The sequence below is a fragment of the Pedococcus sp. P2_D9 genome (assembly GCF_056404275.1).
In genome coordinates this window covers 401139-458244 of the sequence record NZ_JBFUEI010000001.1, presented here as the reverse complement: position 1 = coordinate 458244, position 57106 = coordinate 401139, and the positions used below count along the sequence as shown (strand labels likewise).

The following is a 57106-nucleotide window of genomic DNA, read 5'->3' as shown; positions in this document are numbered from 1 at the left end:
CCCGACCAGTCCGAGCGTGCACGTGAGCGGTCGCGAGATCGAGGGCGACATCCGCACGACCCGCGTGAGCGAGGCCGTCTCCACAGTGGCCACCAACACGCTGGTGCGCCCGATCCTGCAGCAGCTCCAGCGCGACCTCATCGACCAGGTCGCTACCCGCACCGGCGGAGTCGTGGCCGAGGGGCGCGACATCACCACCGTGGTGGCACCCGACGCCGACGTGCGCATCCTGCTGACGGCCAGCGTCGAGGCGCGCCTGCGGCGGCGGTCCAAGGAGCTGCACGGCCACGCAGCCGACCACGCCGTCGAGGCGACCCGTGACCAGATCGTGCGCCGTGATGCCGACGACTCCACGGTGTCCGACTTCATGGAGGCCGCCGAGGGCGTGACCCTGGTCGACACCTCTGACCTGGACTTCCAGCAGAGCGTCCAGGCCCTGCTCGACGTGGTGCGCAGCGAGGCGCCGGACAAGGTCCCCGCGTGACCGATGCCGGGCGCCTGACTGGTTCCGGGGCACGGGCTGCGGGGCTGGCCTGGTAGGTCCGACCTCAAATGTGCGCGACAATGGTGGGCGGCCACGCGGCACCCTGCTCGCGGTCCGGCCCCCACGGACAACGCAAGGAACCCCCGAAGTGAGCGAGAACCTGACCGACGACTCCACCGTCGAGCGCGCCCTGCGCGTCGGACTGGACGAGTTCGACCTCAGTGAGGAGGACCGCTCACTCATCGACGGCGAGTACGACGAGGACGGGTATGCCGTCGTCGACGGTCCGCTGCCGGTCGTCGCCGTCGTGGGTCGCCCGAACGTCGGCAAGTCCACCCTGGTGAACCGCATCCTCGGCCGGCGCGAGGCCGTCGTCGAGGACGTCCCCGGCGTGACCCGCGACCGCGTGGCCTATGACGGGGAGTGGACCGGTCGCCGGTTCACGCTCGTCGACACCGGTGGCTGGGAGATCGACGCCACCGGCATCCACCTTCGCGTCGCCGAGCAGGCCGAGGTGGCCGTCGACCTGGCCGACGTGGTGATGTTCGTCGTGGACGCCACCGTCGGTGCGACCGACGACGACGAGGCAGTGGTCAAGCTGCTGCGCCGTTCGGGCAAACCGGTCATCCTCGTGGCCAACAAGGTCGACGACCAGCGCACCGAAGCCGACGCCGCCGCCCTCTGGAACCTCGGGCTCGGACAACCGTGGCCGGTCTCCGCACTGCACGGTCGCGGCAGTGGCGACGTGCTCGACGCCGTCCTCGACGTGCTGCCCTCGATCTCGGCCAACGGCGACGCGTACCAGCGCGGCGGCCCCCGTCGGGTCGCCCTGGTCGGTCGGCCCAACGTCGGCAAGTCCTCCCTGCTCAACAAGCTCGCCGGCGAGGACCGCGTCGTCGTCGACAACGTCGCCGGCACCACGCGCGACCCGGTCGACGAGTTCATCGAGCTCGGTGGCAAGACCTGGCGCTTCGTCGACACGGCCGGCATCCGCCGCCGCGTCCACCAGGCCAGGGGCGCCGACTTCTACGCCTCGTTGCGCACCCAGACCGCGCTCGAGAAGGCCGAGGTGGCCGTCGTCCTCATCGACGCCGAGCAGTCCATCGCGGAGCAGGACGTCCGCGTCGTGCAGCACGTGATCGACGCCGGTCGCGCCCTCGTGGTGGCCTACAACAAGTGGGACCTGCTCGACGAGGAGCGTCGCCACTACCTCGAGCGCGAGATCGAGCGCGAGCTGGTCCAGGTGCCGTGGGCGCCGCGGGTCAACATCTCCGCCAAGACCGGGCGTTCGGTCGAGAAGCTCGTGCCGGCGTTGGAGCGTGCCCTCGAGTCGTGGGACTTCCGCGTCCCCACGGGTCGGCTCAACGCGTTCTTCGGCGAGATCGTGGCGGCCCACCCGCACCCCGTGCGAGGTGGCAAGCAGCCGCGAATCCTGTTCGCGACGCAGGCTTCCACCCGTCCGCCGCGGTTCGTGATCTTCGCCTCCGGCTTCATCGAGGCCGGCTACCGCCGCTTCCTCGAGCGCCGGTTGCGTGAGGAGTTCGGTTTCGAGGGCACCCCCATCGAGGTCTCCGTCCGGGTCCGCGAGAAGCGCAAGCGCCGATAGCTGGCGGCACGGCATACCGATTTCAAGCGGAGGTATGCCGTGCGCTAAGGTTTCGTTCGCTCCCGCGGTCCTGCTTCGGCTGGATTCTGCGTGGGCAAGCCACGGGCTGTGGCGCAGCTTGGTAGCGCACTTGACTGGGGGTCAAGGGGTCGCAGGTTCAAATCCTGTCAGCCCGACTAACGGGGTCCGACTTGTCCACACACTTCGGGCCCCGTTTTCATGCCCCGGCCCAGGCTCCTCGATGCGCTATGACTGCTGGCCGATTCGGGTGGCTCTGAACGGAGCCGCCACGAGCTCGATGACGGGGGCGTATACGCCCGTCTCGGTGGCCTCCTGCACGGCGGCGGCCTGTGCCTCTGCTGACTCCCACTCGGCGATCTCGACCAGTCCGTCGGGGTTGTCCAGCACCTCGTACCTGCGTGCTGCCGAGGAAGCCGGGTGCCTTCGACCCATGAGTCGCTGACATGTTCGCGAGCAGACTCTTGAGCTCGGCCCTGGCCCCCGGTTTGGCCTGGAACTCGACGACGACCTTGATGGGCATGAGTGCCTCCTCCAGTTCCAGTCTCCGGCGGGACGTCCGGGAGGACTGAACGGGACGGCCGGACGGGATGCCGTCGCTCCCGGGAGGTCAAGTCTCCTCCGGTCACCGTGGCAGAGGCAATGCGCTCGATGGGGCTACCGTCGGCCCATGAAGGCCGCGGTCTACACCGAGTACGGAGGTCCGGACGTCGTCCGCGTGGTCGACGTCGAGGCGCCCAGACCTGGACCACATGATCTGCTGGTCCAGGTCCACGCGACGACGGTCAACCGAACCGACTGCGCCTTCCGCGCGGGAACGCCCATGCTGGCCCGGGCCGTCTACGGAATCCGCGGTCCCAAGGCGAAGATCCTCGGGTGCGAGTTCGCGGGGACCGTGGTCCAGACGGGTGGCTCCGTCTCCGCGTTCACGACGGGAGACAGGGTGTTCGGCTACACGGAAGGCCCGTTCGGCGCCCATGCCGAGCTCCTCGTCGTCGGGGAACGCGCCTCGGTCGCCCGGATGCCACCCGGCCTCCTGTTTGAGCAGGCCGCGGCAGGGACCGAGGGTGCGCACTACGCCCTGGGCATGATCAGGGCTGCGCGGGTGCGAGCCGGCGACAGCGTGCTGGTCAACGGCGCGACAGGAGGGATCGGATCAGCCGCGGTCCAGCTGCTTCGCGCCATGGGTGCGGTCGTGACCGCCGTCTGCTTCGGCGAACACGTCGACCTCGTGCGCCGGCTGGGTGCCGACCGGGTCATCAACTGCTCTGCTGACGATTTCACCCGCGACGCGTCCCGCTTCGACCTCGTCCTTGACGCGGTGGGCAAGAGCACCTTCACCGCAGCCCGGCGAGTCCTCGGGCCACGCGGCACCTACGTCTCCTCCGAGCTCGGTCCGTGGCTCCAGAACCCCCGCCGCGCCCTTGTCGCGCCGGTGAGCCGTGGCCAACGGGTGCTCTTCCCCATCCCCACCCACAACCAGGCGATGATCGAGGAGCTGGCCGGACTCCTGGGGACCGGCGCCCTCAGACCGCTCGTCGATCGCCGCTATGCGCTGGACGAGATCGTGGAGGCCCACCGGTATGCCGGCAGCGGCCAGAAGGTCGGCAACGTCATCGTCAGCGTCGTGCCCGGCACGACGTCGGAGTGATGCCGGCGCCGTCTCTGCCGGAGGGCAGTGGTTGAGGTGCTCGCGACGGCCGCTCAGGCGGTCGGAACGGTGGCGGCGACGCACCAGGCTGACGCATCGACGGTGAACGCTCCGTCGGGCACCCGGCGTCGGCACTCGTCCCGCAGCGCCTCGCGACGCGAGTCGTCCAGGCCCAGGACGTACTGCCCTGCCGGTCCCACGCCCAGGGTGTAGGGCTCCCACCACTGGTCGAAGGACTCGAACGGGACCTGCACCGTGAGGATCGACGCCTCGAGCGCGTCCAGCCCGGCGGCGCCGAACAGCCTCGCGAGGTCGCCCTCCCTCACGCCCGCGAAGTCACCCTCTCCCTCCGCCTGGGGGTCGACGGCGCGGACCGCTTCCCAGAACAGCGACAGGGGACCGGCACTGGCGGCGTGGTTCCACACGGCGGCCGCGACCACGCCTCCCGGCCGCGTCACTCGGGCCATCTCGCGGAGCCCGGCGACCGGGTCGCGCATGAAGTGCACCACGAGCTGGGCCAGCGCCGCGTCGAAGGTGGCGTCCCCGAACGCCAGCGACTCCGCGTGACCGACCGTGACGTCGACACCAGGAAAGCGTTCCCTGGCGGCGGCCACGAAAGGTTCGGAGGGATCGACGGCACTGACGCCGGACTCGCCGACGACGGTGACCAGCCGTGCGGTGAGCGCGCCCGGCCCACACCCCACATCCAGCGCGCGCTGTCCGTGGCCCAGTCGTCCGACCTCGACGAACTGGTCGGCCAGCGGCTCGGAGAACCGCCCCATGAAGCTTCCGTAGGCCTGCGCCGGTACCTGGAAGCTCATCTGCCCCTCCCGCGAGGCTCTTCCATGGGAACGTTGGAAAGGACCCACTCAGCGAGCGGGCGAATCGCCGTCCAGGCCGACCGCACGTGGTCGAGAGCGGCGGGTTTCGACAACCAGTCAGGCGAACCGACGCGGTTCAGGGCCATGATCTCCTTGCGCCGCAACAGCTCCAGCCGCGGATGGTCGGCGTCGAATCCCTTGGGTCTGGTCTTGAGAGTGTCGCCTTCCAGGTCGAAACCGGCCCGGGCGAGCCCGGTCACGATGCCCTCGAACTCCTCGCCGGTGTCCTGCGCGGCTATCGCGCGTCGAAACGACTGCGTCTGCGCAGGGGAGTGGGTGCGGAAGCCACCGCCGACCGCGAGGCCGTCCCCACTGAGCTGCACGTAGTAGCCCACTCCGGCACCCCGACCCACGATCGCGCCCTGGTGGGTCTTGTAGGGCGACTTGTCCGCGCTGAACCGGACGTCGCGGTTGGGCCGGAAGAGCTTCGCCGGCCCGAACTCGTCCTCCAGAGCATCCACCAGGGCCAGCATCGGCTCCCGCACGTCGCGTTCCCACCGCGCCTTGTTGGCCGCCCAGAACTCCTTCGTGTTGTTGTCCTCGAGCTCCTGGTAGAAGGTCACACCCCAGGCCGGAAAGCCCTCGAAACCCGCACGGTCAGCCATGGCGCCCACTGTGGCACACGCCGGCCGGTTCGGGGCCGGTGAGCACGGCGGTCCGAGGATGGGAGGCTTGGGACATGCCCGTTCGTGTCAGCGTCGTCATTGCCACCTACAACAGTGGGCCGGACCTGGACCGCACCGTGGAGTCCGTCCGGCGCCAGAGCGTGGGCCTGGAGGCCCTCGAGCTCATCCTCGTCGACGACGGGTCGACCGACGCCCAGACCGCTGAGCGGGTCCGGGCGTTTGGCGGCGAGCACTGGATCACGGCCCTGGAGATCCCGAACTCGGGGTGGCCCAGCCGTCCCCGCAACACGGGGCTCGCCGTGGCCCGCGGCGACTACGTCCTCTTCATGGACCACGACGACCTGCTCTACCCCCAGGCGGTCGAACGCATGCTTGCTGCGGCCGACGCCAACTCCGCGGACATGGTGCTGGGAAAGGAGGTTCGGACGGGTGCCCGCACGATGGGACTGGAGTCGTTCCGCGCCAACGTGTCGCACGCGCACGTGATCGACGACCACGTGATCGACATCCTGACGCCCCACAAGATGTTCAGGACCCGGTTCCTGCTCGACCACGACGTGAAGTTCGCCGAGCACCTCAGGCGCCTGGAGGACCACCACCTGCTCGCGGCGGCCTTCGTCCACGACCCGGTGGTGTCCGTGGTCGCCGACTACCCGTGCTACCGCTGGATCATCCACGACACGAACAACTCGATGCGACACCCTGACCCGGCCGAGTACTTCGCCGCAGTCCGCGAGGTCCTCGACCTCGTCGACAAGTGGCCGTACGGGGAGCGCGTCCGCCAGGACGCCTACCGTTTGTGGGAGCTCTCGGTCGTCCTCAACAGGTTCGGCGCCAACGGGCTGCGCACGTGGCCGGCGGAGTACCAACGCGAGTTCTTCCGGGCGATCACGGCGGTCATGTCCGAGCGGTTCGACCAGTCACTCGACGCGGGACTCGCGGCTGCCGATCGGGTCCGTGCCGCGCTCGTTCGGGCGGGCGACCTGGATGCGGTCCTGCGCTACGTCGATGCCGACAGCGCCGTCACCACGAGGGCGGAGGTCCTCGAGGCCACGCAGACCGGGGCAGTCTTGACCTTGCGGTTGCGGGTCCGGCTGGAGGGAGCCGCGGGCCCCCAGACCTTCGGCGAGAAGCAGGGACGGGTCCTGATGGAGCCCTCGGCGCCAGTGTCGGACGACGTTGCCCTGGGCGCCCTGGATGTCACCTCGGACGTGGGCGACGCGGGTGTCGAGCTGCTCCTGACCCATCGCTCGACGAACGCCGAGTGGTTCCAGCCGACGCAGGTCCGCGGTGGACTGACCGACTCCGGTGACGGACTGGTCTGGGCGGCGGAGGGGTCGGCCACGATTGCACCCGCCACCGCACTCCTGGGGAGCACGATCACTCCCGGCACCTGGGACGTCAAGGCACGCACCACCGCCTTCGGGTACGACTCCCGGGTGGCGGTGCGCATCGACCCCGAACACGTGCCGCAGCCCTTCACCGAGGCGGGGGTCGTCATCAGCCCCTACGTCACCAAAGGTGGCCGCCTGGCGCTCAAGGTCACCAAGGCGCCGTCCCCGGCCCGCAGGAGCCTGGCTCGCAAGCTTGCCGCACGGGTGCGCAGGACGCTGTCATGAAGCTGCCCGGCGGCATACCCTCGCGGTCATGAAGTTCACCACGCAGGTGCAGCAGGGAGGCGGGACGGCCACGGGGATCGAGGTGCCGCCGGAGGTCGTCGAGGGGCTCGGTGGCGGCAAGCGTCCCAAGGTGAACGTCACGATCAACGGCAAGACCTACCGCAGCAGCGTCGCCGTGATGGGCGGGAGGTTCATGGTCGGCGTCAGCGCGGAGAACCGCGCCCTCACGGGGGTCAGCGGCGGAGATGTCGTCGAGGTGACCCTCGAGCTCGACACGGCGCCTCGCGAGGTCGAGGTGCCGGAGGACTTCGCGGCCGCGCTTGAGGTGGTCCCCGATGCCAAGGCGACCTTCGCCCGGCAGTCCTACAGCCACCAGCGGGCCCACGTGGACGCGATCAACGGTGCCAAGACACCCGAGACGCGCCGTCGCCGCATCGACAAGGCCGTGGAGATGCTGCAGGCGAAGGCGAACTCCTAGAGCCACCGGCAACGGCTCGGAGCCACGTGGCGATGCCTCACAGCGAAGCGGCGATCCGGCGCACGGCCTCGCGAACGATGTCGGGTGAGGTGCCGAAGTTCAGACGTGCACGGCCGGCTCCTCCCTGGCCGAAGCCGGTCCCCGGGTGCAGTGCCACCCGGGCCCGCTCGCGCAGCACCGCAGCCGGGTCGTCGCCGAGTCCGAGCCGACTGAAGTCGAGCCAGGCCAGGAACGTCCCCTCGGGGATGCGGTAACCGACGTCCGGCAGGTGCTCCGCGAGCAGGTCGGCCAACAGGCGGCGGTTCTGGTCGAGCCCGTTCAGCAGAGCGTCCAGCCAAGCCCCGCCCTCCAGGTAGGCGGCGCGGTGCGCGATGACCCCCACGTGGCTGGCTCCGTGCGACACCTCCTCGGGCATGCGCGCCAGGTCGGCGGCCGCTTCGGGTCCCGGCACGGCCATCGCGGCCTTGAGACCGGCGAGGTTGAAGGCCTTCGAGGCCGACATGACCGAGATCGACCGCGACCCCGCCGGCAGGGAGGCCACCGAGGTGAAGCTCGCGCCGGCGGGGACCACCGGGGCGTGGATCTCGTCGGCGACGACCCGCACGTCGAGCGACTCCGCGAGGTCGACTGCGGCCGTGAGCTCCTCGGGCGTGTGCACCGCGCCCGTCGGGTTCTGCGGGTTGCACAGCAGGTATGCCGCGCGGCCACCGCCGCGCGTCGCCTCCGTGAGTCCCAGCTCCAGGGACGCGAGGTCGATCCGGCCGTTGGCATCCAGGGGCGCCTGCACCACCCGACGGTCCAGGTGCCTCACGAAGTCGAAGAAGGGCGGGTAGACGGGGGAGTTGACCACGACCGCGTCACCGGGACCCGTGACCAGCTTGAGGACCTCGACCACGCCGAGCATCACGTCGGGCACGATCTGCATCGTGGTCGGGTCCGGCTTCCAGGCCCACCGCTCCGAGGCGAAGGAGGACAACGCCTCCGCGTAGTCCGCTGCCCACGGGTAGCCGGTGTCGCCGCGATGCATGGCCTCGACCACGGCGCGCTGGATCGGCTCGGCCGGCACGACGTCCATCTCGGCGACCCAGAGGGGGAGGATGTCCGGGTCGTAGAGCCGCCACTTGACGCTGCGCCGCTCACGGAGACGATCGAGGCCGGGACCGAGCAGCGGGTTGTCGACAAGCGGGTTGCCCATGCCTGCGAACTCTACGACGGGCTGGCAGTTAGGCTGCCTGCGTGCCAGCACAACACGATCGGGGGGAGCGAGATCGGGGGAGGCTCGTGAGTGAGCCCGTCGTCTCCGACCGGGTGCTCACCCTGCCCAACGTGCTGTCCGTCCTGCGACTCGTCGGGGTGCCGATCTTCCTGTGGGCGATCCTGGCCCAGCACGACGTCATCGCCCTCGTCACGCTCATGCTCTCGGGCGTCAGCGACTACCTCGACGGCAAGATCGCGCGTCGCTTCGGGCTCGAGTCCCGTCTCGGCCAGCTGCTCGACCCGTTCGCGGACCGGCTCTACATTGCCACGACGCTGCTCGGCCTGGCCCTGCGCGACATCATCCCCTGGTGGCTGGTCCTCGCCCTCGTCGGCCGCGAGGTGTTGCTCGCCGCGGTGCTGTGGCGGATCCGTCGCTATGGCCAGACCGGGCTGCCGGTCCACTTCGTCGGCAAGGCGGCCACGTTCAACCTGCTCTACGCCTTCCCGCTGCTCCTCCTGGGCGAGGGCACCAGCACCTTCGCCGAGTGGGCGCTGCCGATCGGCTGGGCGTTCGCATGGTGGGGCACCGTCCTCTACTGGATCGCAGGGGTCATGTACATCGTGCAGGCCCGGCAGGTGGTCGCCGCACACACGGTGCCGGCGAGATGAACCCCGGACCCACGTCGCACCGCGGCGAGCCGCCACCGGTCACCACACCCGGCAGGCGTCCCGACGAGTCGATGACGCTCCTCATCTCGATGATGGAGCGACCGCTCGACCCCGGGTATGCCGCCGCGGCCGCCGAGCGCGAGGCCGCCGGACTGCCGCCGAGCACCGGCACCCGGACCCTGACCGTCGTCGTCGCCGCGGTGGTGGCCGGACTCCTGCTGACCCTCGGAGCGGTGGCGCTGCGCACCCCGTCGTCGTCCGCCATCAAGGCCAAGGCCAACCTGGTCAACCAGATCGAGGCCCGTCGGGCCGCGGTCGAGAAGCAGGGGACATCGTTGCGCGCCGTCCAGGCCGAGGTCGACAAGCTCCAGGCCCAGGCTCTCGGGCAGGACGAGTCGTCGCTGCAGACCCGGCTCGCGGCCCTCACCCTGGCTTCGGGTGCCCAGTCCGTCACGGGCACGGGGATCACGGTCCAGCTCGACAACGCGCCGGGCAGTGGCGGCACCAGCGCCGACGGCAACCCGCGCACCGACGGGAAGAAGGACGATGGCGTCGTCTTCTCCAAGGACCTTCAGATCGTCGTCAACGGTCTGTGGGAGGCCGGTGCCGAGGCGATCTCGGTCAACGGCCAGCGGCTGACGTCCACGTCCGCCATCCGCTTCGCGGGTGAGGCGATCCTGGTCAACTACCGTCCGCTGGCCAGGCCGTACACGATCAGCGTGATCGGCGACCCCGACGACCTCCAGGTGGAGTTCGCGGAGAACGACGGCGGTGCGTACGCGCGCGCCCTCAAGGACAACTACGGCATCCGTGTTTCCATGGACGCGGCGGACAAGCTCACCCTGCCCGCCGCCACGTCCCTCACGGTGCGTGAGGCGACGGTCCCCAAGCCCAAGAGCGGCTCCCCGGCCCCGACCGGGTCCAGCTCGCCCGGCTCGTCCAGCTCCTCCAGCTCGTCCACCCCGTCCACGTCGGAGAGTTCACCGTGATACCCCTGCTCGGCCTGATCGGCGGCGTGCTGGTGGGACTCCTCTGGGGTCCCGACGTTCCCGTCGCGCTGCAGCCCTATCTGCCCATCGCGGTGATCGCGGCGCTCGACGCGGTCTTCGGGGCGGTCCGTGCGGTCCTCGACGGCATCTTCAACGACAAGGTGTTCGTCGTGTCGTTCCTGGCCAACGTCGTGGTCGCCGCGTTCATCGTGTTCCTGGGTGACCAGCTGGGTGTGGGTTCGCAGCTCAGCACGGGGGTGGTCGTCGTCCTCGGGGTGCGGATCTTCTCCAACGTCGCCTCGATCCGCAGGCACCTGTTCAAGGCATGAGTGCTGACCGTCCGGAGCCACCGGACTCGTCGTGGAGGACCCTGATCCGGATGGCCCGGCCCCGGGCGACCCGGGCGAACGCCTTCGCGGCGCTCCTGGCGATCGTGCTGGGCTTCGCCATCGCCACCCAGGTGCAGCAGACCAACCAGAGCGGCCTGGAACAGCTGCGCGAGGACGAGCTGGTGCGCATCCTCGACGACGTCAGCCAGGAGCAGGACCGGCTGACGTCGGACTCGCGCGAGCTCGAGGTGAGTCGTGACCGGCTGATCTCGGGCGTCGACTCCAGCGCGGAGGCACTGAAGTCGGCCCAGGAGCGGCTCGACACCCTGGGCATCCTCACCGGCACGTCGCCGGCCACCGGTCCCGGCGTCGTCATCACCATCAACGACCCTGACCACAAGATCACCGCAGCCAGGCTGCTCGACGCCCTCCAGGAGCTGCGCGACGCCGGAGCCGAGGCGGTCCAGATCGGGGACGTGCGTGTCGTGGCCGACACCTGGTTCGCCGACGTGGACGGTGCGATCGAGATCGGGGGGGAGCGCGTCGCGCCGCCCTACGTCATCAAGGCCATCGGCGACAGCGCGACGATGGCCTCGGCGATGGAGATCCCGGGCGGCGTCAGCGAGTCGGTCCGCGGGGACGGTGCGCTGCCCACCGTGCGCCAGTCCGACGACGTCGCCATCACCGCATTGCACAGTCTGAGCGAGCCTCGTTACGCTCGGCCCGTCCCGGCGCCGTCACCCTGAGCAGCATCAGCGTGGCCCGCCGGCACCGCAGTCGCCGGCGCGTCCGTCCCACCACCATCCACCGAGGAGCATCATGAGCGAGCTGGAGTACCCCCAGGACCTGCGTTACACGGCCGAGCACGAGTGGGTGCGGTCGGGCGACGACGGGACGGTGCGGATCGGGATCACCTCGTTCGCGCAGGACTCCTTGGGTGACGTCGTCTATGTCAGCCTCCCCACGGTGGGTGACACGGTGGCCGCGGGAGACGCGTGCGGCGAGGTCGAGTCGACCAAGTCGGTCAGCGATCTGTACGCGCCGCTCGCCGGCGAGGTGACGGCAGTCAACGCCTCCCTCGACGCCACCCCAGAGCTGGTCAACAGCGACCCCTATGGTGAGGGCTGGATGTACGAGCTGCGCCCGTCGGACGACGCAGCCGTCGCAGCCCTGCTCGACCCAGCGGCATACCAGGCCCTCCTCTGACCCGGGGGGGCGCCCGATCACACATTTCGCTGCAGACGACACCGGCGTCCCTTAGGGTTTGTGCTTTGCTAGAGGGGGCGGACAGAACCACCACGAGGAGTGCGGACCTGATGAACGGCACCGAGAACGACGACCAGACGTCGCGCCCGCACGAGCCGACGACGATGCGGTTGCCCGGCATCCACGACCTCGAGCAGGTCGACACCAGCGCCGAGATCGAGATCGCCCTCAGCAAGGCCGACCAGGCCACGGTGGACGCGCTGCGCCCCGGCACCGCGCTGCTGGTGGTTCTTCGTGGCCCCAACACCGGCGCCCGGTTCCTCCTCGACGACGACGAGGTGAACTCGGGGCGCCACCCCGACAGCGACATCTTCCTCGACGACGTGACGGTGTCGCGCAAGCACGCGAACTTCCGGCGTGAGGGCAACACCTTCGTGGTCCGCGACGTCGGCTCGCTCAACGGCACCTACGTCAACCGCGAGCGGATCGACGAAGCCACCCTGCAGACGGGCGACGAGGTCCAGATCGGCAAGTTCCGTCTCGTCTTCTATGCCGGCAAGGCCTGACCGAGCCTTCCAGAGAAGGAACACAGGCTCCTGGTGAGTGCTCGCACGACGCGACAGACCATGACCATCGGTGCGGTCCTGGCTGCCCTCAAGCAGGACTTTCCCGATGTCACGATCTCCAAGATCCGCTTCCTCGAGGCAGAGGGGCTGGTCACGCCGGCTCGCACCGGGTCGGGCTACCGCACCTACACGGTGGAGGACCTCGACCGGCTGCGCTACATCCTCACCGCCCAGCGCGACCACTTCTGGCCGCTTAAGGTGATCGCCGCGGCGCTGGATGCCCTGGACCGTGGTCTGACACCCGAGCGCACAGACACCGGTATGCCGCGGCCCACCGTCCCGGCGCCGAGCGCGGACCCTGAGGTGCCGAGCGCGGAAGCGCTCACGTCGGTCGGGTCGTTGCGACTCACCCGGGCCGAGCTGGCGACGTCCTCGGGGCTGGATGCCGACACGGTCGACGCGCTCGAGAACTACGGCCTCCTGCACGCTGACGCGCAGGGGCACTTCGGTGATGCGGCACTCGCGGTCGCTCACGCGGCTGCCGAGCTGGCGGCCTACGGGCTCGAACCTCGCCATCTGAGGCCGTTCCGCACCGCGGCCGACCGCGAGATCGGTCTGGTCCAGCAGGTCGTGACGCCCCACCGTTCGGCGTCGACGAAGGGGACGCACGGTGGCCCCGCGACCGATCCGACCGGCGACGTCCTGCGCCTGTGCATCGCCTTGCACACGGCACTCGTGAGGGACGGGCTCCAGCGCGGCTGAACCGGGTTAAGGTGGAACGGTGAAGGTGCTCGAGGTCCTCGGCGTCCGGGTGGAGATGCCCACCAACCACCCCATCGTGCTGCTGCGCGAGCGTGATGGCGACCGCTACCTGCCCATCTGGATCGGTGCGGCGGAGGCCACGGCGATCGCGTACGCGCAACAGGGCATCGAGCCGCCCCGCCCGCTGACCCACGACCTGATGAAGAACGTCATCGAGGGGCTGGGCCACCGGCTCACCGAGGTGCGCATCGTCGAGCTCCGTGACGGGGTCTTCCACGCAGCCCTGATCCTCGACGGAACCACCGAGATCTCCTCGCGCTCGTCCGACGCCATCGCCCTGGCGCTGCGCACCGGCACCCAGATCGTCGCGGGGGAGTCGCTGCTCGAGGAGGCAGGCGTCGCGATGTCCGGCGAGGAGGACAAGGACGACGAGGTCGAGAAGTTCCGGGAGTTCCTGGACCACGTCTCGGCCGAAGACTTCGAGACCAAACCGGATGAAACCGGGACAACCGGCTAGGTACAAACGTCGTTCTTGTGCTCGCAACCATGACCCTCAACTGAACATCGAGAGTAGCCGTGCGGCCGCGACACGCCGAAGCACGAAGGTCGAGTGGTTGTTGACCTTTGGTTCCGCGCGGCCGTACCTTCGGCACAGACCCGTAATGCGATCGGTGTAACTACACCGCCTCGACATTGCCCGCAGCGGTATCCAGTAGAAGTTTTCAGGAGGTGAGCGCTGTGAACCCGAGCAACGAGGCTCAGCACGGCCACACGAGCGTGCCGGCTTCGGCACAGGGGCTGTTGTTCACGGACGACCTTCCTGAGCTGAGCGACGACATCGGCTACCGCGGTCCGACCGCGTGCAAGGCAGCCGGCATCACCTACCGCCAGCTCGACTACTGGGCCCGCACCGGCTTGGTCGAGCCGTCCGTCCGTGGCGCCACCGGCTCCGGCACGCAGCGGCTCTACGGCTTCCGCGACATCCTCGTCCTCAAGGTCGTCAAGCGCCTGCTCGACACCGGGGTGTCGCTCCAGCAGATCCGCGTGGCGATCAACCACCTGCGCGAACGCGGTGTGGAGGACCTGGCCCAGATCACCTTGATGAGTGACGGCGCCTCGGTCTACGAGTGCACGTCCGCCGACGAGGTCATCGACCTCGTCCAGGGCGGTCAGGGAGTCTTCGGCATCGCCGTCGGCCGCGTCTGGCGCGAGGTCGAGGGAGAGCTCGCCGCCCTGCCCAGCGAGCGCACCGACGACGAGGTGCCCGCCGACCACCCCGGCGACGAGCTGCGCGAGCGCCGCGCGGCCCGCTTGGCCTGACTCGCCCGAACGTCCTTCAGTGCCGCCGTTCCCTCGGGAGCGGCGGCAGTGTTGTAGATTGGCTGCGCTGAACATCCCGCGCGGGAGAGTCCCCGCGTGCACCCTCACGGGTCGCACGGCGGGGCGCCGAAGGGGCAAACTCCCCGGAACCTCTCAGGCGCCAGGACCGCGTGGGACAGGCACCTCTGGAGCGGCGTCCGCGCCGTGACAGAAGGGGAGGCGATCCGAGCACCCCGAGCTTCAGGAGCCTCATGTCCGCCCAGTTCACCACCGACCTGCCCGAGTTCGCCGGGCGCCACATCGGCCCGTCCGATGCCGATGTCGACGCCATGCTCGCGGCTGTCCGGCACAGTTCCCTCGATGCCCTGGTCGACCACGCCCTGCCTGGCGCGATCCGCACCGATGGCCCGCTCCGCGTGGAGCCAGCGGCGTCCGAGGCGGCCGTCGTCGATGAGCTCCGCGCCCTGGCTCGGCGCAACCAGGTGATGACCTCGATGATCGGGCTCGGCTACTACGGGACGATCACCCCGGCCGTCATCCAGCGCAACGTCCTGGAGAACCCCGCCTGGTACACCGCCTACACGCCGTACCAGCCCGAGATCTCCCAGGGCAGGCTCGAGGCGTTGCTGAACTTCCAGACGGTCGTCAGCGACCTCACCGGCCTGACCACGTCCGGGGCATCGCTGCTCGACGAGGGGACCGCGGCGGCCGAGGCCATGACGCTGATGCGTCGCTCCAGCAAGGTCGCCGCCGATGCCGTTCTCGTCGTCGACCGGCACGTCTTCCCCCAGACGCTCGCGGTGATGCAGACCCGGGCGAAGCCGCTCGGCCTCCACGTCGTCGTGGCCGACCTCGACGCGGTGGACAGCGCCGACGCGCTGCGCGCGGCAGCCGGCGACCGCGCCGTCTTCGGCGTCCTCGTGCAGTACCCCGGGGCCGACGGCGAGCTGCGCGACTGGCGCGCGCTGGCCTCCGCCGCCCACGACGCCGGTGCGCTCGTGACCGCCGCTGCGGACCTGCTCGCGCTCACCCTGGCCACGGCGCCGGGGGAGTGGGGCGCCGACGTCGCCGTCGGCACCAGCCAGCGTTTCGGAGTGCCCATGGGCTTCGGCGGTCCCCACGCGGGCTACATGAGCGTGCGAGCGGGCCTGGAGCGGTCCCTGCCCGGCCGCCTCGTCGGCGTGAGCGTCGACACCGAGGGGGCACCGGCATACCGGCTGGCCCTCCAGACGCGCGAGCAGCACATTCGCCGCGAGAAGGCGACCTCCAACATCTGCACCGCCCAGGTACTCCTGGCCGTGATGGCCTCGATGTATGCCGTGTACCACGGGCCCGCAGGTCTCGCCGCGATCGCACGGCGAGTCCACGGCCACGCCGAGACCCTGGCCGCCGGGCTGGCGACTGCGGGCATCGACGTGGTGACCGCGAACTTCTTCGACACGATCACCGTGTCGGTGCCCGGCCGAGCCGACGAGGTGCTCAGCGAAGCGGCCCAGCGTGGGGTCAACGTCTGGCGCGTCGACGACGACCACGTGTCGGTCAGCATGGACGAGACCACCGACCTGCGCGACCTCGAGGCCGTCTGGAGCGCGTTCGGCGTTCCCGGACCGAACGAGGTCACCATCGCCGAGCTCTCGTGGCCCGATCACCTGGTCCGGACGAGTGACTACCTCACACACCCGGTCTTCAGCAGCCACCACAGCGAGACCTCCATGCTGCGCTACCTGCGCCGACTGTCCGATCGTGACTTCGCGCTGGACCGCGGCATGATCCCGCTGGGCTCGTGCACGATGAAGCTCAACGCGACCACCGAGATGGTCGCCGTGACGTGGCCCGAGTTCGCGCACCTCCACCCGTTCGCACCGGCTCACCAGACCGAGGGGATCCGCGACCTGATCGCCGAGCTGTCCGACTGGCTCTGCGAGATCACCGGCTACGACGCGGTGTCGCTGCAGCCCAACGCGGGTTCGCAGGGCGAGTTCGCGGGGCTCCTGGCCATCCACGCCTACCACGAGGCGAACGGTCAGTCGCAGCGCGACATCTGCCTGATCCCCGCCAGCGCCCATGGCACCAACGCCGCCAGTGCGGTGATGGCAGGCATGAAGGTCGTGGTCGTCAAGACTGCCGCCGGCGGTGACATCGACATGGACGACCTGCGGACCAAGGTCGACCAGCACCGCGATGACCTCGCGGCCATCATGGTGACCTACCCGTCGACGCACGGCGTCTTCGAGGACACCATCACGGACTTGTGCGCTCTCGTGCACGACGCGGGTGGTCAGGTCTACGTCGACGGGGCGAACCTCAACGCGCTGGTGGGGCTGGCCCGACCCGGCAAGTTCGGCGCCGACGTCTCGCACCTGAACCTGCACAAGACGTTCTGCATCCCCCACGGTGGTGGCGGCCCGGGCGTCGGTCCGGTGGCGGTCCGCGCCCACCTGGCGCCGCACCTGCCCAACCACCCGCTGGCGGCCGAGGCCGGACCGGAGACGGGGGTCGGCCCGATCTCTGCCGCGCCCTACGGCTCGGCGAGCATCCTGCCCATCTCGTGGGCCTACGTGCGCCTCATGGGCGGTGCGGGTCTGACCCGCGCCACGCAGGTGGCCGTGCTCAACGCCAACTACATTGCCGCCCGGCTTCGCGAGCACTACCCGGTGCTCTACTCCGGCCACGACGGCGTCGTCGCCCACGAGTGCATCCTCGACCTGCGCGACCTCACCAAGCGCAGCGGGGTCAGCGTGGACGATGTGGCCAAGCGGCTCATCGACTACGGCTTCCACGCACCGACGATGTCCTTCCCCGTGGCAGGGACCCTGATGGTCGAGCCGACCGAGAGCGAGGACCGCTACGAGATCGACCGCTTCTGTGACGCGATGATCGCGATCCGTCACGAGATCGCCGAGGTCGAGTCCGGTGAGGTGGCCGTCGTCGACAGCATGCTGCGCAACGCTCCGCACACCGCCAAGGCCCTGGCTGGCAAGTGGGAGTACCCGTATGAGCGCTCCGCCGCAGCGTTCCCGGTAGGCGTGGAGGCAGCCGACAAGTACTGGCCTCCGGTGGCTCGGATCGACGGTGCCTACGGGGACCGCAACCTGGTCTGCAGCTGCCCTCCGCCCGAGGCGTTCGAGAGCTGAGAGGCATTCGAGAGCCGAGCGACCTGAGCCTGGCTCGCTAGGCCGCGGGCGCGGCCTCGTCGGTGGTGGTCACCTGCACCGACGAGCCGCGCTCGGTCTTGCGCACCACGATCTGGCTGGGAATGCGGGTGCGCAGCTCGGCGACATGGCTCACGACCCCCACGGCACGGCCGCCCTCGCGAAGGTCGTCGAGCACCGACATGACCTGCTCGAGGCTCTCGTCGTCGAGGGTGCCGAAACCCTCGTCGACGAAGAGGGTCTGCAGGTCGAACCCGCCGGACTCCTCGCGGACGGCGTCGGCCAGTCCCAGCGCCAGCGCCAACGACGCCATGAACGACTCACCGCCCGACAGCGACGAGGTGTCGCGCGCCTGCCCGGTCCACAGGTCGAGCACCTCGAGCCCGAGGCCGCTGCGTGCGCCACGGGCCGCCAGGTGGTCCGTGTGCCGCAGCTGGTAGCGGCCCTCTCCCATGCCGGACAACCGCTCGTTGGCGAGGGTGGCGACCTTTTCCAGCCGGGCGGCCAGCACGAACGCCGACAACCGCATCCGGAGAGCGTTGTTGGGGCTGGTGCCTGCCACGGTGTCGGCGAGCTCCCGAAGCACGTGGTGCCGTGACTCGGCCTCCGTGATCTGGGCACAGCGACGTGTGAGGCTGCCGCGGACGCGGTCCAGACCGGCCAGCGTGCGCCGCACCAACGTGTCAGCCGCCACCGCAGCGGTGTAGGCCGTGTGTGCCGCGTCGCGTGCTGCTGCCAGCGAGGCCACATCGGGAACCGGCGCCTCCAGCGCGCTCAGGACGCCCGGCTCGTCGAGCGTGGTGCGCGCCACCAGGGCGGCCTCGACGTGCGCCGCCACCGCCACTCGCAAACGCGCCACCTCGGCGGCCGGGAGCAGTCCGACTCGTGCCTGGGCGGCATCGGAGAATCCCGCGGCGCGGAACGAATCGCCCGTCACTTCAACGACATCCTCGTGGTCGCGAGTCGCTCGGGACAGTTCGCGAAGGCTGGCTGCGTGGGCCGTTGCGGCTTCGACCGCAGCCTCGTGGTGCGTGGTGGTCGCCTCCAACCGGTCCGGGTCAGCCAGGGTCGCGATGAGGTCCTGGTCTGCCGGACCCGGCTCGGCGCACGGGCACGAGTCGCTGTGGGCCGCCACGGCGCTCACCAGCGCCAAGTGCTCCGTCGCCAGCTCGGTGTCGAGCGCGTCGATGCGAGAGGCGGCCGCGGCCGCTTCTGCCCGCAGGCCGGCCAGCTGAGCCGTCAAGGTCTCGACGGCCGCATTGACCGACTCCACGGTCGCCCTCGCGTGGTCAAGCGTCGCGGCCGAGCTGGTCAGCTCGGCGAGGACCTGCCTGGCGTCGACGAGGGCAGCGGCCAGGGCATCCTGGTCACGATCCTCGTCGCCGAGCTGCTCGCGCAGCTGGGCGGCGGTGGCCGCGAGGCCGGCGGCCATGCGCTCCGCGGCGCCGAGCCGCGCTGCTGATGACTGCCAGGCGTCCTCTGCCGCCGCGACGTCCTCGGCGCTGACGAGGTCGCCCGAGGGCGCTGGAGACGGGTGGTCGGGCGATCCACAGACCGGGCACGGCTGGGCCTGCTCGAGCCGGCTGGCCAGCTCGCCCGCCATCGCGTCGAGCCTGGCCTGGCGGCGGTCCTGGTAGACGTCGCGCAGGTCCTGGGTGAGGGTTCGCTGGATGCCGATCGCAGATTCGGCTTCGACCTGCTGGTGGATCGTCGCATCTAGCGCCGTACGGGCTTTGAGGAGGGTGGACCCGTGGGCCACCCGCGCCGTGGCTGCCTCGACCTTGGCCGCGCTCTGCTGGGCCGTCTCCAGCGCCTCGGTCGCCTGAGCTGCCCGCTCCTGGTGGGCTGACAGCGCCGTGGTGGACCGCTCGACTCCCTGCTCGGCTGACCACAGCGTCTTCGCGAGCCGCTCGCGGGTTGCCTCGCGCGCCTTCAGCGAGGTGTGTACCCGCGCTGCGGTGGCGAGGGCGTCGCGAGCGGCGTCGAGACGGTCGACGAGGAGGTCGACGGCTGTCTGCGCGCGTCCTGTCAGTGCCCAGCGCGCAACACCCGGCTCCGTGGAGGTCGCGAGGTCCCGTGCCGACTGCAGGGCCGTCGTGACCCGCCCCAGTGCCTTGAGATCACCCTCGACGGAAGCCGCTCGCTCGCCGAGCTCGAGGCGGGCGATTCTCGCGTCGTGGGCGTCGTGCTCGGCCTCGAGTGCCGCCAAGGCGGACCGCGCGGCCAACCCGCGCCGCCGCCGCGCCGCCGTCTCGCTGGCGGTGGCGTGTGCAGTCGTCGCGGCCGCGTCGGAGAGCCGGGTGGCGTCGACGGCCGCCAGCCGCGCCGTCGACCCGGCATCGAGGGACTTCCTGGCTGCCTCGAGCGCCGACGGGAGCTCGGTGAGCGGCAGGTCGGACCAGTTGCGCGAGCCGCCATCGACCGCCGGAGCATCGGCGAGCACGTCGGCCAGCACGGCGAGATCCGAGTTCAGCGCGGAGCGGTGCTCGGCGACGAGCGTGGCGGACTCCTTGCGCTGCGCGGCGAACCACTCCTCGATGCCGGCGAAGGCCGACACGTCGAACAGCCGCTGGAGCAGCTCGCGGCGCTCCTCAGGCGTGGCACGCAGGAACGCGGCAAAGTCGCCCTGCGGCAGCAGGACGACCTTGCTGAACTGCTCGAGCCCCATGCCGAGCACGTCCTTGACGACGTCGGCGATTTCGTCGTGCCGGGTGCTGAGGGCCACCCACTGACCGCCGCGGCGCTCCCAGAGAACGGCCTTGGCCTGGACCTTGGTCTCGCCACGGCCACGCGACTTGGGCCGGTGGAACTCGGGTGAGCGCTCGATCTTGAGGCGCCGCCCGGTGGCGGTGAACTCCAGGGTGACCGAGGGAACCGTGCCGCGTTCGGCGTGGTCGCTGTGCAGCTGCTTCTTGGAGCGCGCCCCGGGGACGTCGGCATAGAGCGCGAACGCGACCGCGTCCAGCAGGCTGGTCTTCCCAGCGCCGGTGGCGCCCCGGATGAGGAACAAGCCCCCCGCGGAGACGGCGTCGAGATCCACCTCCACCGTGCCGGCGAACGGCCCGAAGGCCGTGACCTCGAGGCGATGCAGCCTCACGCCGCCCCCTCTCGCGCTGATGGCAAGCGCAGCGGCAGCTGCCCCTCGTCCTTGTGACCGGCACGACCGACGCGGACCGCCTCGACAGCCGACGCGAGCACGGCCTGCTCGTCCTGGGTGGGGCCGTGGCCGCCGCGGACGTGGGTCAGGAAGGAGCAGCAGACGTCGAGGTCGGACTCGGCCATGGTCCGCTGGGCATAGCTGCGCACCGACACGGGAGCGCCCTGCGGATCGAACTGCAGGACGAGCGTGTGGGGAAACCGTCGCCGGAGCTGCTCCATCGCACCCAACGGACGAACCGGGTCGGTCAGGGTGACCTGGCACCAGGCGCGCTCGGCGGCCGTGTGCGCTGGATCGGTGAGCAGGCTGTCGATGTCACCGCGCAGGACGGCCAGCGAACGTTCGACGGGCGCGTCCACCGCCTCGACCTGGACTCCCGACTCGCCGACGTCGACCAACCAGTAACCCTTGGTCTGGGTGGCCTCGCTGAAGGACAGCGCCACGGGGGACCCGCTGTAGCGCACCCTGTCGCCGACCTGCTGTCGCCCGTGCAGGTGGCCGAGGGCGACGTAGTCGGTGCCGGCAAAGGTCCTCGGGTGCACCGCGGACACACCACCCACGGAGATGTCACGTTCGGAGTCACTGGTCGCCCCGCCGGTCACGAACGCGTGCGCCATGACTACCGAGCGCCCGCCCCGCAGGGCCCGGTCGGCCTCCACCCTGGCCATCGCGGCCCGCAGCACGCCTGCGTGCGATCGCTCACCGGCGCCCAACGGCTCTGCCGCCACGGCGGGCTCGAGGTAGGGCACGGGGTAGACAGCGACGTCGCCGACGACGACGGGCACGCCGATCGACTGCGCCGCGGTGCGGATGTGCAGCCCGGAGCGCGCCAGCAGGTCGCTGGCGAACCCCAACCGGATGGCCGAGTCGTGGTTGCCGCTGGACAGGACCACCGCGGACCCGGCGTCGATCAACCGGGTGACCGCCTGCGAGAGCAGGTCCACGGTGTCGGGCGAGGGCAGGGCGCGGTCGTAGACGTCGCCGGACACCAGCACTGCGTCGATCCCCTCGGCGCGGACCGTCTCCACCAGGTGGTCGACGAAGCTGGCCTGGGCGCCGAGCAGCCCCACCTGGTGGAACGAACGCCCCAGGTGCCAGTCGGAGGTGTGGAGGAACCGCACACCTGCAGGCTAGGAGTGCGCACCGACAGCCGTTGGCAGGCGCGCCCTGCACGTGGTTAGGTCATCACAGAGTTAGCTCATCACCGAGTTAGGTCTGACAGCGTCAGGTCATCAGGGCGTTGGGTCCTCCCCGCTCGGGGAGGACATCCCAGCTGCCACACCCAGGAGGTGCCGTGGGCGAAGAGGTCAACGCGCAGAGCTACACGCGCGAGCAGCGCCAGCGTTATCGCGAGAAGGTGCGCCAGAACCTCGACGTCTTCGAACGGATGCTGGCGACCAGCCAGTTCGAGTTCGACCGGCCGATGACCGGGATGGAGATAGAGCTCAACCTCGTCGACGACGCATACCAGCCGAAGTTCGCCAACGCTGAGGTGCTCGAGGCGATCGCCGATCCCGGATACCAGACCGAGCTCGCGCAGTACAACATCGAGCTCAACGTCCCGCCACGTCCGCTGCCGGGCGACTCGGCCATCGAGCTCGAGGACGAGATGCGGGCCTCGCTCAACGCGGCCAGCGCCGCGGCGGAGAAGCGTGGTGCCCACATCGTCGCCGTCGGGATCCTGCCAACGATCATGCCCGAGCACTTCGAGGGTGACTGGATCAGCGCCAACAACCGCTACACCGCGCTCAACGACTCGATCTTCTACGCCCGCGGCGAGGACATCTACCTCGACATCGAGGGCCCGACGGGGGAGCGGATAGCCACCTACTGCGACTCGATCGCCCCCGAGTCGGCCTGCACGAGCGTGCAGCTGCACCTGCAGGTCGCGCCGCAGGACTTCGCCGGACACTGGAACGCCGCCCAGGCCCTCGTCGCGCCCCAGATCGCGCTGGCCGCCAACTCGCCCTACTTCTTCGGCAAGCGGCTGCACGCCGAGACTCGCATCGAGCTGTTCAGCCAGGCCACCGACACGCGCAGCATCGAGCTGAAGAACCAGGCAGTCCGTCCCCGGGTCTTCTTCGGCGAGCGGTGGATCACCTCGATCTTCGACCTCTTCGAGGAGAACGTCCGCTACTTCCCGGCCCTCCTGGCGGAGGTCAGCGACGAGGACCCGGTGGCCAAGCTCGCGGCCGGCGAGGCGCCCAACCTGGCCGAGCTGCGGCTGCACAACGGCACCGTCTACCGCTGGAACCGGCCGATCTACGACGTCGTCAACGGCACCCCGCACCTCCGTGTCGAGAACCGCGTCCTGCCGGCCGGCCCCACGCTGGTCGACGTCCTGGCCAACGCCGCCTTCTACTACGGCGTCATCCGCAAGCTCGCCTCCGACGACCGGCCGATCTGGAGCAAGATGAGCTTCGCCGCCGCGGAGCAGAACTTCCACAACGCGGCTCGCGACGGCATCGAGTCACGGCTCTACTGGCCGGGTTTCGGAGAGGTGCGCGCCGAGGAGCTGGTGCTGCGCCACCTGTTGCCGATGGCGCACGAGGGGCTCGCGGACTGGGGCGTCTCCGAGGCGGTGCGCGACCGCTACCTCTCGGTCATCGAGGGCCGCTGCAAGACGAGCACCAACGGCGCCACCTGGCAGACCGATGCCGTCGAGCGCTTCGAGCGAGCGGGAATGGACCGCCAGACGGCCCTGGCCGAGATGCTGCGCCTCTACGCCAAGCACATGCACAGCAACGAGCCGGTGCACACCTGGCCGTTGCCCTGACCATCGGCCCGACCATCGGCCTGCCCACGGCAGGGGTCCGGAGCCCATCGGTGAGGTATGCCGCGGGGCCAGCCTCGCGGCATACCCGCGCCTCGGGGGCCAGGGCCTCGGCTGTCGTGCCGGGACGCTAGGGTGGTGTCTGAGACCTTGACGCCCTTGACGCACCGGGAGGCACCGGATGGCACCACGCACCCGCACCACGACAGAGGTGGACGCGCTCACTGAGGCGGTGCGCACCAGGATCGAGCTGCGGGCCGCCGAGCTCGCGGCCCAGGGACGCCGCCTCGACCTCGGGGACGTCGAGGACCTGGCCGACCGGATGCTCGCGGCCCTGCCCACCGTGCATCCGCTCGACCAGCCCCTGGGCCCGTTCTACGACACCGCCGGGCTGGTGGCTTGGCTGGGCATCTCGCGCCAGGCCCTGTTCGACAGGATCCGGCGGGGGACGGTGCTCGCCTGCCGCACCGTCGACGGTCACCTCCTCTATCCCTCGCTGCAGTTCGGGCGCAACGGAGCCGTCCGCCCCGGGATCCAGGACGCGGTGGGTGCCTTCAGCCGCAGGGGAGCGGACGGCTGGTCGATCGGCGCGTGGCTCACGACACCGTCAGCAGTCTTCGACGGGCACAGCGCGGTCGACTACCTCGTCGTGCACCGGTCCTCACCGACGGCCGTGTCCAGAGTGGCTTCGGCCGCGGTCGCCGACGCGTCCCAGTGGGCCGCGTGACATCACGCGAGCGCCCCGCGCAAGGACCGCCCCCGGCGGCCTTGGCCGGCTTCCCGGCCCACCGCGTGGACACCGACACCGACCTGTTCCGTGCCCACGGCGTGGACCTGGGGCCGTGGTGGTTCGGCAACGACGGCAGCGGGCGGTTCGACCTGTCCCCACCGCGCGGCACGTGCTACGTCGCCCTCGACCCTCTCAGCGCCCTCCGCGAACGCCTGGGCCCTGTCCTGGGTGGCTCACAGGCGGTGCCCGAGGGCCTGCTGGAGGCGTCCGTCGTGTCGCGGTTGCGGCTCACGGCGGCCCGCGAGGTTGCCGATGTGCAGGATGGTCGAGCAGCGCCGTTCGGCGTCACCCGCGAGCTGGAGTCGATGGTTCCGTATGCCGTGCCACAGGCTTGGGCGCGCGCCTTGGACGAGGCGGGTAGTGGGGGAGTGAAGTACGGGCCGCGCTTCACCCCCGGCGACTCCAGTGCCGTTGCCCTCTTCGACGCCGCCGGGGCGGCGGACTGGCCGGTCGACCCCGACCCCCTTCCGGCGCAACAGGTTCCCGGGGCGCCGACGTCGTTGCCGACTCCGCGACGTGCTGACCTCACCGTCGTGCGGCCACCGCGGACTCGCACCACGCGCGACTGACCCGGCGCCGGTCGTCAACCGTCGTCAAGGCCGTCGCTGCCGTCTGTGCGGTGGGTGCCGTCCGTGTCGTCAGTGGCCGGCGACGGCCGGGCCGTGGTTCCAGACCCGGATGGCGGGCTGCTCGCGGTCGAACTGCAGCACGCTGACCGAACCGGCGTCGAGCAGGAGCTGAGCGCCGAGCCGCGGCTCCTGGCGCAGGAAGACGCTGGCCAGCACCCGCAGGCAGTGGCCGTGCCCGACCAGGGCCACGTCGCCCTCCGCCATCGCGGCCATGGCGCGCTTGACGACGCGTGAGGCGCGGGCGGCGACCTCCTCCACGGTCTCGCCAGGGGTGTCCCCAGTCGGCACGCCGTCGCGGAACACGGTCCAGTCGTAGCCGAGCTGCTCGCGGATCTGGGCCGTCGTCAGCCCTTCGTAGCCGCCGTAGTCCCATTCGAGCAGGTCGTCGTCCACCTCGGGCGTCAGACCGGCGAGCTCGGCGGTGCGCCGCGCTCGTTGCAACGAGGAGCTGAGCGCCAGCACGAAGTCGTAGTCGGCGACGAGGAGGCCCGACTGCCTGGCCAGCTCCTCGCCGTGCGACGTGAGCGGGATGTCGGTCCGGCCGGTGTGCCGCCCGGACTTCGACCACTCGGTCTCACCGTGCCGCAGGAGGACGAGGCGGCCGGCCGGTGGCGCTGGCGCAGAGGTCACGGAGCAAGCATGACAGAGTGGGCGCATGCGCCTGAGGTACCGGTTGCTCAACGTCTTCGCCCTTGCCTCCGACCCGTTCTCGGGCAACCCCCTGTGCGTCTTCGAGGACGGCTCGGGTCTGTCGGAGGACCAGCTGCAGGGCCTGGCCCGACAGTTCAACCTGTCCGAGACGACCTTCCTGGTCCCACCGCGGGATGGGGCTGACGCAGGGGTGCGCATCTTCACGACGACGTTCGAGATGCCGTTCGCCGGACACCCGACCCTTGGAACCGCCCACGTTGCCCGAGACCTCCACGGACTCGGCGACCAGCTCGGTCTGTCCATGCCGGCAGGGGTCATCCCGGTGGAGGCCGACGGTGACCGCTGGACACTGACCGCGAACACCGGCCGGGTCGAGGCCGAGCTCGCCATCGAGGACCTTGCGCAGGCCATCGGACTCGGGGCGGCTGACCTCGTCGGACCGGTGCAGCAGGTGAGTGTCGGGACGTCCCAGGTCATCGCCCAGGCCACCTCGGTCGACGCCGTGCGCCGGGCACGAGTCCGGCCCGAGCTGCTAGCCCGGTATGCCGGGATGGGCGCCAAGGGTGGCGAGACCCTCGTCTACGTGTGGTCGGCGGCGGGGGAGGGGCAGATCGAGGCGCGAGCCCTGATCAGCGACGGCGACGCCGTCTCGGAGGATCCCGCCACGGGCTCGGCCTGCTCCAACCTCGGCGCGTGGTTCGTGGGTCAGGGTCGATCGGGTCGGTGGTCGGTGAGCCAGGGCGCCCAGGTCGGGCGGCCGTCGCTCCTCGAGCTGACCGTGGATGACAACGGCACGGTCCGGGTGGGCGGGCTGGTGCGTCCGGTGGGCTCCGGAGAGGTCGAGCTCTGATGCCCGGCTACGTCGTGTTCCTGCGGGCGGTGAACGTCGGCAAGCGACAGCTGAAAATGGCGGACGCCCGGAAAGTACTGTCCGACAACGGTTTCGGCGACGTCGAGACCTACATCCAGACCGGCAACGTCTTCGTCACGACCCCGATGCGAAGCGTCCCGAAGGTCGAGGCCGAGGTCGGTCGGCTCCTCGGTGAGTCCGCGGGCTTCGACATCGTCGCGATCGCCAGGAAGGCCGCGGAGCTGCCGGTGCTCGTGCAGGCGGTCGACGGCATACCCGATCAGCTGCCGCACGAGGCCAGCCGGTATGTCAGCTTCTGCGTTACGGCGCCCACCGCTGCCGCGACCACGGAGCTGCAGGCGTGGGAGGTCGAGGGAGAGCGCGCCACCGTCATCGGCAAGGATGTCCTCCTGGAGTTGTCCGTGCCGTTCAACGAGTTGAAGCTGACCGGCGCCCGCATCGAGAAGATCCTCGGGATCCCGGGCACGGCCCGGAACCTGACCGTCGTCCGCGCCCTGGCGCAGAAATGGGGAACCTGAATGGCCGAAGAGACTGGTGGCACCGGACTGGGACATCGCTCGGTGAGCATGGAACGGGTCTCCAAGGGTGTCTTCGAGGTGACCAACGTGCGCGGCGGCACGATGCGCATCGGGGGAGGGGACAACGCCGACTTCACGCCCGTCGAGCTGCTGCTCACCGCCATTGCCGGGTGCAGCGCCGTGGACGTCGACTTCATCACCGTCAAGCGGGCCGAGCCCGAGGGCTTCACCGTCACGGCCGAGGGCGACAAGCTCCGGGACGACAACGGCAACCACCTGGGCGACATCAAGGTCCGCTTCTCGGTGACCTTTCCCGAGGGGGAGGCGGGTGACAGCGCGCGCGACATGCTGCCCAAGGCGATTGCCATGTCGCACGACCGGTTGTGCACGGTGAGTCGCACCGTCGTGATCGGCACGCCGATCGACAGCGGAGTCGCAGAGGGCTAAGGACGTCCTGGGACGTCGTAGCGCAGGAAGACCACGCCGTCCCGGAAGGTGTGCTGCTCGGCCAGGACCAGCTCCGCGCGGTGCTGTCGAGGCAGGGCCGGGGTGCCACCGCCGACCGAGACCGGATGTAGGTACAGCGCGACTTCGTCGACGAGACCGGCCCTGAGGGCTTCGGCCGCCAGGGTGGGCCGCCCGATGCTGAGGTCCGCGGCAGCCGTCGCCTTGCGGTGCCGGACCGCCTCTGCATCGAACTCGGCGACCAGCTCGGTGCGCGGGGTGTCGACCCCGGCGAGGGACCGTGAGTGGACGACCTTGTCTGCGGCCTGCCAGATCCGCCGGTAGTCGGCGGAGGCCGGCGAGGCGTCGTCGGCGTCGTGGTCCGCGGTTGCCCAGTACCTCATCACGTCCCACATCCGACGGCCGTAGAGGTAGGTCCCGACCGGCCGCTCACGCTCGTTGATGAAGGAGTGCACCTCCTCGCTCGGGGCGGCCCAGTCGAAGCTGCCCGAGACGTCGACGACGTATCCGTCGAGCGAGGAGATGGCCGTGTAACGCAGGCGGGCCATGGCCGACGCTCAGGCGAGGCCGTCGCGCGCCGCCGTGAAGGCCGACACGCACGCACGCACGTCGTCCTCCGAGTGCCCGGCGGACAGCTGCACGCGGATGCGCGCCTTGCCCTGCGGGACCACGGGGTAGGAGAAGGCGATCACGTAGACGCCCTGCTCGAGCATGGCGTCGGCAACCTGCGCGGCCAGCCGGGCGCCGTCCTCACCCGGGAACATCACGGGCGTGATCGGGTGCTCGCCGGGCAGGAGGGTGAACCCTGCCTCGGTCATCAGGGCGCGGAACAGCTCGGTGTTGGAGCGCAGCCGGGCGCGCGCCTCCTGGGAGCCCGCCGCGATCTCCAGCGCCTTGAGCGAGCCCGCGGCAACGCTCGGGGCCACCGCGTTGGAGAAGAGGTAGGGCCGCGAACGCTGGCGCAGCAGGTCGACGATCTCCTGGTGCGCACTGACGTAGCCGCCGGAGGCGCCTCCGAGGGCCTTGCCCAGCGTCCCGGTGACGATGTCGACGCGGTCCATCACGCCGAACCGCTCCGGGGTGCCCCGACCGCCGTCGCCGACGAACCCGACCGCGTGGCTGTCGTCGACCAGGACCATGGCACCGAACTCGTCGGCGAGGTCGCAGATCTGGTCGAGCGGGGCGAGGAACCCGTCCATGGAGAAGACGCCGTCGGTGACGATGACGGTGCGCCGCGCGCCCCCTTCGGCGGCGGCCTCGAGCTGCGTGCGCAGGTCGGTCATGTCGGCGTTCTTGTAGCGGAACCGCTTGGCCTTGGACAGGCGAATGCCGTCGATGATCGAGGCGTGGTTCAGCTCGTCGGAGACGATCGCGTCCTGCGCCCCGAAGAGCACCTCGAACACTCCGCCGTTGGCGTCGAAGCAGGACGAGTAGAGGATGGTGTCCTCCATCTGGAGGAAGTCCGAGATCGCCCGCTCCAGGTGCTTGTGCAGCTCCTGCGTGCCGCAGATGAACCGCACGCTGGCCATGCCGAATCCCCAGTCCTGCAACGCTTTTGCGGCTGCAGCCTCAACATCGGGGTGGTCGGCCAGGCCCAGGTAGTTGTTCGCGCAGAAGTTGAGCGCTGCCGACCGCAGCCCGTCTGCTCGGGCTGTCGTGATGTGGGCGGACTGCGGCGAGCTCAGCTCGCGCTCGTGCTTGTACAGCCCGGCGTCAGCGATCTCCCGCAACGTCGTGGCCAGCTCGTCCTTCACGGTGCCGTACATCCGGTCAGCTCCAATCCATGATGACCTTGCCGCACTGACCCGAACGGGCCGCGGCGAAGGCGTCCTGCCACTGTTCGGCAGGGAGGCGGTGGGTGATCACCGAGGCGATCCGGTCGCGCAGCACCGGTGAGTTGCCGAGCATCGAGCTCATGGCGTACCAGGTGTCGTACATCTCGCGCCCGTAGATCCCCTTGATGGTGATCATGTGGGTGATGACCCGGCCCCAGTCGATGGGGAAGGGATCCTTGGGCAGGCCGAGCATCGCCACGCGGCCGCCGTGGTTCATGTGCGCCAGCATGTCCTCGACGGCACTCGGCACTCCGGACATCTCGAGACCGATGTCGAAGCCCTCCTTCATGCCCAGCGACCTCATGGCCTCGCCCAGGTCGGAGGTGCGGACGTTGACGACGAGGTCGGCTCCGGCGTTCTTGGCCAGGTCCAGCCGGTAGTCGCTCAGGTCGGTGACGACGACGTGTCGGGCTCCCACGTGGCGCGCCAGCGCGGCAGCCATCACGCCGATCGGTCCTGCGCCCGTGATGACGACGTCCTCCCCGGCCATGGGGAACGACAGCGCCGTGTGGGTGGCGTTGCCCAGGGGGTCGAACACCGCACCCAGGTCGGGGTCGAGGTCATCGGGCTGGACCCACACGTTCGGGGCCGGGATCACCACGAAGTCGGCGAAGGCCCCGTCGCGGTTCACGCCGATTCCCTTGGTGTGGATGCACATGTGGCGCCGCCCAGCCCGACAGTTGCGACAGGTCCCGCAGACGATGTGTCCCTCGCCGGAAGCACGCTGCCCGACCCTCACCGAGTCGACGTCCTCACCGACCTCGACGACCTCGCCGTAGAACTCGTGTCCGATGGTCATCGGCGCTGTGACGGTGGATGCCGCCCAGTCGTCCCACTGCTCGAGGTGCAGGTCGGTGCCGCACAGACCCGCCCGCTGGACGCGGATCTTCACGTCCGTGGGTCCGGGCTGTGGTTCCGGCACGTCCTTGAGCTCGAGTCCGGGGCCGGCATGGGTCTTCACGAGTGCTCGCACGCCGAACAACATAGTCGGCTGGCGGAAAGGGGAGGTATGCCGCGTGGCTGCGCCGCGTGCGCGCAGGCGCTACCACGCGGCATACAGTCACCCCATGGCCCGCTATCTCGACGTCCACCCCGTTGACCCGCAGCCACGGGCGATCGGGCAGGCGGTGGCGCTGATCCGGGACGGAGGGCTGGTGGCCTACCCGACGGACTCGGGCTACGCACTCGGGTGCGCCCTGGGCAACCAGGAGGGCAAGGAGCGGATCGTGCGGATCCGGCACCTCGACGACAAGCACCACTTCACCTTGGTGTGCGCCGACTTCGCCCAGCTCGGGCAGCTGGTGCACATCGACAACCGGGTGTTCCGCGCCATCAAGGCCGCGACCCCCGGGCCTTACACGTTCATCCTCCCGGCCACGAAGGAAGTGCCACGGAGGCTGCTGCACCCCAAGAAGAAGACGGTCGGCGTGAGGATCCCGGACAACCGCGTCGTTCAGGCGCTCCTGGCCGAGCTGGGGGAGCCGATGCTGTCGAGCACGCTGATCCTGCCCGAGGAGACGGCGCCGATGACCGAGGGCTGGCTGGTCAAGGAGGAGCTCGACCTCCAGGTCGACGCGGTGATCGACGCGGGGGAGTGTGGCACCGACCCGACGACGGTGATCGACTACTCCGACGGGACCCCCGAGGTGACCCGCGTGGGCGCGGGAGACCCGACGCCGTTCGAGTAGACAGATGTTCGAACGGGGGAGTGCGAGAGGGGTGCTCGCCCCCTACATCTCCTCGTGGGTGTCCGGGTCGCCGCCGAACAGGCGTCCGTCCTCGCGGCCGAGGGCGGTGATCGCAGCCATCTCGGCCTGCGTGAGCTCGAAGCCGAAGACGTCGAGGTTCTGTCGCTGTCGTTCAGGCGTGGCGGACTTGGGCAGGGGTAGCGACCCCAGCTGGACGTGCCAGCGCAGGATCACCTGACCCGGGGCGACCCCGTGCGCAGCTGCCGCATCGGCCACCGGCGGCGCGTCGAAGGGCGCCTGCCGCTTGCCCATCGGGCTCCACGCCTGGGTGCGGATCCCCAGCTCCTCGTGGAGGGTGCGCATCTGTTGCTGGGGGAAGTACGGGTGCAGCTCGATCTGGTTCACCGCCGGCGTCACGCCGGTCTCGTCGATGATCCGGCGCAGGTGCTGCGCCGTGAAGTTGCTGACGCCGACGGTGCGGACCAGGCCCTCGCGTCGGGCGTCGACCAGCGCCTCCCAGGCCTGCGGATACAGGTCCTGGCTGGGGTTCGGCCAGTGGATGAGGGCCACGTCGAGCCGGTCGACACCCAGTCGGTCCGCAGAGTCCCGAAGCGACTCCAGCGCCAGGGACTTCGCGTGGAAGCGGCCGGGGATCTTGGTGGCGATGGCGACGTCCTCACGGGGGACTCCCGATCGACGCAGGGCCTCGCCGACTTCTTCCTCGTTGCCGTAGTTGACCGCCGTGTCGAGCAGTCGGTAACCGGCTTCGAGGGCGCTGACCATCGCGTCGATGCCATCGGCGCCCTTGAGCGGATAGGTGCCGAAGCCGATGGCCGGCAACGACGTGCCGTCGTTGAGGGAGTAGGTGGTGTCGCCGGCGGTCGGTGTGTCAGTGCCCATGGCACCACCGTAGGGGTGGCTTCCAGAATCCCTAGATTGACATAATGTCGATTATCGGCGTTTATCCTTCACACTGGACCAGCCGATCAAGGTGCTCGATGGAGCCCGTGGAACGCACCGCTGGACAACACAGTGGAAGAGAGCAACCGCTCCCTTCCACTCCCAACGTATAGCGCACCCCGGGGCTTGCAGCAAGGCCCGGGTCGTGCCGCAGAATCGTCGGCCGATGACTACAACCAGCGCCTTCGACCTGCCCGTCCATCTGACCGCCAAGGCTGACCCGAGCCTGATCGCCGGCGACGAGCAGCACTTCGCTGCCATCGCCGAGAGCCTCGAACAGGCGATCGAAGACCTCTCACACCGGCTGGAGGTCGCTCGCAGGGCGCCGGGCCGGTTGGGTCAGGAGGCCCTGGAACGTGACGTGGAGGTCCGCAGGCTGAGTGCCCGGCTCCGCGCCCTGCGCCGGTTCGGGCTGGACCTGTGCCTCGGACACATCGTCCTCAGGGACGACCCCGTGCCCGTCTACGTCGGACGACTCGGCCTCACGGACACGGACGGCCGTCGGCTGCTGCTCGACTGGCGCTCCCCGGCGGCCGAGCCGTTCTTCGGAGCGACCCACGCCGACCCGATGGGCCTGGACAGCCGGCGCAGGTATCGCTGGAGCCGTGGTCGGGTCAGCGACTACTGGGACGAGGTGTTCACCTCGGACGGGTATGCCGGGCACGCCGCCTCCCTCGACGACCAGTCCGCGTTCATCGCCAGCCTGGGGACCAACAGGTCAGCCCGGATGCGGGACGTGCTCGGCACGATCCAGTCCGACCAGGACGCCATCATCCGCGCGGGGTCCCGCCGGCCGCTCGTCGTGGACGGTGGTCCCGGGACGGGCAAGACGGTCGTCGCCCTGCACCGGACGGCATACCTGCTCTATTCGGACCCACGACTCGGGCACCGCCGCGGAGGCGTGCTGTTCGTGGGACCGCACCAGCCCTACCTTGCCTATGTCTCGGACGTGCTCCCGAGTCTCGGCGAGGAAGGAGTGCAGACGTGCACCGTCCGCGACCTCGTCCCCGGAGGCGCAACTGCCCCGACGGAGAGCGACCCGATCGTGGCCGCCCTCAAGTCGTCGGCAGAACTCGTGACGGCCATCGAGACCGCCGTCCGGTTCTACGAGGAGCCACCCACGACGGGGATGACGGTCACCACCCCGTGGTCCGACGTCTGGGTGCGGGCCGACGACTGGGCAACCGCGTTCGACGCCCCCGACCCCGGTACTCCGCACAACGAGGCGCGCGACCAGATCCTCGACGAGCTGCGGACGATCCTGACGGACCGACTGGTCGACGACCCCGAAGGTGATCCTGACGACGGCGAGATCTCCCCCGAGCGGCTCCGCAGGTCGCTGCAGCAGAACCGGGAGCTGTTGACGGTCCTCAACAGTGCGTGGCCCCTGATCGAGCCAGCCGACCTCGTCGGTGACCTCTGGACGGTGCCTGCCTACCTGCGGATGTGCGCTCCCTGGCTGGGCACGGAGGACATCCGGGCACTCCAGCGTGCCGATGCCCAGGCCTGGACGGTCTCCGACCTGCCTCTGCTGGACGCCGCCCGTCAGCGGCTCGGCGACCCGGACGCCTCCCGCCGCAAACGCCGGCACGACGCCGCTGTGACCGCCGAGCGCGAACGCATGGCCAGGGTCGTCGACGACCTGATCGCCACGGACGACTCGGAGATGCACGTGATGTCGATGCTGCGTGGCGAGGACCTCCAGGCAGCGATGCTCGACGAGGAGGCCCTCCCCCACGCCGACTCCGACCAGCTCGCCGGCCCGTTCGCGCACATCGTCGTCGACGAAGCCCAGGAGCTCACTGACGCGGAGTGGCAGATGCTGCTGGCGAGGTGCCCGTCGAGGAGCTTCACGATCGTCGGGGACCGCGCCCAGGCCCGGCACGGGTTCACCGAGACGTGGCAGGAGCGACTCGAGCGGATCGGGCTCGACCGGGTCGACCTCGCCTCCCTGAGCGTCAACTACCGGACGCCGGTGGAGGTGATGGTCGAGGCCGAGCCGGTCATCCGAGCGGCGATCCCGGACGCGAACGTGCCCACCTCCATCCGCAGCACCGGCGTCCCTGTGGTCCACGGCGCGACGTCGGACCTGGACGCCACTCTCGACGCCTGGCTGGGCGAGCATGCCGAAGGGGTCGCCTGCGTCATCGGTCACCCGGCGTTCCGGGCGACCTCCCGCGTCCAGTCCTTGACCCCCGAGCTGTCCAAGGGGCTCGAGTTCGACCTGGTGGTCCTCGTCGACCCAGAGGAGTTCGGTACGGGCATCGAGGGAGCGGTCGACCGCTACGTTGCGATGACCCGAGCGACGGGGCAGCTCGTCATCCTCACGAGCTCCTGACATAGGCGGCCAGGTGCTCTCCCGTGAGGGTGGAACGGTCGGCGACGAGCTCGACCGGAGTGCCCTCGAACACGACCCGCCCACCGTCGTGGCCGGCACCCGGGCCGAGGTCGATGACCCAGTCTGCGTGCGCCATGACGGCCTGGTGGTGCTCGATGACGATGACCGACTTGCCCGAGTCGACCAGCCGGTCGAGCAGCCCGAGCAGGTTTGCCACGTCGGCCAGGTGCAGGCCGGTGGTCGGCTCGTCGAGGACGTAGACGTCGCCCTTCTCGGCCATCTGCGTGGCCAGCTTGACCCGCTGCCGCTCGCCGCCGGACAGGGTGGTCAGGGGCTGGCCGAGGGTGAGGTACCCGAGCCCGACGTCCACGAGCCGGTCGAGGACCTTGTGGGCGGCAGGGGTCTTCGCCTCGCCGTCGCCGAAGAACGCCTCCGCCTCGGTGACCGACATCGCCAAGACCTCGGCGATGTTGCGACCTCCCAGCGTGTACTCCAGCACGGACGCCTGGAAGCGTTTCCCCTCGCACTCCTCGCAGGTGGACTCGACGGTCGCCATGACACCCAGCTCGGTGAAGATCACGCCCGCGCCGTTGCAGGAGGGGCAGGCGCCCTCGGAGTTCGAGCTGAACAGGGCCGGCTTGACGCCGTTGGCCTTGGCGAACGCCTTGCGTATCGGCTCGAGCAGTCCGGTGTAGGTGGCCGGGTTGCTGCGGCGCGAGCCCTTGATCGCACCCTGGTCGACGACCACGACGCCGTCGCGACCGGCGACCGAGCCGTGGATCAGTGAGCTCTTGCCCGACCCTGCGACGCCCGTGACGACGCAGAGGACGCCGAGCGGTACGTCGACGTCCACGTCCTGGAGGTTGTGCGTCGACGCACCACGGACCTCGAGCGCGCCGGCCGAGGGACGGACCGACTCCTTCAGGGCAGCGCGGTCGTCGAGGTGGCGGCCGGTGATGGTGTCACTGCGCCGCAGTCCTTCCACGCTCCCCTCGAAGCAGACGCTGCCGCCCTCGGTGCCGGCGCCGGGACCGAGGTCGACGACGTGGTCGGCGATGGCGATGGTCTCGGGCTTGTGCTCCACCACGAGCACCGTGTTGCCCTTGTCGCGGAGCTGGAGCAGTAGCTGGTTCATCCGCTCGATGTCGTGGGGGTGCAGCCCGATCGTCGGCTCGTCGAAGACGTACGTGACGTCGGTGAGGGACGACCCGAGATGCCGGATCATCTTGGTGCGCTGGGCCTCTCCCCCGGACAGGGTGCCTGCCGGCCGGTCCAGCGACAGATACCCCAACCCGATCTCGGCGAACGAGTCGAGGAGGTGTTGCAGCCCGGTGAGCAGCGGCGCGACCGACGGCTCCTCGAGCGCGCGGATCCACTCGGCGAGGTCGCTGATCTGCATCTCGCACAGCTCGGCGATGTTCTTGCCCGCGACCTTGGAGGACCTTGCCTCAGGGGTCAGCCGGGTGCCGTCGCACTCGGGGCAGGTCTGGAACGTGATCGCGCGCTCGACGAAGGCACGGATGTGCGGCTGCATCGCGTCGACGTCCTTGGAGAGCATCGACTTCTGGATCTTGGGGATGAGGCCCTCGTAGGTGAGGTTGATGCCTTCGACCTTGATCTTGGTCGGCTCCTTGTAGAGCAGGTCGTGCATCTCCTTCTTCGTGAACTTCGCGATCGGCTTGTCCATGTCGAAGCCGGCTCCGGCGAAGATCCGGCCGTACCAGCCGTCCATGCTGAAGCCCGGAACCGTCAGCGCGCCCCCGCTCAGTGACTTGCTCTCGTCGTACAACGCCGTGAGGTCGAAGTCGGAGACCGCGCCCATGCCTTCACAACGTGGGCACATCCCTCCCAGGTAGACGACGTCGCGGACCACGTTCTTCTCGACGCGACCCGAGGCCTTCTCCGTGCTCATGACCCCACTCGCCTTGCGCGTCGGGACGTTGAACGAGAAGGCAGTCGGCGGCCCGACGTGCGGGTGTCCGAGGCGGCTGAACAGGATCCTGAGCATGGCGTTGGCATCGGTGGCCGTGCCGACCGTGGAGCGGGGGTTCGCACCCATCCGCTCCTGGTCCACGATGATGGCCGTCGTCAGCCCCTCGAGCAGGTCGACCTCGGGGCGGGCCAGGCTCGGCATGAACCCCTGCACGAAGGCGCTGTAGGTCTCGTTGATCATCCGCTGCGACTCCGCGGCGATGGTCGCGAACACCAGCGAGCTCTTGCCCGAGCCCGACACGCCCGTGAAGACCGTCAACCGGCGCTTGGGGAGCTCGACGTTGACGTCCTTCAGGTTGTTCTCCCGCGCGCCCAGCACGCTGATCGTGTCGTGGCTGTCGGCGGCGTGGACCGCTTGCACCTGGCTGTCCTTCGGTGTGGCCATGCTCGGTCGTGTCTCCGTCCGTGAGGCGATGCGCGGGGTGTGCTGCCGAGTTGGCGTGCAGCAACGGTGCGGTGCGGTTCAGCCCTGCTGGATGCGCAGGAGGTTGCCGGCGGGGTCGCGGACGGCGCAGTCGCGCACGCCGTACGGCTGTTCGGTCGGCTCCTGCACGATGTCGGCACCGCTGGCCGCCACCCGCTCGAACGTGGCGTCGAGGTCGGCGGTGGCGAGGAGCATCGTGGCGTAGGTGCCCTTGGCCATCATCTCGACAATGGTGCGACGTTCCTCGTCGGTGATGCCCGGGTCGACTGCCGGCGGGTGCAGCACGATGGACGTGCCGGGTTGGTCGACGGGGCCGACCGTGATCCACCGCAACCCGTTGTAGCCGACATCGCCCCGGACCTCGAAGCCGAGGGTGTCGCGGTAGAAGGACAGTGCGGCGTCCGGGTCGTCCTGTGGCAGGAAGCTCGCGTGAATGGTGATGTCCATGAGGTTCAGGCTAGTTGCGCCTCGGTGGCCCGCGCTTCTCGATTCCTGATCGGTCTGGTCACCTGCTTCGTCACGCACGACGGCATCTCCGGCGTCGGCGTTGCCATCCGCTGCCGGTAGGTGCTCGGTGGGACGCCGACCAGCTCGGTGAACCGGGTGCTGAAGGTGCCCAGCGACGAACACCCCACCGCGAAACAGACCTCGGTGACGCTGAGCTCCCCGCGACGCAACAGCGCCATGGCGCGCTCGATGCGCCGGGTCATGACGTAGCTGTACGGAGACTCACCGTAGGCCTGCTTGAACTCACGGCTCAGGTGCCCGGCCGACATGTGGGCGCCACGGGCCAGCGCCTCGACGTCCAGCGGCAGGGCGTACTCGCGGTCGATCCTGTCGCGGACCCGGCGCAGCCGTGCGAGGTCACGCAGGTGCTGCTCGGCGGCGGGAGTGCTGGTCACCTCGAAAGCGTGCCACGTGGCGCGCGCCCGTGCCAGCGCCTTCGGCACAGGGCAGGCTCGCCACGCGGTGCAGGCTCCCCGGCACCACCACCTCCCCGGCACCACCTCCCCGCGCGACCACTCCCCTACCCCGCTGGAGTCCGCCTCCGGGTCAGCCGGTGCGCCTCGACCTCGTAGCGGCTCGCGGTTGCCGCCCCCGCGCGGAAGAAGCGGCGCCTCAGGGCACCCGCGACCTCGACCTGGTCCCCGGCGGCCAGCCGTCGGGCAGCCTGACGGGTGCGTCCCGTCCAGCAGGCCACGTCGATCGTGTCGACACTGGCGGAGCCCGGACCGCGACCCGGAGGGCGCGGCACCACCAGACGCAGGGCGGCCACCCTGTCCCCGCTGGGCAGCTCGCGCTCGTCGACGGCACCGCTGACCTTGCCCACCAGTCGCACCTCGTTGACCCACTCCACTGTGTCATCCATGCGTTCACGCTGCCGGTGGTGCCGGCTCAGGTCGAGGACCACGAGATCCACGTGTGGACGACGGCGGCGACGACGCCCACGTGGGGACACAGGGAGCCGTCATGGGGCCGTGGCGCGGCCGCCACGGCCGGTGTTGCTGCTCAGCCCCACCAGAACGAGGTGGCGATCACGGCATACACCGCGATCAGCGCGGCCCCCTCGATCCAGGTGGACTCACCGTCGAAGGTGATGAAGGCCGTGATGATCACGGCGATCACGACGGACACCACGAGCATGGGTGGGAACACCAGGGTCAGCGTCGCGAAGCCGAACACCGACGACAGCACGACGAGCAGAGGAGCCAGCACCAGGGCGATCTGGATCGGCGAGTTGATGACGATCGAGAAGGCGTACTCCGACCGGTTGCGGGCGGCCAGCTGCACCCCGACGACGTTCTCGATCGCGTTGCCGGCGATCGCGACGATGACCAGACCGGCGAAGGCGTCGGAGATGCTCAGGGCCTTCATCGCCGGCTCGAGCGCCACGACGAACCAGTCCGACACGAACGCCGAGAGCGCCGCGGCCAGCGCCAACAGGCCGACTGCGAGCCAGACCGGCCAGCGGGGAGCCTCGTGCTCCGTCTCGTCGGCTCCGGGTCCCCCGGTCGACGTGCTCCGGCGTAGCGAGGCAGGCAGGGTCAGCGCGAACAGGACCAGGAGGACCACCGACACGATGAGCGACAAGGTCTTCTCGTGGGCTGCGGCAGGCGTGTGCACGTAGTGCGCGAGCGACGGCACCACCATGGCTGCGACGGACAGCACCATCAGGACGATGATGCTGCGGGCGCGTTCGGAGTTCAGCTGTTGTGTCCCGTGCCTGAGCCCGCCCACGAGGAAGGCCAGGCCGAGCACCAGCAGGAGGTTGGCGAGGATCGACCCGATCAGGGCTGCCTGCACCACCGCCACGAGTCCGGCCTTGAGGGCGAAGAGGGCGATGAACAGCTCGGGGAGGTTGCCCAGTGCCGACTGCAGGACGCCCGTCGCGCCGGGTCCGAACCGGTCTCCCAGCTGCTCCACGGACCGCCCCACCAGCGAGGCGAGCAGGGTGACGGCCACTGCCGAACAGACAAACGGCAGCACGGCACCCGCCCCGACGAAGTGGGTCAGCGCGGCCAGCGCGACCGCGAGCCCACCGCCGGTCAGGACGACGTAGTCGGACCTGACGAGGACGGACTCGACCGGGGTCGCGGGGTGGGGAGCGGTGCTCATGCGGGACATCCTTGCGTCGAGGTGTGCCGATGGCACACCGAAGCGGCGCGGAGCTCACCTCCGCGCCGCTCAGGGGTGGTCGGGCTAGGGCAGGTAGTACGTCGGGTTGGGCAGCTTGATCGCGCGGTCCGCCGACCCACCGATCAGGTCGCTGTACTGGTCACCGAAGTTGGCGATGATGTCGAAGCCCTGGGCCTCCACGTGCGCACGCGTCTGCGACTTGTACTCGATCGTCGTGCACCGGGGTGCCAGGACGCAGGTCGCGTACGACGGGATCGGCTCGGTGGACGTCCACTTCGTGTAGTAGTTGTCGGGGCTGAAGCCGGTGTACCCGACCTTGGCGAGGTTGCCCAGCGTGGCGGCCCGCTGGGTCGTGTTCCGACCGGTCAACCCGACCAGGGTGCAGCCGGCCTCTGCCGCCGCGTTGGCGAAGGAGACCATGCCCGGAGTGGCTGGGAATCGCTGCGGCTGGACCCACTGCTGGTCCTGGACGGTGGGGTTGAAGACGAAGTGCATCGCCGCAACCTCCATGTCGTAGGTCCACAACGTCGTGTCGTCCGCATCGAGCACGATGGCGGGGTTGCGGCCCTGCTTCGTCTCGGTGCGGCACTGCTGGAGCAGCTGGCGACTGTGTCGGTCGACGAGCCGGGTGAGCTCCGAGATGTAGGGCGACGAGACCTTGTTGGAGATGCCGCTGCCGGAGTCGCCGTAGTAGACCGCGATGGTCTTCTTCACGACGTCGATGTTGGGGATCCCTTCGCCGCCCTGGGTCAGCCCGCTGGACCCGTCAGGCTTCATCGTGAAGCGGGTTCGCGGAGCCAGCCACGGCTCGCTGACGCCGGGCAGGTTCGGCGAGGGGAGGTAGTAGGTGGGGTTCGGCAGCTTGAGTGACCGGTCGGCATACCCGCCCTGCAGGTCTGACCACTGGTCACCCACGTTGAGCACGATGTCGTAACCGAGGTCCTGCTCGATGTGCTTGCGGGTCCCCGCCTTGTACTCGACGGTGTTGCAGGTGGGGGCTGCTGCACAGGTGAGGTAGCCGGGCGGAGTCGTGCCCGAGTTGTACTTCGTGAAGAACCGGCTCTCCGGGAAGGCGGTGTAGCCGACCTTGGCGAGGTTGCTGACGGTGTGCGCCTTCTGGCTGTCGCTGCGCCCGGTGAGGCCGAACACCGTGAAGCCCATCGCCTGGGCGTCGTTGACGAAGTCGACCATCCCCGGGACAGCCGGGAACCGCTCCTCGTTGACCCACGGAGCCTGGGCGGCCGGGGTGAACACGAACTTCATGTCCCCGACCTCCATCTGGTAGGTCCACAGGGTCGTGTCGTCGGCATCGAACACGATGGCCGGCTTCTCGTGGTGCCGCTGGGCGTTGGCCAGCAAGCGGGGAAGCGCCTGGCGCTGCCGGTCCAGGATCGACGTCAGCTCGCTGATGTAGGGCGAGCTGGTGGGGTTGGCTGCACCGGTGCCGGCCGGGTCGCCGTAGTAGGCGTAGATGGTCTTCTTGACCGAGTCGATGTTGGGGATGCCCTCTCCCCCAGCGGTCAGCCCGCTGGAACCGTCAGCCTGCATCGTGAAGTGCGTGCGAGGGGCGAGACGGGTGTCCGTGCCGTGGGCGGTGGCCGAGCCGGCGCCCGTGGAGGCTGCAGCGGCGAGGGCCAGGACTGCCGCTCCTGCCGTCACCGCCGCCCGCCGGACCTGGGCGGCGGTGGGGCCACCCCTTCTGCTGTGGACGGGGTTGGCCATGGACGCACGCTCCTGGGTTGGGTTGGTGACAGCGACTCGATGAGGTGACAACGCGTCGGCTAGCGGGGTTGGCGAGTGCCGGTTCCGGCTGTCGGTTGTGCTGACTGGCGGAGGCTACGTAAGCCCTGACCTCACCGGAAGTGACAACTGTCATGGGTGGCAGACTCGGCCCATGGAGGCTCCGGAAGTGCTGCGCCCGATGGTCGACACCGACGTGCTCGACGTGCTCCGGCTCAACGCCGACCACGTCGAGCTGCTCTCCCCCCTCGACGCGGTGCGACTCGGCGACCTCCGGCGATGGGCCTCGCGCGCTGATGTGATCGTGTGCGACGGGCAGACGGCCGGATTCGTCCTCGTGTTCGGGCCGGGCACCGCCTACGACTCGGAGAACTACCGCTGGTTCGGTGATCGCTACGGGAGCGAGTTCGACTACCTCGACCGGATCGTCATCGACGACCGCTTCCGGCGCCGCGGCCTGGCGACGTCGGTCTACGACGCGGTCGAGGATGCGGCCGTGGTGCGGGGTCGACTCGTCCTCGAGGTCAACATCGACCCCCCGAACGTTCCCTCCCTGGAGTTCCACCGACGCCGGGGCTATCGCGAGGTGGCCCAGCTGGGCGATCCCGGTCACCGCGTCAGCCTGATGGCCCAGTCGCTCTCCCACTAAAGGACGAGAGAAAACGTGACCTATCGCGGTTAAGGTGCGTTGAGGAGTTCGGAGCTGCCCAGAGAGGGCAGCAGAGGGAGTTGGCTGACCGTGCTTGGGCTCGCAGGAAGAGCCGGCGTAGCCGCAGGCGTCCTGACCGCCGCGGTGCTGGCAGGGTGGACGCCCGCCTACGCCTCCACGACGGCCCCACCCGCACCATCGGCCACTTCGTCCACACCTGCCCCCTCGTCCACCTCGTCGGCAGCTGGTCCGCAGTCCAGGTCGACCAAGCCCTCCGCCCCGCCAACCGACCCGGCCGATGGTCTGGCCGGGCACCCGACGGACGGTCTCGTGACCGGTGGAGGGACGGTCACCGCCGGGGCTACGGCCACGCCCGGAGCGGGTGGCGAGGCAACGCTCAGCCCCGCAGAGCTGGCCGCGCAGATCGCCGCCGCGGATGCGCTCACGAGGGACCTCACCGCCTCCAACGCCGGGATCGCGGCCGCGGCGACCAAGCTCGACCGACTCGCCCTCGAGGCCAACACCCTCCTGCAGAAGTATGCCGCCGCACGTGACGCGGAGCGGGCCGCACGCGAGGAGGCCAACCGCAACGTGCTGCTGTACCAGCAGCTGAGCACCCGCCTTGGTGAGGACCGTCGGGCCCTCGGCCAGTGGGCCTACCTCGCCTACGCCGGAACCGGCGGCGCCATCAGCGACATGGGCACCCTCTTCGACTCCCTGGCGAAGTCGGCGAGCGAGGCGAGCGACACCGCCGCCCAGCTGTCCTACCTCACCGACCAGCGCACGGGCCAGATCGAACGGGTCCAGAACCAGACCCAGCTGCAGCGCACCATCGCCATCAAGGCCGTCGAGGCCAGCACCAGGGCCACCGAAGCCGCGACCCAGGCCGCCGACGCCAAGAAGAAGCTCGACGTGGTGGTCGAGGAGCAGAAGGCCCAGCTGGATGCGACCAGGCAGCTGCACGCGGAGCAGGTCGCCAAGGCCGGGCCTGTGGCAGGTCTGCTCCTCGGCAGTGGCAACGCGGCCGCGATGGACGCGTCGAAGCGACTGCGCGCTGCCCTCGTCGTGCCGGGAGTGCTGGCCGACGGGTCGGTCAAGGCGTGCAGCACCAACGAGACCGAGTACCCCAATGGCAAGATCCCGGTGGCCGGGCTGTGTCCGCTCTTCGGTGCCCTCGGGCAGAGCCTTCGCCCGGGTGCGGCCGCTGCGTTCAACGCGATGAGCCTCGCGTACGAGAAGGACACGGGCTCCCCCATCTGCGTCACCGACTCCTACCGCTCGTACGCCGAGCAGGTCGCGGTGAAGGTGGTCAAGGGCAAGTGGGCCGCCACCCCCGGGCGCAGCGAGCACGGCATGGGCCGGGCCGTGGACCTCTGTGGAGGCATCAACAGCTTCGGGACGCCTGCGCACCTCTGGATGAAGCAGAACGCGCCGCTCTACGGGTGGTTCCACCCGGACTGGGCCGAACCCACCGGTTCGCTGCCCGAGCCGTGGCACTGGGAGTATGCCGGGTAGTCACCGCGAGGCCCCGACTCGCCATCGCTTTTGGGTAGGAATACCCATCTGTGCGAGTAGTCGTTGTGCCACCCTTCACGCATGACAACAGAGGCGGCCGCGCCACAGTCGACGTGGGCTGAGCACGAGCAGTACAAGAGGCCCTGGTACTGGTACGACTGGGCGAACTCCGCCTTCGTCACGACGGTCGGCACGGTGCTCTTCGCGCCCTACCTCACGACGGTCGCCAAGGAGGCCGCCTGTCCCGGACTCGATGACGACCAGAGCTGCCACGTCGACCTGCACGTCGTCCCGGCTGCCGCCGACCTGCCCAGTGGGGTCTGGCAGGTCGCCCTGGCGCTCACCCTCCTGGGTCTGGCCGCGCTGGTGTTCACGGTCGTCCAGATGGTCCGCAACAAGCCCGCGCTGGTGCCGACGGCCATCCCGCTGTCGTTCGCTGCCCTCGGTGCCCTCGTTCTCGTCCTGACCGCTCCCCTCGACCCGGGGTCCGTCGCGTCCTACACGGTGACCCTGTCGACCATCATCTCGGCGGTCCTGCTGGTCTTCGTGGGAGCCATCGCCGACCGGACGCCGCGCCCGGCGAGACTGCTCGGGGCCTTCGCCTGGGCGGGCGCCGTGGCCGCGTCGCTGCTGTTCTTCCTCCACGGGTCGAACTGGCGGTTCGGTGCGCTGATGATGATCCTGGCCACGATCGCCCTGGGCTCGTCCCTGGTCGTGTACGACGCCATCCTCTGCCGGATCGCCTCCCCCGACGACCGCGACGCCGTGTCGTCGCGAGGCTGGGCCCTGGGCTACCTCGGCGGTGGGCTCCTGCTCGCGATCAACCTGGTCATCGTCTCCAAGCCCGACCTGATCGGCGTGGACAAGGGCATGGCGGTGCGGATCAGCATGCTGTCGGCCGGGCTGTGGTGGGGTCTGTTCACGCTCATCCCCGTGCGCGGCCTGTGGGACCTGCGCGGTGGGGAGATCGCCCGCGTCGACCAGCCGTCCGCAGGCATCGTGCGCGGCAGCTACGCCCAGCTGGGACACACGTTTCGTGACCTGCGGACCTACCCGCACACGCTGATGTTCCTGCTCGCCTACCTGTTCTTCAACGACGGGATCCAGACGGTCATCTCCTCGAGCAGCCTCTATGGCGCCGAGGAGCTCAAGTTCGCCCAGGAACAGCTGATCGCCCTGATCCTGCTCGTCCAGTTCGTGGCGTTCGGAGGGGCGCTGCTCTTCGGCCGGTTCGCCCGCAGCTACGGGGCGTGGCGGACCATCCTCGGGTCGCTGGTGGCCTGGGCTGCCATCGTCATTGCGGCGTTCTTCGTCCCGGAGAAGGCGTTCATCCCCTTCATCGCCCTCGGTGTCCTCATCGGAATCGTGCTGGGAGGCAGCCAGGCCCTGAGCCGGTCGTTGTTCAGCCAGCTCGTGCCCAGGAGCCGCGAGGCCGAGTTCTTCGCCTTCTACCAAGCCATGGAGCGCGGCACGTCGTGGTTCGGCACGCTGCTCTTCGGCCTGGTCCACCAGCTGACCGACTCCTACCGGCCGGCGATCGTCGCGCTGATCATCTTCTTCGTCCTCGGCTTCGTGCTCCTGCGCAGGGTGGACGTACGCCAGGGGATCATCGACGCCGGCAACGAGGTGCCCGCGATCGTCTGAATGTGATTTGCGTCACAACTGCCAACGAAACGGGCGTCCCCAACGTCGGAACATTGCACGGGTCTACGGCGTTATGCCGAGTGAATCCCCGAGCCCCCACCCGAGCGGGCAGGGTACCAAGCACGTTGGGAGAACCCCGTCATGGCAGAGCGCACCCTCCGGGGCAGCCGAATGGTTTCGCACAGTCTCGAGACAGACGACCACGTCGTCCCGAGCGAGCGACAGATCACGTCCTACGTGTGCCCACTGGGCCACCGGACCGAGCTGCCCTTCTCGATCGAGGCGGAGATCCCGTCGACCTGGGAGTGCCGTTGCGGCGAGGAGGCCCGTCTCGTCGACGGCCCCGAGCCCGAGGTCAAGCAGGTCAAGCACGTCCGCACCCACTGGGACATGTTGCTCGAGCGTCGGTCCATCCCTGAGCTCGAGGAGCTCCTCGAGGAGCGCCTGGTGCTCCTGCGCGAGTCGCGCGGCGAGAAGCCCCGCCGCAAGCGCACCGCCTGAGCCACAGCAGCACGAAGGCCGCGTCCCGATCAAGGGACGCGGCCTTCGTCATGCGTGGTATGCCGCGTGGTGAGCGGCTAGAGGACCTCGCCCTCGATGACGTCGGGTCCACTGGACGACTGTCCGCCGGCCCCGCCGGATCCACCGGGACCAGCACCGGGACCAGCACCGGTGACCCGGCCACCGAAGAGACCCCCGAGCAGCTTCTTGGCGACGACGGTCTCGAGCAGGGTCCGGGCGATGGGCCGCGTGAAGGGCAGGATGAAGAAGAACCCGACGATGTCGGTGAGGAACCCCGGGGTGAGCAACAGGGTCCCGCCCACGAGGACGAGCGCCGCGTCCGCGAGCTGTCGGCTCGGCATCTGACCCGTGGTCAGAGCCGTGCTGAGCGCCTTCCAGGCGCGGGCCCCCTCACGCCGGACGAGCCAGGCGCCCAGGGCCGACTCGACCAGCAGCAGGACCAACGTCTGCCAGCCGCCGATGACCTTGCCGACCGCGATGATCGCCGCGATCTCCAGGACCGGGACGACGAGCAGGAGCACGAACGCGACGGCCAGCCAGCGCGGCCGACGTCGCCGCGCATAGGGGGTGCGTCCTACAGCCGGTGCCACGTGGGCTCCCTGCGGCCCAGCCGGCGCACCTGGTCGGATCGGTGCGCCAGTCCCCAGGACGTGATCCGGAGCAGGGACTCCCGCATGATGTCGCCGCTCATCTTGGAGTCACCGACCTCGCGCTCGACGAAGGTGATCGGCACCTCGACGACGCGCAGCCCGAGCCGGACGGCGCGCTGGGTGAGGTCCACCTGGAAGCAGTAGCCCTGGGACGCGACGTGGTCCAGCCCGATGGCCTGCAGGGCGCTGGCGCGGTAGACGCGGTAGCCGGCGGTGGCGTCGTGGACCGGCATGCCGAGCAGCGCGCGGGTGTAGATGTTGGCGCCGACGCTGAGCGCCTTGCGGTGCAGTGGCCAGTTGACCACGCTGCCGCCACGAACCCAGCGCGCGCCGATCACCAGGTCGGCGTCGGAGAGGGCCGCCAGCAGGCCCGGCAGCTGCTCGGGCTGGTGCGAGCCGTCGGCGTCCATCTCCACGATGGCTCCGTAGCCCTGCTCCAAGGCCCAGGTGAAGCCCGCGAGGTAGGCATTGCCTAGACCCTGTTTGCCAGGTCGGTGCAGCACGTGGACCTGCGGGTCGGCCGCGACGATCTCGTCCGCGACCTTGCCGGTGCCATCGGGAGAGTTGTCGTCGAGCACGAGGACGTCCGCAGTCGGCACCGCGGCACGCACCCGCTCGACGATCCTGGGCAGGTTCTCACGTTCGTTGTACGTCGGGATGCACACGAGCACCCGGTCGACCTGGTCAGACAACACGATCTCGTCAGACAACGACAGGATCCCTTCGGGGTTGAGCCGGTGCGGTGGGTCCGTCCGTGGCGCGATCGACCCTAGCGGTCCGACGCCGCAGGCACAGACCGAGCGCCAGGAGTGTGACGAACGCCAGGCCCGCGGCATACTCCGGCAGCGGTCCGAGGCGATCGGACACGGTGACCTCGGTGCGGACCACCGGCGACCCGTAGCGGGCCGCTGCGCTGAACAACGTCGTCTTGTCGACGGACGTTCCGTCGGGGTTGATGAACCCGCTGACTCCGACGGTGGAGACGTGGACGACCGAGCGTCCGTGCTCGATGGCGCGGATCCTGCTGATCGCGAACTGCTGCTCGGACTCGGCGGTGTAGCCGAACGTCGCGTTGTTGGTCTGCACGGCGAGGATGCTCGCGTCCCGCCCGGGCTGCAGGGTCGAGTCGCGCATCAGCCCGTCGTACGCCACCTCGAAGCAGATCGTGGGGATGATCCAGTAGGGCCGCTCCCCCGCCACCGGCACCTCGAACCCGCCGGGCCGGTCACCCTTGGTGAAGTCCCGGGTGACCAGGTCGACCTTGTCGGAGAAGTTCCGGAAGAAGTCGCGGAAGGGGATGTACTCCGCGAACGGCACCGGGTGCTGCTTGACGTACCGCTGCGGGTCGGGGACGCCCGGGCGGTAGAACAGGCTGGCGTTGGAGATGTAGGGGGCGGGGCCGTCGAGGACAGCACCCACGAGGATGGGCGCCTTGACGGTCCCGACGGCGAGCCGGATGTCGGCGGCCGCGTCGGCGTTCTCGAACGGGTCGATGTCCGAGGAGTTCTCCGGCCACACGACCAGGCTCGGCGCCGGATGACCCGTGGCGACCGCCCCGAGGGTGCCCTGGACATGGTTGTCCAGGACCTTGCGACGCTCGGCGTTGAAGTCCAGTCCGGCCTTGGGCACGTTGCCCTGGACGAACAGGACCGACACCTTCCGCCCGTCCGTGGGCGGCGTCGTCGCGACGGCCAGGCCCAGCGGCGCCAGCGCCAGCACTGCGAGGGCCACCGCCAGGGGCCGGTATGCCGCGGCCTGGGCCGGGCGCGGCCGCCCGACCCGGTGGGTGAGCTCGCGGACGACCAGGTGCAGCAGGACGCCCAGGGTGGCCACGGCGAAGGTGAGACCGGGGGCTCCCCCGAAGCGGGCGAACGGCGCCAACGGGCCGTCGGCCTGGCTGAAGGCCAGGCGCGCCCACGGGAAACCGCCGAACGGCGTCGTCCCTCGAGCCCACTCCTGGAGTACCCAGGCCAAGGGGACGGCGGCATACGCGAGGGGGCGCAGCCGGGAGGTGAGGAAGGGGCGTTGGGCCGCAGCCGTCAGCGCGCACATGGCTGCGAGGTAGAGGGCCTCCAGCGTGGCCAGGGCGATCCACGGGAGGTTGCCGACGTAGACGCCTGTCCACGACAGCGTCGGCAGGAAGAACCCCAAGCCATGGGCCAGCCCCAGCAGCAGGGCCAGTCGCCACCGGGCGCCGAGGACCGCCGCGGACAGCAGGCCCACACCGAGCGGGGCGAACCACCAGATGTCGTGTCCGGGAAAGGCGTACGAGGTGACGAGGCCGGATCCCAGGGCGGCGACGAGTCGCAGCCCCGCTCGGAGGGTGATGGTCGGCTTCGGCACGGGACCACGGTAGGACACGGAACGGCCCGCACTGCCGTTGGGACCAGCAAGGGGCCGGCTGGGTGCCGACATCCTGCTGTTGTCTACTAAGCGCGCGGGCCGAGCCGCCGTCCACCACCGCCGAGAGGCGGAGCACCAGTTCGGTCGTACGTCACTGCTGGCGGGCGGTGGCTGCGCGCGCTAGCCACCGGGCAATGCGTACGTCTCCGGCCTGGATTCCCCCTGGTCAACGGTCTTGCGGTGATACAACCGTGGGCAAACTTACCCCCGAGGCGAGGGCTGTCAACCCCGTGTTCACTGGTGCAGGACCTCATTTGCCCTGGTTGCGTGCTCACGCCAAATCCGTTGTGCTGCAAGGCAACTTCAGGCAATCGGCGAACGGTCGGCGTGTCGCGCGCGACACGCCGGAAGCGGCCCTCAGGCGGTCGGTGCCGGCGGGGGAACCACCACGACGCCACGAGCCGTGGTGGCCMCCACGGGCGGGTCCAGGACGTCGGCGGCGGACTCACCGCGCTCGGGGGTCCCGCGGCCGACGACCCGCACCTCGAAGTCCATCTCACGGCTCCGGGTCCCGGCCCGAACCAGCCGGGCCTCGATCTCGATGACGTCGCCGGCCCGGACCGGCGCTTTGAACTGGACGTCGGAGTACGACGCGAACAGCCCCTCGTCGCCGTCCGTGCGGATGCACATCTCGGTGGCCACGTCGCCGAACGCCGCCAGCGAGTAGGCGCCGTCGACGAGGTTGCCCGCGTAGTGGGCGTGGCTGTACGGCACATAGCGTCGATGGGTGACGGTGAGGCCGACGGTCGCTCGGGTGGGGGCGGTCATGACTTCTCCTTCGAGACGGGCGAGGCGAGGGCATGGACGAGGTAGCTGGCGACCTCGCCGGGGGTGGTACCGCGGCCGAAGATCCGGTCGACCCCGAGCTTGGGGGCCGAACCCTCCTCGAACCGGGGACCACCGACGACGAGCAGTGGCACCTGCCCGGCAGGGTAGGCCTCTCGGAAGGCTGCGCTCATCGTCGTGGTGTTGTGGATGTGCGCGTCGCGCTGCGTGACGACCTGGCTGACCATGACGGCGTCGGCCTTCTCGGCCCTGGCGCGGGCGACGAGCTCCGGGACGAGCACCTGGGCGCCGAGGTTCACGACCTTGATCTCGCGGTAGTACTCCAGGCCCTTCTCCCCCGCGAACCCCTTGATGTTGAGGATGGCGTCGATCCCGACGGTGTGGGCGTCGGTGCCGATGCACGCGCCGACCACGACGAGCTTGCGACGAAGCCGCGACTTGATCGCCTTGTTGACCTCGGTGGGGCTCAGCAGCGGGAACTCACGCTCCACGACGGTGACGTCGCGCAGGTCGACCAGGTGGGTCGCGCTGCCGTAGACCACGAAGAACGTGAAGTCGGGACCCATCGGCTTGGCGTGGACGAGCAGAGCCGGCTCGAGGCCCATCTTGGCTGCGAGCTGGAGGGCGGCGCCCTCAGCCCGCTTGTCGTGCGGGACCGGCAGCGTGAACGACACCTGCACCATGCCGTCCCCGGTGGTGTCGCCGTAGGGGCGGACGATGTCCGGGGTCTTGCGAGCAGCCTTCGCCCCCTTGGCCACGGCCTTGGCGGGCATCGGGTCGAGCGGCATGGCCTCGTCGGTCGTGCGCGGGTCCTGGGCCGGTGTCATCGGGTCTCCCCGGTCTCGAGGAGGGTCGTGGCCGGGTTGTCGTAGCCGTCGGCGCGGACCACCACTCCGTCGAGCCCCTTGCCGGCGTTCGCGGGACGCTTCATCAGGCCGAAGGTGCCGTCCGCGATCGCCTCGAGCAGGGGTGCCTTCCCGGGCTCCTCGGTGATCGCGGTGAGCAGGTCGATGGCCTCGCCGAGCACGCCTCGAGCCCGGGTCTGGATGAAGCCGTCGCGGGGCGGGTGGAAGTCCTCGGTCAGACCGCCCGCCGCGTTGAGCACGTAGCGGACGTTCTGGAGGGCGAGGTCGCGGTCGGACAGGAACGGGGTGACCACGGCCTCGGTCATCATGCCGACGAGCAGGATGCCCTGACCGGTCATGGCGCCCACGAGGTTGAAGAACCCGTCGAGCAGGTAGCCGCGGAACACGTCGCCGGTCATGTGCTTGGTGGGCGGCATCCACTTCAGGGGTGCGTCGGGGAACAGCTGCCGCGCCAGCAGTGCGTGCGCGAGCTCCATCCGGAACGAGTCGGGGATCTCGGGGTTGATCTCGAACGCGTGGCCCAGGCCCAGCTGCCAGTCCTCGAGCCCCGCCTCCTTGGCGAAGTACTCGTTGAGCAGCTGGCTGACGGTGACCGTGTGTGCTGCCTCGACGGCATCCGCGGTGGTGAGGTAGTTGTCCTCGCCGGTGTTGATGATGATCCCGGCGCGGGCGTGGATCTGCCGACTGAACCGCTGGTCGACGAACGTCCGGATGGGGTTGATGTCGCGGAAGAGGATCCCGTACATCGAGTCGTTGAGCATGATGTCGAGCCGCTCGAGCCCGGCCAGCGTGGCGATCTCCGGCATGCACAGCCCGGAGGCGTAGTTGGTCAGCCGGATGTAGCGACCGAGCTCCTTGGACGTCTCGTCGAGGGCGGCGCGCATGAGGCGGAAGTTCTCCTGCGTCGCGTACGTGCCGGCATACCCTTCACGGGTGGCGCCCTCGGGCACGTAGTCGAGCAACGACTGGCCGGTCGAGCGGATGACGGCGATGATGTCGGCGCCCTCGCGGGCGGCGTTCTGCGCCTGCGGGATGTCCTCGTAGATGTCGCYGGTGGCGACGATGAGGTAGATCCAGGGGCGCTGCTCGGGGTCGCCGTGGCGCTTGATGAGGCGGTCGCGGTTGGCGCGCTGCTTGTCGATGGTGCGGATGCCGCGGCTCACCTCACGGCGCGCGTCCTTGGCTGCCGTGGTGGCCGCCTTGCCCTCGGGGAGCCGGAACTGCACCGAGCCGCTCGCCGCCTTCTGGGCCAGGGTCAGCAGGTCGGGCGCCTCCCCCCTGCGCAGGGCGTCGAAGACCGGGCTGGTGATGCCGTGCTCGAGCCCGACCTCGCCACGGACCGCATCGACGAGGTGGTTGACCCACGGGACGCGCTCGTGGTCGGCGCCGGACAGGCCCGCGAGCCGCAGGGTGGCGCGCTCGACACTGACGGTCGTGTGGCTCTGGGCCAGCTTGACGACAGGTCGCCCGGCCTTGCGAGCCAGGGTGCGGGCCCGGCGAACATCAGCCGGGTCGAGGTCGAGGAGGGGTTTCACGCGCGAAGACACGCGGCAAATCTAGCAGCGAGGGAGAGGATTTCCGGCGCATGGTCCTCTGCGCCGCAAATTCTTCCCCCACGCCGGTCCAGGGTCACGAGCCGAGCGCGCCGGAGTCGAAGACGGTGCGACCGCGCACGACGGTCCGCTGGCAGGTCGGTGAGGGACTGCCCGGCGAGAGGTCCGGCAGGCCGGGCGTCCCGGAGCGCGGGTCGGTGGACCAGGTCTGGATGCGGTCGTCCGGTGCCTGCACCACGAGGTCGCCCACCTCCCACACGGCGAAGCTCGCCGGCAGTCCCAGGTCGAGGTAGCCCCGGTCGTCGTACCCGGCCGCCCGCCAGCCACCCCGGGTGTGGGCAAGGAAGGCCGAACGCGCGGAGACCCGCTGGCTCTCGTCGTGGTGGTTCACGCAGGCCCGCACGGCCTCCCACGGGGCGAACGGGGTCACCGGCGAGTCCGATCCCAGGGCAACGATCATCCCGGCCGCCATCATCTCTGCGAAGGCGTTCATCGGGGCGCAGTCGCCGCCGCGGCGTCCGTGGACGCGGTCGGCGCCCAGCCGCGCGGCATACATGCCCTGGTCGCCACCCCAGAAGGCGTCGAAGGCGGGCTGGACGCTCGCAGTGACCCCAAGTCGCACGAGGCGCTCGATGCCGTCTCGCGAGATCATCTCGAGGTGCTCGAGGCGGTGCCGGGTCCGCGTCACGACGGGAGCCCCGACGAGGGCAGCGGCAGCCTCGAACCCTTCGATCGCGGTGTCCACCCCGGCATCGCCGATCACGTGGAACCCGGCCTGGACGCCCGCGAGCGAGCAGGCAGCGACATGGTCGCGAACCTGCTCGACGGTGAGGTAGGCGTTGCCGGCGTGACCGGAGGCGTCGGAGTAGTCCGCCCGGAGGTGGGCGGTGCGTGACCCGATCGAGCCGTCGATGTTGAGGTCGCCGGCGAGCCCGCGGGCGCCGCGCAGGGTGGCGACGTCCCGGGCCTGCGCCTCGTCGGCCACGAGCTGGGCCCAGTAGCCGATCGTCTGGGGCCCGTCGCCACGCTCCCCCGCCGCCAAGACCTCCGCGAAGTCGTCGGTGCCCGACAGGGTGCGGCCGCCGTTCTCGTGCAGGAGTCCGATCCCGGCTGCCGCCGCGGCCTGGAGGGCCAGGTCGATGTCAGCCCGTCGCTGCGCTGCGGTGACCGCGCCGTTGAAGGCCTCCCGGGCTGCATGGTGGGCGTCCTTGGTGACCAGGCCGTCGCCCTCCCAGCCTGGCAGGTCTCGGGCACCGGAGGCAGCCGCCAGGGCGGAGGAGATGACCGCCGAGTGACCGTCGACGCGGGGTGAGTAGACGACTCCCCCGTAGGTCGCGCGGTCCAGCTCGGCACCGGTGTGCGGCCGGCCCTCCGCCCAGCCGCCCTGGTCCCAGTTGGGGGCGTAGACGGGGCGTCCCTGGTTGGCGCGCGCGGCGTCCTCGATGCGGCTGAGCGCCTGGACGACCGACTGCGTCGTGCCGAGGTCGACTCCGCGAAGACCCGCCCCGGTCTGCGAGGTGTGGGCGTGGGCATCGACGAACGCCGGGGTCACCAGCGCACCGTCGAGCTCCACCACCTCGTCGACCGCGTCGGCGTGCACAGCCGCCGCGTCGTCACCGCCGATCCAGGCGATCGTGCCCGTCGCGTCGTCGACCACCATCGCGTTGGCGAAGGGGTCGATGGGGGTGTAGACGAAGCCGCCGCGGTACAGGGTGGTCACGCCAGCACCCTAGACGGGACCGTCCTGCCCCAGGACGTCGAGGCAGGCGCGGGCGATCTCCAGCTCCTCGTTGGTCGGGACGACGTACACAGCGATGTTGCTGCGGGCCGTCGTGACCAGCCGGGTGGGCTCCCCCGCGACGTTCGCCAACGCGTCGACCTCGACTCCGAGGACCTCGAGACCGCTGAGCACAGCGTGTCGCACCTCGGCGCTGTTCTCACCGATGCCACCGGTGAACGCGATGGCGTCGACGTGGCCCAGCGCCACGGCATACGCACCGACGTACTTGCGCAGCCGGTAGGCCATCACGTCGAAGGCCAGAGCGGCGTCCGCGTCGCCATGGGCACGCCGCTGCTCGAGCTCGCGCACGTCGGAGATGCCGGCGAGGCCCAGCAGGCCACTGCCCTTGTTCAGTGCCTCGTCGTATGCGGTGGCGTCGAGGTCCGCGACGCGCGCGAGATAGGCGCCGAGCGCCGGGTCGACGTCACCGGAGCGAGTACCCATCACCAGGCCTTCGAGTGGAGACAGCCCCATCGAGGTGTCGATGCTGCGACCACCCTGCACCGCGCAGGCGCTGGCGCCGTTGCCGAGGTGGAGCACGATGACGTTGCAGTCGGCGGGGCTGCGCCCCAGGAGCTCCGCCGTGCGACGGGAGACGTAGCGGTGCGACGTGCCGTGGAAGCCGTAGCGCCGCACGTGGTGGCGGTCCCGCCAGTCCGCGGGCACGGCATACGTGTGGGCCCGAGCGGGAAGGGTCTGGTGGAAGGCGGTGTCGAAGACGGCAACCTGGGGAACGTCGGGGAAGGACTCCCGGGCGCTGAGGATGCCCTCGAGGTTCGCCGGGTTGTGCAGGGGTGCCAGCGGCACGAGCTCGCGGATGGCTTCGATCACGTCGTCGTCGACAACCACCGGCTCGGTGAACCGTGGGCCGCCGTGCACTACCCTGTGCCCGACGGCGAAGAGCCCCACCTCTCCGAGATCCGGTCCGTGCTCGCGCAGCGCGGCTCGGGCCGCGTCGAGGGCGGCCCGGTGGTCGTTGCAGGTGACGTCACGCTCGTGCGTCTCGTCGCCGGACGTGTGCTTGAGACGTCCAGCGCCCCCGATCCTCTCGACCAGCCCCGAGGCTGCGGTGGCACCTGTGTCGGCATCGATGACCTGGTACTTCAGCGACGACGACCCCGAGTTGACGACCAGGACCGTGCGCGACCTCGGCATCAGGCGCCGGCCTGGATCGCCGTGATGGCGATCGTGTTGACGATGTCGCGCACCAGCGCTCCACGGGACAGGTCGTTGACCGGCCGGTTGAGGCCCTGGAGGATCGGACCGATCGCGACGGCCGACGCGCTGCGCTGGACCGCCTTGTAGGTGTTGTTGCCGGTGTTGAGGTCAGGGAACACCAAGACTGTCGCGCGCCCCGCCACGGGGCTGTCCTTGAGCTTCGTCGCCGCGACGTGGGGGTCGACCGCGGCGTCGTACTGGATCGGACCCTCGACGAGAAGCTCTGGAGCACGCTGATGGACCAGCGCCGTGGCGGCACGGACCTTGTCGACATCAGCGCCGGTCCCCGACTCGCCTGTCGAGTACGACAGCATCGCCACCTTCGGCTCGATACCGAACCGCTGCGCCGTGCGGGCCGAGGAGATCGCGATGTCAGCGAGCTGCTCGGCGGTCGGGTCGGGGTTGACCGCACAGTCGCCGTAGACCAGGACGCGGTCGGCCAGGCACATCAGGAAGACGCTCGAGACCACCGACACGTCAGGCGAGGTCCGGACGATCTCGAGGGCGGGGCGGATCGTGTGTGCCGTGGTCGTGATGCACCCCGAGACCATGCCGTCAGCGAGGCCCTGGTGCACCATCAGCGTGCCGAAGTAGGACGGGTCGACGACCCGGTCACGGGCCTGGTCGAGTGTGACCCCCTTGTGGGCCCGGAGCCCGGCATAGTCTGCAGCGAATCCTTCGCGCAGGGAGCTGCTGGACGGGTCGATGATCGCCGCCCCGGAGATGTCCGCACCCAGGCGGGCTGCGTTGGCGCGGATCGTCTCCTCGTCGCCGAGCAGGGTGAGCTTCGCGATCTCGCGCGCCAGGACGGTGTCGGCCGCGAGCAGGATCCGGTCCTCGGCACCTTCGGGTAGCACGATGTGAGCGCCTGCCGCTCGAGCGTCGTCGACCAGCTGGTGTTCGAACATCAACGGGGTGACGGCACCCTCCCCCGTCGTCGCGACGGGTCCGAGCAACGCCTCGGCGTCGAGTCCGCGCTCGACCATGGCCACTGCGGCCTCGAGCTTGCGGGTGGACCCGGGGGTCAGGCGCCCACGCGCCGCGCCCAACCTCGTCGCGGTCGTCATCGTGCCGCTGTCGGTCGCGACGATCGGCAGTACGACGTCGAGGCCCTCGATGAGCCGCTGGACCTGCGGCGAGAGCGGGAACCCGCCGTTGAGGACGATCCCCGACAGGGTCGGGAAGGTCTTGGACCGGTGGGCGAGCAGGACGCCAAGGACCACGTCCTCACGGTCGCCGGGCACGATCACGACGCCGCCCTCGATGAGCCGGTCCAGGACGTGGGGCATGGTCATGGCTGCGACCACCAGGCCCATGCACTCGCGGTCGAGCCACCCGGCCTCGCCGTGGACGAGCCGGCCGGAGCACGCGTCGACGAGGTCCTTGACGGTCGGGGCCCGCAGCAGTGGTGTCTCCGGCAGCGACTGCACGGGGAGCCCGACCCGGTCCGACACAGCGGTCGTGGTGGCCGCCAGGAGCTCTCGTGCCACCTGGTTGGCCACCACACCGGTCACGTGCGCATGCGCCTCGCGGGCCGCTGTGACCGCCATCTCGGCCGTCGTCGCCACTTCCACAGGGTCGTGTCCCTGTGCCGGTACGACCAGGAGGAGTCGGGAGCCGAGGTTGGCGGCCACCGCGGCGTTGACCGAGAACTCCGTCGGTGCCGAGACGTCGGTGAAGTCGGATCCCACGACGAGGACGACGTCGTGGTCACGGGCAACGTCGTGGAAGCGGTCGACGATCACTCCCATGGCCCGCTCGGGCGAGGCGTGCAGGTCGTCGTAGGTCACGCCGCACGCCTGCTCTGCCGAGAGGTCGCCAGGCAGCTGGGACAACAGCGTCAGGACCAGCTCGTCCGGCCCCGAGGCGCGGACGATGGGGCGGAACACGCCCACCCGGCCCGCGCGCCTGCTCAGCTGGTGCAGCAGTCCGACCGCCACCGCCGACTTGCCGGACCGGGCTTCGGTGCCGGCGATGTAGATGCTGGTGGTCACGGGTCGAAACTACCGGCCCGACTCGTCGGGCGCGCTGGGGCGGGCAGGTCCCCTCCAGGTCCAGTCCGCGATGTCCGGCATGTCCTCGAGGTGCTCCTCGATGTAGGGCCGGTGCTCGGCGAGCCGGCGCTCGCAGAGCTCGGTGAGCGCGTCCCACCCTGGCACGCGGCGATCAGCGCGGCGGAGCACCTCCTGGGCGAGGTGGAACCTGCTCATCCGGTTGAGCACGACCATGTCGAAGGGTGTGGTGGTCGTGCCCTGCTCGTTGAACCCGCGGACGTGGAAGCGCCCGGGGTCGTTGCGCCCGTGGATGAGCTGGTGCACGGCACGGGGGTAGCCGTGGAACGCGAACACGACGTGTCTGTCGGCGGTGAAGAGGTCGTCGAACTGGCCGTCCGAGTAGCCATGGGGATGGTCGTTCTCGGGAAGCAGGGCCATCAGGTCGACGACGTTGACGAAGCGCACCCTGAGCTCTGGCACGTGCTCGGCGAGCAGCTCGGCGGCG

54 protein-coding genes, 1 tRNA gene and 1 riboswitch (2 of these 56 only partly in view) are annotated in these 57106 nt (G+C 69.9%); of the genes, 28 read left to right on the top strand and 27 right to left on the bottom strand.

Annotated elements, in window-relative coordinates:
• The 3 genes from cmk to AC1DXJ_RS02150 form a co-directional block, all read left to right on the top strand.
• Positions 1–484, top strand: partial view of a (d)CMP kinase gene (gene cmk / locus AC1DXJ_RS02160; RefSeq protein ID WP_477612994.1) — the 3' portion only. It extends 221 nt beyond the left edge of the window; only the last 484 of its 705 coding nucleotides appear in the window; its start codon lies beyond the left edge, outside the window; the stop codon is at positions 482–484.
• Between the two features lie 148 nt (positions 485–632).
• The gene (gene der, locus AC1DXJ_RS02155; protein ID WP_477612993.1) at positions 633–2090 is read left to right on the top strand and encodes a ribosome biogenesis GTPase Der; all 1458 of its coding nucleotides are present in this window, start codon (positions 633–635) and stop codon (positions 2088–2090) included.
• A 102-nt stretch (positions 2091–2192) separates the two neighbouring features.
• Positions 2193–2266: transfer RNA gene (locus tag AC1DXJ_RS02150), tRNA-Pro, on the top strand.
• Positions 2267–2336: 70 nt separating this feature from the next.
• Here the strand turns inward: AC1DXJ_RS02150 and AC1DXJ_RS02145 are convergent.
• Positions 2337–2498, bottom strand: coding sequence for a hypothetical protein (locus AC1DXJ_RS02145; RefSeq protein WP_477636262.1), 162 nt, complete (start codon positions 2496–2498; stop codon positions 2337–2339).
• Positions 2499–2778: 280 nt separating this feature from the next.
• On the opposite strand from AC1DXJ_RS02145, the gene AC1DXJ_RS02140 reads away from it, so the two are divergent.
• Positions 2779–3759: an NAD(P)-dependent alcohol dehydrogenase gene (locus tag AC1DXJ_RS02140; protein WP_477636261.1), complete on the top strand. Its 981-nt coding sequence runs from the start codon at positions 2779–2781 to the stop codon at positions 3757–3759.
• A 53-nt stretch (positions 3760–3812) separates the two neighbouring features.
• Here the strand turns inward: AC1DXJ_RS02140 and AC1DXJ_RS02135 are convergent, their stop codons facing one another.
• Together AC1DXJ_RS02135 and AC1DXJ_RS02130 are read right to left on the bottom strand one after the other, a co-directional pair.
• Positions 3813–4580: a class I SAM-dependent methyltransferase gene (locus tag AC1DXJ_RS02135; protein WP_477636260.1), complete on the bottom strand. Its 768-nt coding sequence runs from the start codon at positions 4578–4580 to the stop codon at positions 3813–3815.
• Positions 4577–5245: a DUF2461 domain-containing protein gene (locus AC1DXJ_RS02130; protein ID WP_477612990.1), complete on the bottom strand. Its 669-nt coding sequence runs from the start codon at positions 5243–5245 to the stop codon at positions 4577–4579. The genes AC1DXJ_RS02135 and AC1DXJ_RS02130 overlap by 4 nt, the downstream gene beginning before the upstream one ends.
• A gap of 74 nt (positions 5246–5319) precedes the next feature.
• On the opposite strand from AC1DXJ_RS02130, the gene AC1DXJ_RS02125 reads away from it, so the two are divergent.
• Both AC1DXJ_RS02125 and AC1DXJ_RS02120 read left to right on the top strand, forming a co-directional pair.
• Positions 5320–6885: a glycosyltransferase family 2 protein gene (locus AC1DXJ_RS02125; protein ID WP_477636259.1), complete on the top strand. Its 1566-nt coding sequence runs from the start codon at positions 5320–5322 to the stop codon at positions 6883–6885.
• 28 nt (positions 6886–6913) lie between these two features.
• Complete coding sequence (locus AC1DXJ_RS02120; protein ID WP_477636258.1) at positions 6914–7363, top strand: YdeI/OmpD-associated family protein; 450 nt, start codon at positions 6914–6916, stop codon at positions 7361–7363.
• A gap of 37 nt (positions 7364–7400) precedes the next feature.
• Here the strand turns inward: AC1DXJ_RS02120 and AC1DXJ_RS02115 are convergent, their stop codons facing one another.
• Entirely contained in the window at positions 7401–8558 is a 1158-nt protein-coding gene (locus AC1DXJ_RS02115; protein WP_477636257.1) for a MalY/PatB family protein, read from the bottom strand.
• A gap of 86 nt (positions 8559–8644) precedes the next feature.
• Here AC1DXJ_RS02115 and clsA point away from each other — a divergent pair, with 86 nt between their 5' ends.
• From clsA to gcvP, 10 genes are all read left to right on the top strand, one after another.
• The gene (gene clsA / locus AC1DXJ_RS02110; protein WP_477636256.1) at positions 8645–9229 is read left to right on the top strand and encodes a cardiolipin synthase ClsA; all 585 of its coding nucleotides are present in this window, start codon (positions 8645–8647) and stop codon (positions 9227–9229) included.
• Positions 9226–10218 carry a DUF881 domain-containing protein gene (locus AC1DXJ_RS02105; protein WP_477636255.1) on the top strand — a complete coding sequence of 331 codons (993 nt, stop codon included), beginning with the start codon at positions 9226–9228 and terminating at the stop codon, positions 10216–10218. Before clsA ends, AC1DXJ_RS02105 begins: the two co-directional genes overlap by 4 nt.
• Positions 10215–10547, top strand: a complete 333-nt coding sequence (locus AC1DXJ_RS02100) for a small basic family protein (protein WP_056920954.1) — start codon at positions 10215–10217, stop codon at positions 10545–10547. The genes AC1DXJ_RS02105 and AC1DXJ_RS02100 overlap by 4 nt, the downstream gene beginning before the upstream one ends.
• Positions 10548–10597: 50 nt before the next feature.
• Positions 10598–11293 (top strand): DUF881 domain-containing protein, encoded by a 696-nt coding sequence (locus AC1DXJ_RS02095; protein WP_477636254.1) that lies wholly within the window; start codon positions 10598–10600, stop codon positions 11291–11293.
• Positions 11294–11366: 73 nt separating this feature from the next.
• Positions 11367–11753: a glycine cleavage system protein GcvH gene (gene gcvH / locus AC1DXJ_RS02090; RefSeq protein ID WP_477612983.1), complete on the top strand. Its 387-nt coding sequence runs from the start codon at positions 11367–11369 to the stop codon at positions 11751–11753.
• A gap of 110 nt (positions 11754–11863) precedes the next feature.
• Positions 11864–12319 (top strand): FHA domain-containing protein, encoded by a 456-nt coding sequence (locus AC1DXJ_RS02085; RefSeq protein ID WP_477612982.1) that lies wholly within the window; start codon positions 11864–11866, stop codon positions 12317–12319.
• Between the two features lie 33 nt (positions 12320–12352).
• Positions 12353–13081 (top strand): transcriptional regulator FtsR, encoded by a 729-nt coding sequence (gene ftsR, locus AC1DXJ_RS02080; protein ID WP_477636253.1) that lies wholly within the window; start codon positions 12353–12355, stop codon positions 13079–13081.
• Between the two features lie 19 nt (positions 13082–13100).
• Positions 13101–13598, top strand: a complete 498-nt coding sequence (locus tag AC1DXJ_RS02075; protein ID WP_477612980.1) for a bifunctional nuclease family protein — start codon at positions 13101–13103, stop codon at positions 13596–13598.
• A gap of 212 nt (positions 13599–13810) precedes the next feature.
• Positions 13811–14401, top strand: coding sequence for a MerR family transcriptional regulator (locus AC1DXJ_RS02070; RefSeq protein WP_477612979.1), 591 nt, complete (start codon positions 13811–13813; stop codon positions 14399–14401).
• A 71-nt stretch (positions 14402–14472) separates the two neighbouring features.
• Positions 14473–14580, top strand: a riboswitch (glycine riboswitch).
• Between the two features lie 72 nt (positions 14581–14652).
• The gene (gene gcvP, locus AC1DXJ_RS02065; protein WP_477636252.1) at positions 14653–17535 is read left to right on the top strand and encodes an aminomethyl-transferring glycine dehydrogenase; all 2883 of its coding nucleotides are present in this window, start codon (positions 14653–14655) and stop codon (positions 17533–17535) included.
• 37 nt (positions 17536–17572) lie between these two features.
• Here the strand turns inward: gcvP and AC1DXJ_RS02060 are convergent, their stop codons facing one another.
• Positions 17573–20650, bottom strand: coding sequence for an AAA family ATPase (locus AC1DXJ_RS02060; RefSeq protein ID WP_477636251.1), 3078 nt, complete (start codon positions 20648–20650; stop codon positions 17573–17575).
• Entirely contained in the window at positions 20647–21831 is a 1185-nt protein-coding gene (locus AC1DXJ_RS02055; protein WP_477636250.1) for an exonuclease SbcCD subunit D, read from the bottom strand. Before AC1DXJ_RS02055 ends, AC1DXJ_RS02060 begins: the two co-directional genes overlap by 4 nt.
• Before the next feature lie 173 nt (positions 21832–22004).
• Between AC1DXJ_RS02055 and AC1DXJ_RS02050 the strand changes: the two genes are divergently transcribed.
• The 3 genes from AC1DXJ_RS02050 to AC1DXJ_RS02040 all read left to right on the top strand — a co-directional run bounded on the left by AC1DXJ_RS02050 (position 22005) and on the right by AC1DXJ_RS02040 (position 24842).
• Positions 22005–23486 (top strand): glutamate-cysteine ligase family protein, encoded by a 1482-nt coding sequence (locus AC1DXJ_RS02050; RefSeq protein WP_477612975.1) that lies wholly within the window; start codon positions 22005–22007, stop codon positions 23484–23486.
• Between the two features lie 178 nt (positions 23487–23664).
• Positions 23665–24210: a hypothetical protein gene (locus AC1DXJ_RS02045; protein WP_477636249.1), complete on the top strand. Its 546-nt coding sequence runs from the start codon at positions 23665–23667 to the stop codon at positions 24208–24210.
• The gene (locus AC1DXJ_RS02040) at positions 24207–24842 is read left to right on the top strand and encodes an RES family NAD+ phosphorylase (protein WP_477636248.1); all 636 of its coding nucleotides are present in this window, start codon (positions 24207–24209) and stop codon (positions 24840–24842) included. The genes AC1DXJ_RS02045 and AC1DXJ_RS02040 overlap by 4 nt, the downstream gene beginning before the upstream one ends.
• Positions 24843–24911: 69 nt before the next feature.
• Here the strand turns inward: AC1DXJ_RS02040 and AC1DXJ_RS02035 are convergent, their stop codons facing one another.
• Positions 24912–25532, bottom strand: coding sequence for a histidine phosphatase family protein (locus AC1DXJ_RS02035; protein WP_477636247.1), 621 nt, complete (start codon positions 25530–25532; stop codon positions 24912–24914).
• Positions 25533–25557: 25 nt separating this feature from the next.
• On the opposite strand from AC1DXJ_RS02035, the gene AC1DXJ_RS02030 reads away from it, so the two are divergent.
• From AC1DXJ_RS02030 to AC1DXJ_RS02020, 3 genes are read left to right on the top strand one after another with little or no spacing between them, the layout of a single operon-like run.
• Positions 25558–26403 carry a PhzF family phenazine biosynthesis protein gene (locus AC1DXJ_RS02030; protein ID WP_477623747.1) on the top strand — a complete coding sequence of 282 codons (846 nt, stop codon included), beginning with the start codon at positions 25558–25560 and terminating at the stop codon, positions 26401–26403.
• A complete protein-coding gene (locus tag AC1DXJ_RS02025) occupies positions 26403–26942 on the top strand; it encodes a DUF1697 domain-containing protein (RefSeq protein WP_477612970.1) in 540 nt (179 codons plus the stop codon). The genes AC1DXJ_RS02030 and AC1DXJ_RS02025 overlap by 1 nt, the downstream gene beginning before the upstream one ends.
• Entirely contained in the window at positions 26943–27389 is a 447-nt protein-coding gene (locus tag AC1DXJ_RS02020; protein ID WP_477612969.1) for an OsmC family protein, read from the top strand.
• On the opposite strand, the gene AC1DXJ_RS02015 is transcribed toward AC1DXJ_RS02020, so the two are convergent.
• From AC1DXJ_RS02015 to tdh, 3 genes are read right to left on the bottom strand one after another with little or no spacing between them, the layout of a single operon-like run.
• Positions 27386–27955: a dihydrofolate reductase family protein gene (locus tag AC1DXJ_RS02015; protein WP_477636246.1), complete on the bottom strand. Its 570-nt coding sequence runs from the start codon at positions 27953–27955 to the stop codon at positions 27386–27388. The two genes, AC1DXJ_RS02020 and AC1DXJ_RS02015, sit on opposite strands and share 4 nt — an antisense overlap.
• A 9-nt stretch (positions 27956–27964) precedes the next feature.
• Entirely contained in the window at positions 27965–29173 is a 1209-nt protein-coding gene (locus AC1DXJ_RS02010; RefSeq protein ID WP_477636245.1) for a glycine C-acetyltransferase, read from the bottom strand.
• Between the two features lie 4 nt (positions 29174–29177).
• On the bottom strand, positions 29178–30215 hold the full coding sequence (gene tdh / locus AC1DXJ_RS02005; protein ID WP_477612966.1) for an L-threonine 3-dehydrogenase: 1038 nt from the start codon (positions 30213–30215) through the stop codon (positions 29178–29180).
• Between the two features lie 94 nt (positions 30216–30309).
• Here tdh and AC1DXJ_RS02000 point away from each other — a divergent pair, with 94 nt between their 5' ends.
• Positions 30310–30930, top strand: coding sequence for an L-threonylcarbamoyladenylate synthase (locus tag AC1DXJ_RS02000; RefSeq protein WP_477612965.1), 621 nt, complete (start codon positions 30310–30312; stop codon positions 30928–30930).
• A 42-nt stretch (positions 30931–30972) separates the two neighbouring features.
• Here AC1DXJ_RS02000 and AC1DXJ_RS01995 read toward each other — a convergent pair whose 3' ends face one another.
• Complete coding sequence (locus AC1DXJ_RS01995) at positions 30973–31830, bottom strand: aldo/keto reductase (protein ID WP_477612964.1); 858 nt, start codon at positions 31828–31830, stop codon at positions 30973–30975.
• Between the two features lie 226 nt (positions 31831–32056).
• On the opposite strand from AC1DXJ_RS01995, the gene helR reads away from it, so the two are divergent.
• Positions 32057–34228 carry an RNA polymerase recycling motor ATPase HelR gene (gene helR / locus AC1DXJ_RS01990; RefSeq protein WP_477636244.1) on the top strand — a complete coding sequence of 724 codons (2172 nt, stop codon included), beginning with the start codon at positions 32057–32059 and terminating at the stop codon, positions 34226–34228.
• On the opposite strand, the gene AC1DXJ_RS01985 is transcribed toward helR, so the two are convergent.
• The 6 genes from AC1DXJ_RS01985 to AC1DXJ_RS01960 form a co-directional block, all read right to left on the bottom strand.
• Positions 34215–36605, bottom strand: coding sequence for an ATP-binding cassette domain-containing protein (locus AC1DXJ_RS01985; protein ID WP_477623753.1), 2391 nt, complete (start codon positions 36603–36605; stop codon positions 34215–34217). The two genes, helR and AC1DXJ_RS01985, sit on opposite strands and share 14 nt — an antisense overlap.
• Positions 36606–36683: 78 nt before the next feature.
• Complete coding sequence (locus AC1DXJ_RS01980) at positions 36684–37091, bottom strand: VOC family protein (protein WP_477612962.1); 408 nt, start codon at positions 37089–37091, stop codon at positions 36684–36686.
• Between the two features lie 5 nt (positions 37092–37096).
• A complete protein-coding gene (locus tag AC1DXJ_RS01975) occupies positions 37097–37546 on the bottom strand; it encodes a helix-turn-helix transcriptional regulator (protein WP_477612961.1) in 450 nt (149 codons plus the stop codon).
• Between the two features lie 125 nt (positions 37547–37671).
• Positions 37672–38013 carry a single-stranded DNA-binding protein gene (locus AC1DXJ_RS01970; protein ID WP_477612960.1) on the bottom strand — a complete coding sequence of 114 codons (342 nt, stop codon included), beginning with the start codon at positions 38011–38013 and terminating at the stop codon, positions 37672–37674.
• Positions 38014–38153: 140 nt separating this feature from the next.
• Positions 38154–39260, bottom strand: coding sequence for a calcium/proton exchanger (gene cax / locus AC1DXJ_RS01965; protein ID WP_477623754.1), 1107 nt, complete (start codon positions 39258–39260; stop codon positions 38154–38156).
• A gap of 84 nt (positions 39261–39344) precedes the next feature.
• On the bottom strand, positions 39345–41003 hold the full coding sequence (locus AC1DXJ_RS01960) for an HAD family acid phosphatase (protein WP_477612958.1): 1659 nt from the start codon (positions 41001–41003) through the stop codon (positions 39345–39347).
• Positions 41004–41175: 172 nt separating this feature from the next.
• Here AC1DXJ_RS01960 and AC1DXJ_RS01955 point away from each other — a divergent pair, with 172 nt between their 5' ends.
• From AC1DXJ_RS01955 to AC1DXJ_RS01940, 4 genes are all read left to right on the top strand, one after another.
• Positions 41176–41670 (top strand): GNAT family N-acetyltransferase, encoded by a 495-nt coding sequence (locus AC1DXJ_RS01955; RefSeq protein ID WP_477612957.1) that lies wholly within the window; start codon positions 41176–41178, stop codon positions 41668–41670.
• A gap of 330 nt (positions 41671–42000) precedes the next feature.
• Positions 42001–43185 (top strand): D-alanyl-D-alanine carboxypeptidase family protein, encoded by a 1185-nt coding sequence (locus AC1DXJ_RS01950; RefSeq protein ID WP_477612956.1) that lies wholly within the window; start codon positions 42001–42003, stop codon positions 43183–43185.
• Between the two features lie 81 nt (positions 43186–43266).
• The gene (locus AC1DXJ_RS01945; RefSeq protein ID WP_477632173.1) at positions 43267–44829 is read left to right on the top strand and encodes an MFS transporter; all 1563 of its coding nucleotides are present in this window, start codon (positions 43267–43269) and stop codon (positions 44827–44829) included.
• 141 nt (positions 44830–44970) lie between these two features.
• A complete protein-coding gene (locus tag AC1DXJ_RS01940) occupies positions 44971–45330 on the top strand; it encodes an RNA polymerase-binding protein RbpA (protein WP_179423005.1) in 360 nt (119 codons plus the stop codon).
• Between the two features lie 77 nt (positions 45331–45407).
• Here AC1DXJ_RS01940 and AC1DXJ_RS01935 read toward each other — a convergent pair whose 3' ends face one another.
• From AC1DXJ_RS01935 to AC1DXJ_RS01890, 10 genes are all read right to left on the bottom strand, one after another.
• The gene (locus AC1DXJ_RS01935; RefSeq protein ID WP_477612954.1) at positions 45408–45941 is read right to left on the bottom strand and encodes an FxsA family protein; all 534 of its coding nucleotides are present in this window, start codon (positions 45939–45941) and stop codon (positions 45408–45410) included.
• A complete protein-coding gene (locus tag AC1DXJ_RS01930; protein ID WP_477612953.1) occupies positions 45926–46711 on the bottom strand; it encodes a polyprenol monophosphomannose synthase in 786 nt (261 codons plus the stop codon). Before AC1DXJ_RS01930 ends, AC1DXJ_RS01935 begins: the two co-directional genes overlap by 16 nt.
• Positions 46704–48344 carry an apolipoprotein N-acyltransferase gene (gene lnt, locus AC1DXJ_RS01925; RefSeq protein WP_477632171.1) on the bottom strand — a complete coding sequence of 547 codons (1641 nt, stop codon included), beginning with the start codon at positions 48342–48344 and terminating at the stop codon, positions 46704–46706. Before lnt ends, AC1DXJ_RS01930 begins: the two co-directional genes overlap by 8 nt.
• Before the next feature lie 417 nt (positions 48345–48761).
• Positions 48762–49172, bottom strand: a complete 411-nt coding sequence (gene kal, locus AC1DXJ_RS01920; protein ID WP_477636243.1) for a 3-aminobutyryl-CoA ammonia lyase — start codon at positions 49170–49172, stop codon at positions 48762–48764.
• Complete coding sequence (gene kamE / locus AC1DXJ_RS01915) at positions 49169–50017, bottom strand: lysine 5,6-aminomutase subunit beta (protein ID WP_477612950.1); 849 nt, start codon at positions 50015–50017, stop codon at positions 49169–49171. Before kamE ends, kal begins: the two co-directional genes overlap by 4 nt.
• Positions 50014–51603, bottom strand: a complete 1590-nt coding sequence (gene kamD / locus AC1DXJ_RS01910; protein ID WP_477636242.1) for a lysine 5,6-aminomutase subunit alpha — start codon at positions 51601–51603, stop codon at positions 50014–50016. Before kamD ends, kamE begins: the two co-directional genes overlap by 4 nt.
• An 82-nt stretch (positions 51604–51685) precedes the next feature.
• Positions 51686–53329, bottom strand: coding sequence for an amidohydrolase (locus AC1DXJ_RS01905; protein WP_477632169.1), 1644 nt, complete (start codon positions 53327–53329; stop codon positions 51686–51688).
• Between the two features lie 9 nt (positions 53330–53338).
• Entirely contained in the window at positions 53339–54544 is a 1206-nt protein-coding gene (locus AC1DXJ_RS01900; RefSeq protein ID WP_477636241.1) for an acetate/propionate family kinase, read from the bottom strand.
• Positions 54544–56601 carry a phosphate acetyltransferase gene (gene pta / locus AC1DXJ_RS01895; RefSeq protein ID WP_477632167.1) on the bottom strand — a complete coding sequence of 686 codons (2058 nt, stop codon included), beginning with the start codon at positions 56599–56601 and terminating at the stop codon, positions 54544–54546. The genes AC1DXJ_RS01900 and pta overlap by 1 nt, the downstream gene beginning before the upstream one ends.
• Before the next feature lie 9 nt (positions 56602–56610).
• Positions 56611–57106, bottom strand: partial view of a phosphoketolase family protein gene (locus tag AC1DXJ_RS01890; RefSeq protein WP_477636240.1) — the final stretch only. It continues 1952 nt past the right edge of the window; the window shows 496 of its 2448 coding nt (coding positions 1953–2448); the start codon falls outside the window, past its right edge; its stop codon occupies positions 56611–56613.

Coding starts and splice junctions, on each gene's coding strand:
- AC1DXJ_RS02025 (WP_477612970.1), top strand. CDS start 26,403: ATGCCCGGCTACGTCGTGTTCCTGCGGGCGGTGAACGTCGGCAAGCGA.
- gcvP (WP_477636252.1), top strand. CDS start 14,653: ATGTCCGCCCAGTTCACCACCGACCTGCCCGAGTTCGCCGGGCGCCAC.
- AC1DXJ_RS02010 (WP_477636245.1), bottom strand. CDS start 29,173: ATGTACGGCACCGTGAAGGACGAGCTGGCCACGACGTTGCGGGAGATC.
- AC1DXJ_RS02095 (WP_477636254.1), top strand. CDS start 10,598: ATGGCCCGGCCCCGGGCGACCCGGGCGAACGCCTTCGCGGCGCTCCTG.
- cax (WP_477623754.1), bottom strand. CDS start 39,260: ATGAGCACCGCTCCCCACCCCGCGACCCCGGTCGAGTCCGTCCTCGTC.
- kamE (WP_477612950.1), bottom strand. CDS start 50,017: ATGACACCGGCCCAGGACCCGCGCACGACCGACGAGGCCATGCCGCTC.
- AC1DXJ_RS01900 (WP_477636241.1), bottom strand. CDS start 54,544: ATGCCGAGGTCGCGCACGGTCCTGGTCGTCAACTCGGGGTCGTCGTCG.
- AC1DXJ_RS01985 (WP_477623753.1), bottom strand. CDS start 36,605: ATGGCCACACCGAAGGACAGCCAGGTGCAAGCGGTCCACGCCGCCGAC.
- AC1DXJ_RS02015 (WP_477636246.1), bottom strand. CDS start 27,955: ATGGCCCGCCTGCGTTACACGGCCATCTCCTCGCTCGACGGATACGTC.
- AC1DXJ_RS01970 (WP_477612960.1), bottom strand. CDS start 38,013: ATGGATGACACAGTGGAGTGGGTCAACGAGGTGCGACTGGTGGGCAAG.
- AC1DXJ_RS01960 (WP_477612958.1), bottom strand. CDS start 41,003: ATGGCCAACCCCGTCCACAGCAGAAGGGGTGGCCCCACCGCCGCCCAG.
- AC1DXJ_RS02030 (WP_477623747.1), top strand. CDS start 25,558: ATGCGCCTGAGGTACCGGTTGCTCAACGTCTTCGCCCTTGCCTCCGAC.
- AC1DXJ_RS02020 (WP_477612969.1), top strand. CDS start 26,943: ATGGCCGAAGAGACTGGTGGCACCGGACTGGGACATCGCTCGGTGAGC.
- AC1DXJ_RS02135 (WP_477636260.1), bottom strand. CDS start 4,580: ATGAGCTTCCAGGTACCGGCGCAGGCCTACGGAAGCTTCATGGGGCGG.
- AC1DXJ_RS02105 (WP_477636255.1), top strand. CDS start 9,226: ATGAACCCCGGACCCACGTCGCACCGCGGCGAGCCGCCACCGGTCACC.
- AC1DXJ_RS01940 (WP_179423005.1), top strand. CDS start 44,971: ATGGCAGAGCGCACCCTCCGGGGCAGCCGAATGGTTTCGCACAGTCTC.
- AC1DXJ_RS02085 (WP_477612982.1), top strand. CDS start 11,864: ATGAACGGCACCGAGAACGACGACCAGACGTCGCGCCCGCACGAGCCG.
- AC1DXJ_RS02125 (WP_477636259.1), top strand. CDS start 5,320: ATGCCCGTTCGTGTCAGCGTCGTCATTGCCACCTACAACAGTGGGCCG.
- AC1DXJ_RS02130 (WP_477612990.1), bottom strand. CDS start 5,245: ATGGCTGACCGTGCGGGTTTCGAGGGCTTTCCGGCCTGGGGTGTGACC.
- AC1DXJ_RS02115 (WP_477636257.1), bottom strand. CDS start 8,558: ATGGGCAACCCGCTTGTCGACAACCCGCTGCTCGGTCCCGGCCTCGAT.
- AC1DXJ_RS02140 (WP_477636261.1), top strand. CDS start 2,779: ATGAAGGCCGCGGTCTACACCGAGTACGGAGGTCCGGACGTCGTCCGC.
- AC1DXJ_RS01955 (WP_477612957.1), top strand. CDS start 41,176: ATGGAGGCTCCGGAAGTGCTGCGCCCGATGGTCGACACCGACGTGCTC.
- AC1DXJ_RS02120 (WP_477636258.1), top strand. CDS start 6,914: ATGAAGTTCACCACGCAGGTGCAGCAGGGAGGCGGGACGGCCACGGGG.
- helR (WP_477636244.1), top strand. CDS start 32,057: ATGACTACAACCAGCGCCTTCGACCTGCCCGTCCATCTGACCGCCAAG.
- AC1DXJ_RS02000 (WP_477612965.1), top strand. CDS start 30,310: ATGGCCCGCTATCTCGACGTCCACCCCGTTGACCCGCAGCCACGGGCG.
- AC1DXJ_RS02045 (WP_477636249.1), top strand. CDS start 23,665: ATGGCACCACGCACCCGCACCACGACAGAGGTGGACGCGCTCACTGAG.
- AC1DXJ_RS01995 (WP_477612964.1), bottom strand. CDS start 31,830: ATGGGCACTGACACACCGACCGCCGGCGACACCACCTACTCCCTCAAC.
- gcvH (WP_477612983.1), top strand. CDS start 11,367: ATGAGCGAGCTGGAGTACCCCCAGGACCTGCGTTACACGGCCGAGCAC.
- AC1DXJ_RS01980 (WP_477612962.1), bottom strand. CDS start 37,091: ATGGACATCACCATTCACGCGAGCTTCCTGCCACAGGACGACCCGGAC.
- AC1DXJ_RS01945 (WP_477632173.1), top strand. CDS start 43,267: ATGACAACAGAGGCGGCCGCGCCACAGTCGACGTGGGCTGAGCACGAG.